The organism is Halomonas profundus (assembly GCF_020865425.1).
Taxonomy (GTDB): domain Bacteria; phylum Pseudomonadota; class Gammaproteobacteria; order Pseudomonadales; family Halomonadaceae; genus Vreelandella; species Vreelandella titanicae.
This window is the reverse complement of sequence record NZ_CP086344.1, coordinates 1,323,086-1,379,578: the sequence shown is the minus strand read 5'-3', so window position 1 is coordinate 1,379,578 and position 56,493 is coordinate 1,323,086. Positions and strand designations below refer to the sequence as shown.

The 56,493-nt window shown below is 55.5% G+C and carries 57 protein-coding genes (2 of these 57 only partly in view); 17 read left to right on the top strand and 40 right to left on the bottom strand.

Annotated elements, in window-relative coordinates:
- From LMS44_RS06285 to LMS44_RS06270, 4 genes are all read right to left on the bottom strand, one after another.
- A protein-coding gene (locus tag LMS44_RS06285; protein WP_027959768.1) for an efflux RND transporter permease subunit crosses the window boundary here: on the bottom strand, window positions 1–3,174 show its 5' portion. The gene continues 15 nt to the left of window position 1, outside the view; 3,174 of the gene's 3,189 nt are visible here — the first part of the coding sequence; it begins with the start codon at window positions 3,172–3,174; its stop codon lies beyond the left edge, outside the window.
- Complete coding sequence (locus LMS44_RS06280) at window positions 3,174–4,445, bottom strand: efflux RND transporter periplasmic adaptor subunit (RefSeq protein WP_159176358.1); 1,272 nt, start codon at window positions 4,443–4,445, stop codon at window positions 3,174–3,176. The genes LMS44_RS06285 and LMS44_RS06280 overlap by 1 nt, the downstream gene beginning before the upstream one ends.
- Window positions 4,446–4,522: 77 nt before the next feature.
- Window positions 4,523–5,986, bottom strand: coding sequence for a TolC family outer membrane protein (locus tag LMS44_RS06275; RefSeq protein ID WP_159176357.1), 1,464 nt, complete (start codon window positions 5,984–5,986; stop codon window positions 4,523–4,525).
- 225 nt (window positions 5,987–6,211) lie between these two features.
- A complete protein-coding gene (locus LMS44_RS06270) occupies window positions 6,212–8,143 on the bottom strand; it encodes a sigma-54 interaction domain-containing protein (RefSeq protein WP_476489417.1) in 1,932 nt (643 codons plus the stop codon).
- Between the two features lie 364 nt (window positions 8,144–8,507).
- On the opposite strand from LMS44_RS06270, the gene LMS44_RS06265 reads away from it, so the two are divergent.
- Entirely contained in the window at window positions 8,508–9,320 is an 813-nt protein-coding gene (locus tag LMS44_RS06265; RefSeq protein WP_009287282.1) for a formate/nitrite transporter family protein, read from the top strand.
- Window positions 9,321–9,364: 44 nt separating this feature from the next.
- On the top strand, window positions 9,365–9,805 hold the full coding sequence (cynS, locus tag LMS44_RS06260) for a cyanase (RefSeq protein WP_159176356.1): 441 nt from the start codon (window positions 9,365–9,367) through the stop codon (window positions 9,803–9,805).
- Between the two features lie 35 nt (window positions 9,806–9,840).
- Here cynS and LMS44_RS06255 read toward each other — a convergent pair whose 3' ends face one another.
- The 12 genes from LMS44_RS06255 to LMS44_RS06200 form a co-directional block, all read right to left on the bottom strand.
- A complete protein-coding gene (locus LMS44_RS06255; RefSeq protein ID WP_159176355.1) occupies window positions 9,841–10,683 on the bottom strand; it encodes a fructosamine kinase family protein in 843 nt (280 codons plus the stop codon).
- Window positions 10,684–10,773: 90 nt separating this feature from the next.
- Window positions 10,774–11,727 carry a transaldolase gene (tal, locus tag LMS44_RS06250; RefSeq protein ID WP_159176354.1) on the bottom strand — a complete coding sequence of 318 codons (954 nt, stop codon included), beginning with the start codon at window positions 11,725–11,727 and terminating at the stop codon, window positions 10,774–10,776.
- Window positions 11,728–11,747: 20 nt separating this feature from the next.
- On the bottom strand, window positions 11,748–13,235 hold the full coding sequence (gene xylB, locus LMS44_RS06245) for a xylulokinase (RefSeq protein ID WP_476489156.1): 1,488 nt from the start codon (window positions 13,233–13,235) through the stop codon (window positions 11,748–11,750).
- The gene (locus LMS44_RS06240) at window positions 13,235–14,740 is read right to left on the bottom strand and encodes a mannitol dehydrogenase family protein (RefSeq protein ID WP_498947127.1); all 1,506 of its coding nucleotides are present in this window, start codon (window positions 14,738–14,740) and stop codon (window positions 13,235–13,237) included. Before LMS44_RS06240 ends, xylB begins: the two co-directional genes overlap by 1 nt.
- 114 nt (window positions 14,741–14,854) lie before the next feature.
- A complete protein-coding gene (locus LMS44_RS06235) occupies window positions 14,855–15,475 on the bottom strand; it encodes a nucleoside/nucleotide kinase family protein (RefSeq protein ID WP_159176351.1) in 621 nt (206 codons plus the stop codon).
- Window positions 15,476–15,482: 7 nt separating this feature from the next.
- Window positions 15,483–16,268, bottom strand: coding sequence for a sugar alcohol dehydrogenase (locus LMS44_RS06230; RefSeq protein WP_498947125.1), 786 nt, complete (start codon window positions 16,266–16,268; stop codon window positions 15,483–15,485).
- Between the two features lie 13 nt (window positions 16,269–16,281).
- The gene (locus tag LMS44_RS06225) at window positions 16,282–16,965 is read right to left on the bottom strand and encodes an HAD family hydrolase (RefSeq protein ID WP_498947124.1); all 684 of its coding nucleotides are present in this window, start codon (window positions 16,963–16,965) and stop codon (window positions 16,282–16,284) included.
- On the bottom strand, window positions 16,962–18,113 hold the full coding sequence (locus LMS44_RS06220; protein ID WP_138799958.1) for an ABC transporter ATP-binding protein: 1,152 nt from the start codon (window positions 18,111–18,113) through the stop codon (window positions 16,962–16,964). The genes LMS44_RS06225 and LMS44_RS06220 overlap by 4 nt, the downstream gene beginning before the upstream one ends.
- Window positions 18,114–18,125: 12 nt before the next feature.
- Entirely contained in the window at window positions 18,126–18,992 is an 867-nt protein-coding gene (locus LMS44_RS06215) for a carbohydrate ABC transporter permease (protein WP_022520498.1), read from the bottom strand.
- Window positions 18,993–19,021: 29 nt separating this feature from the next.
- Window positions 19,022–19,912 (bottom strand): carbohydrate ABC transporter permease, encoded by an 891-nt coding sequence (locus LMS44_RS06210; protein WP_009287276.1) that lies wholly within the window; start codon window positions 19,910–19,912, stop codon window positions 19,022–19,024.
- A 70-nt stretch (window positions 19,913–19,982) separates the two neighbouring features.
- Window positions 19,983–21,302, bottom strand: a complete 1,320-nt coding sequence (locus LMS44_RS06205; RefSeq protein WP_022520499.1) for an ABC transporter substrate-binding protein — start codon at window positions 21,300–21,302, stop codon at window positions 19,983–19,985.
- A 192-nt stretch (window positions 21,303–21,494) separates the two neighbouring features.
- Window positions 21,495–22,445, bottom strand: a complete 951-nt coding sequence (locus LMS44_RS06200; protein WP_022520500.1) for a sugar-binding transcriptional regulator — start codon at window positions 22,443–22,445, stop codon at window positions 21,495–21,497.
- Window positions 22,446–22,586: 141 nt separating this feature from the next.
- Here LMS44_RS06200 and LMS44_RS06195 point away from each other — a divergent pair, with 141 nt between their 5' ends.
- Complete coding sequence (locus tag LMS44_RS06195) at window positions 22,587–22,898, top strand: YqfO family protein (protein ID WP_022520501.1); 312 nt, start codon at window positions 22,587–22,589, stop codon at window positions 22,896–22,898.
- 20 nt (window positions 22,899–22,918) lie between these two features.
- Here the strand turns inward: LMS44_RS06195 and LMS44_RS06190 are convergent, their stop codons facing one another.
- Window positions 22,919–23,476 carry an NUDIX hydrolase gene (locus tag LMS44_RS06190; RefSeq protein WP_022520502.1) on the bottom strand — a complete coding sequence of 186 codons (558 nt, stop codon included), beginning with the start codon at window positions 23,474–23,476 and terminating at the stop codon, window positions 22,919–22,921.
- Window positions 23,477–23,570: 94 nt separating this feature from the next.
- Between LMS44_RS06190 and LMS44_RS06185 the strand changes: the two genes are divergently transcribed.
- Both LMS44_RS06185 and LMS44_RS06180 read left to right on the top strand, forming a co-directional pair.
- A complete protein-coding gene (locus LMS44_RS06185; RefSeq protein WP_022520503.1) occupies window positions 23,571–24,242 on the top strand; it encodes a CoA pyrophosphatase in 672 nt (223 codons plus the stop codon).
- Complete coding sequence (locus tag LMS44_RS06180; protein ID WP_022520504.1) at window positions 24,239–24,907, top strand: 2OG-Fe(II) oxygenase; 669 nt, start codon at window positions 24,239–24,241, stop codon at window positions 24,905–24,907. Before LMS44_RS06185 ends, LMS44_RS06180 begins: the two co-directional genes overlap by 4 nt.
- 14 nt (window positions 24,908–24,921) lie before the next feature.
- On the opposite strand, the gene LMS44_RS06175 is transcribed toward LMS44_RS06180, so the two are convergent.
- Complete coding sequence (locus tag LMS44_RS06175; protein ID WP_022520505.1) at window positions 24,922–25,878, bottom strand: L,D-transpeptidase family protein; 957 nt, start codon at window positions 25,876–25,878, stop codon at window positions 24,922–24,924.
- 420 nt (window positions 25,879–26,298) lie between these two features.
- Between LMS44_RS06175 and LMS44_RS06170 the strand changes: the two genes are divergently transcribed.
- A complete protein-coding gene (locus LMS44_RS06170; RefSeq protein WP_022520507.1) occupies window positions 26,299–26,727 on the top strand; it encodes a PRC-barrel domain-containing protein in 429 nt (142 codons plus the stop codon).
- A gap of 182 nt (window positions 26,728–26,909) precedes the next feature.
- Here LMS44_RS06170 and LMS44_RS06165 read toward each other — a convergent pair whose 3' ends face one another.
- Window positions 26,910–27,332 (bottom strand): OsmC family protein, encoded by a 423-nt coding sequence (locus LMS44_RS06165; protein ID WP_022520508.1) that lies wholly within the window; start codon window positions 27,330–27,332, stop codon window positions 26,910–26,912.
- Between the two features lie 204 nt (window positions 27,333–27,536).
- Here LMS44_RS06165 and LMS44_RS06160 point away from each other — a divergent pair, with 204 nt between their 5' ends.
- Window positions 27,537–28,442: a DMT family transporter gene (locus LMS44_RS06160; protein ID WP_022520509.1), complete on the top strand. Its 906-nt coding sequence runs from the start codon at window positions 27,537–27,539 to the stop codon at window positions 28,440–28,442.
- Here the strand turns inward: LMS44_RS06160 and LMS44_RS06155 are convergent.
- The 6 genes from LMS44_RS06155 to LMS44_RS06130 all read right to left on the bottom strand — a co-directional run bounded on the left by LMS44_RS06155 (window position 28,396) and on the right by LMS44_RS06130 (window position 33,975).
- A complete protein-coding gene (locus LMS44_RS06155) occupies window positions 28,396–29,244 on the bottom strand; it encodes an MOSC domain-containing protein (protein ID WP_041158127.1) in 849 nt (282 codons plus the stop codon). The two genes, LMS44_RS06160 and LMS44_RS06155, sit on opposite strands and share 47 nt — an antisense overlap.
- 71 nt (window positions 29,245–29,315) lie before the next feature.
- Window positions 29,316–30,311: a gluconate operon transcriptional repressor GntR gene (gntR, locus tag LMS44_RS06150; RefSeq protein WP_022520511.1), complete on the bottom strand. Its 996-nt coding sequence runs from the start codon at window positions 30,309–30,311 to the stop codon at window positions 29,316–29,318.
- 86 nt (window positions 30,312–30,397) lie between these two features.
- Complete coding sequence (locus tag LMS44_RS06145; protein WP_022520512.1) at window positions 30,398–30,925, bottom strand: gluconokinase; 528 nt, start codon at window positions 30,923–30,925, stop codon at window positions 30,398–30,400.
- Between the two features lie 29 nt (window positions 30,926–30,954).
- Window positions 30,955–32,235 carry a TRAP transporter large permease gene (locus LMS44_RS06140; RefSeq protein ID WP_009287268.1) on the bottom strand — a complete coding sequence of 427 codons (1,281 nt, stop codon included), beginning with the start codon at window positions 32,233–32,235 and terminating at the stop codon, window positions 30,955–30,957.
- Window positions 32,236–32,237: 2 nt separating this feature from the next.
- A complete protein-coding gene (locus LMS44_RS06135) occupies window positions 32,238–32,831 on the bottom strand; it encodes a TRAP transporter small permease (RefSeq protein WP_009287267.1) in 594 nt (197 codons plus the stop codon).
- Between the two features lie 70 nt (window positions 32,832–32,901).
- On the bottom strand, window positions 32,902–33,975 hold the full coding sequence (locus LMS44_RS06130; protein WP_009287266.1) for a TRAP transporter substrate-binding protein: 1,074 nt from the start codon (window positions 33,973–33,975) through the stop codon (window positions 32,902–32,904).
- A gap of 250 nt (window positions 33,976–34,225) precedes the next feature.
- Here LMS44_RS06130 and LMS44_RS06125 point away from each other — a divergent pair, with 250 nt between their 5' ends.
- Window positions 34,226–34,669, top strand: coding sequence for a MarR family winged helix-turn-helix transcriptional regulator (locus tag LMS44_RS06125; RefSeq protein WP_022520513.1), 444 nt, complete (start codon window positions 34,226–34,228; stop codon window positions 34,667–34,669).
- Window positions 34,670–34,787: 118 nt separating this feature from the next.
- Complete coding sequence (locus tag LMS44_RS06120; RefSeq protein ID WP_022520514.1) at window positions 34,788–35,219, top strand: organic hydroperoxide resistance protein; 432 nt, start codon at window positions 34,788–34,790, stop codon at window positions 35,217–35,219.
- Between the two features lie 15 nt (window positions 35,220–35,234).
- Here the strand turns inward: LMS44_RS06120 and LMS44_RS06115 are convergent, their stop codons facing one another.
- A complete protein-coding gene (locus LMS44_RS06115; RefSeq protein ID WP_022520515.1) occupies window positions 35,235–35,930 on the bottom strand; it encodes an aspartate/glutamate racemase family protein in 696 nt (231 codons plus the stop codon).
- Window positions 35,931–36,036: 106 nt separating this feature from the next.
- On the opposite strand from LMS44_RS06115, the gene yghU reads away from it, so the two are divergent.
- Window positions 36,037–36,909, top strand: a complete 873-nt coding sequence (gene yghU, locus LMS44_RS06110) for a glutathione-dependent disulfide-bond oxidoreductase (RefSeq protein WP_022520516.1) — start codon at window positions 36,037–36,039, stop codon at window positions 36,907–36,909.
- Between the two features lie 94 nt (window positions 36,910–37,003).
- Here the strand turns inward: yghU and LMS44_RS06105 are convergent, their stop codons facing one another.
- The 12 genes from LMS44_RS06105 to LMS44_RS06050 all read right to left on the bottom strand — a co-directional run bounded on the left by LMS44_RS06105 (window position 37,004) and on the right by LMS44_RS06050 (window position 48,762).
- On the bottom strand, window positions 37,004–37,327 hold the full coding sequence (locus tag LMS44_RS06105) for a DUF6693 family protein (protein ID WP_022520517.1): 324 nt from the start codon (window positions 37,325–37,327) through the stop codon (window positions 37,004–37,006).
- Between the two features lie 78 nt (window positions 37,328–37,405).
- Window positions 37,406–37,735: a hypothetical protein gene (locus tag LMS44_RS06100; RefSeq protein WP_022520518.1), complete on the bottom strand. Its 330-nt coding sequence runs from the start codon at window positions 37,733–37,735 to the stop codon at window positions 37,406–37,408.
- A gap of 55 nt (window positions 37,736–37,790) precedes the next feature.
- Window positions 37,791–38,780 carry a lipid A deacylase LpxR family protein gene (locus LMS44_RS06095; protein ID WP_498947117.1) on the bottom strand — a complete coding sequence of 330 codons (990 nt, stop codon included), beginning with the start codon at window positions 38,778–38,780 and terminating at the stop codon, window positions 37,791–37,793.
- A 252-nt stretch (window positions 38,781–39,032) separates the two neighbouring features.
- Entirely contained in the window at window positions 39,033–39,572 is a 540-nt protein-coding gene (locus LMS44_RS06090; protein WP_022520521.1) for a YaeQ family protein, read from the bottom strand.
- Between the two features lie 69 nt (window positions 39,573–39,641).
- Window positions 39,642–40,343: a glutathione S-transferase family protein gene (locus LMS44_RS06085; protein ID WP_022520522.1), complete on the bottom strand. Its 702-nt coding sequence runs from the start codon at window positions 40,341–40,343 to the stop codon at window positions 39,642–39,644.
- A 52-nt stretch (window positions 40,344–40,395) separates the two neighbouring features.
- Window positions 40,396–41,013 (bottom strand): LysE family translocator, encoded by a 618-nt coding sequence (locus tag LMS44_RS06080; RefSeq protein ID WP_022520523.1) that lies wholly within the window; start codon window positions 41,011–41,013, stop codon window positions 40,396–40,398.
- A 100-nt stretch (window positions 41,014–41,113) separates the two neighbouring features.
- Window positions 41,114–41,887, bottom strand: coding sequence for an enoyl-CoA hydratase-related protein (locus LMS44_RS06075; protein ID WP_022520524.1), 774 nt, complete (start codon window positions 41,885–41,887; stop codon window positions 41,114–41,116).
- A 117-nt stretch (window positions 41,888–42,004) separates the two neighbouring features.
- Complete coding sequence (locus LMS44_RS06070) at window positions 42,005–42,853, bottom strand: 3-hydroxybutyryl-CoA dehydrogenase (protein WP_022520525.1); 849 nt, start codon at window positions 42,851–42,853, stop codon at window positions 42,005–42,007.
- A 39-nt stretch (window positions 42,854–42,892) separates the two neighbouring features.
- On the bottom strand, window positions 42,893–44,521 hold the full coding sequence (locus tag LMS44_RS06065) for an acyl-CoA synthetase (protein ID WP_278369080.1): 1,629 nt from the start codon (window positions 44,519–44,521) through the stop codon (window positions 42,893–42,895).
- 131 nt (window positions 44,522–44,652) lie between these two features.
- A complete protein-coding gene (locus tag LMS44_RS06060; protein ID WP_278369081.1) occupies window positions 44,653–46,440 on the bottom strand; it encodes an acyl-CoA dehydrogenase in 1,788 nt (595 codons plus the stop codon).
- Between the two features lie 123 nt (window positions 46,441–46,563).
- Complete coding sequence (locus LMS44_RS06055; RefSeq protein ID WP_009287257.1) at window positions 46,564–47,937, bottom strand: MFS transporter; 1,374 nt, start codon at window positions 47,935–47,937, stop codon at window positions 46,564–46,566.
- Window positions 47,938–48,117: 180 nt separating this feature from the next.
- A complete protein-coding gene (locus LMS44_RS06050) occupies window positions 48,118–48,762 on the bottom strand; it encodes a class I SAM-dependent methyltransferase (protein ID WP_022520528.1) in 645 nt (214 codons plus the stop codon).
- Window positions 48,763–48,802: 40 nt separating this feature from the next.
- Here LMS44_RS06050 and LMS44_RS06045 point away from each other — a divergent pair, with 40 nt between their 5' ends.
- From LMS44_RS06045 to LMS44_RS06030, 4 genes are all read left to right on the top strand, one after another.
- Entirely contained in the window at window positions 48,803–49,186 is a 384-nt protein-coding gene (locus tag LMS44_RS06045) for a VOC family protein (protein WP_022520529.1), read from the top strand.
- A gap of 112 nt (window positions 49,187–49,298) precedes the next feature.
- Entirely contained in the window at window positions 49,299–49,688 is a 390-nt protein-coding gene (locus tag LMS44_RS06040; protein ID WP_022520530.1) for a DUF4870 family protein, read from the top strand.
- Between the two features lie 2 nt (window positions 49,689–49,690).
- A complete protein-coding gene (locus LMS44_RS06035) occupies window positions 49,691–50,626 on the top strand; it encodes a lysophospholipid acyltransferase family protein (protein WP_022520531.1) in 936 nt (311 codons plus the stop codon).
- Between the two features lie 19 nt (window positions 50,627–50,645).
- Window positions 50,646–50,996, top strand: coding sequence for a DUF4870 family protein (locus LMS44_RS06030; protein WP_022520532.1), 351 nt, complete (start codon window positions 50,646–50,648; stop codon window positions 50,994–50,996).
- A 20-nt stretch (window positions 50,997–51,016) separates the two neighbouring features.
- On the opposite strand, the gene LMS44_RS06025 is transcribed toward LMS44_RS06030, so the two are convergent.
- Entirely contained in the window at window positions 51,017–52,621 is a 1,605-nt protein-coding gene (locus LMS44_RS06025; protein ID WP_414122496.1) for an alkaline phosphatase family protein, read from the bottom strand.
- 238 nt (window positions 52,622–52,859) lie between these two features.
- Between LMS44_RS06025 and LMS44_RS06020 the strand changes: the two genes are divergently transcribed.
- The 3 genes from LMS44_RS06020 to LMS44_RS06010 all read left to right on the top strand — a co-directional run bounded on the left by LMS44_RS06020 (window position 52,860) and on the right by LMS44_RS06010 (window position 56,072).
- Window positions 52,860–54,422 carry an OpgD/OpgG family glucan biosynthesis protein gene (locus tag LMS44_RS06020; RefSeq protein ID WP_414122498.1) on the top strand — a complete coding sequence of 521 codons (1,563 nt, stop codon included), beginning with the start codon at window positions 52,860–52,862 and terminating at the stop codon, window positions 54,420–54,422.
- Between the two features lie 72 nt (window positions 54,423–54,494).
- Entirely contained in the window at window positions 54,495–55,277 is a 783-nt protein-coding gene (locus tag LMS44_RS06015; RefSeq protein ID WP_022520535.1) for an FkbM family methyltransferase, read from the top strand.
- A 21-nt stretch (window positions 55,278–55,298) separates the two neighbouring features.
- The gene (locus LMS44_RS06010) at window positions 55,299–56,072 is read left to right on the top strand and encodes a creatininase family protein (protein ID WP_498947111.1); all 774 of its coding nucleotides are present in this window, start codon (window positions 55,299–55,301) and stop codon (window positions 56,070–56,072) included.
- A gap of 53 nt (window positions 56,073–56,125) precedes the next feature.
- On the opposite strand, the gene ribA is transcribed toward LMS44_RS06010, so the two are convergent.
- Window positions 56,126–56,493 carry the end of a GTP cyclohydrolase II RibA gene (gene ribA / locus LMS44_RS06005; RefSeq protein WP_498947109.1) on the bottom strand. It continues 736 nt past the right edge of the window, so the window shows 368 of its 1,104 coding nt (coding positions 737–1,104); its start codon lies off the right edge, out of view; the stop codon is at window positions 56,126–56,128.

Here is a 56,493-nt window from a genome sequence, read left to right as displayed (position 1 = left end):
CTCAAGTGCCGACTGTGAGCTATCATGCCTATTCCCTTTCATCTTGCGACCTAGCCAATCAGAAACGGTTGCAATCATGGCGTAGAAGCTGGGAATAAACAGGCTGCCCAAGGTGGCAACTGAGAACATACCCATAGCGACCGTGGTACCAATGTGATGACTGCTCACGTCGCTGGCACCGGTCGCCAATGCGAGCGGTAAGGTACCAAAGATAAATGCCAGGGAGGTCATCACGATGGGACGAAAGCGCAGCTCTGCTGCTGTAATCGCCGCTTCACGGATTGATTTTCCCTGCTCCTTACGCTGCAGTTCGGCGAATTCGACAATCAGGATGGCATTCTTCGCCGCAAGCCCGACCACCACCAACATGCCGATCTGCACATACACACTGGTGTCCAGCCCGCGCAACGCGATACCCCCAATACCCCCCAGGAAAGCAAAAGGCGTTGCAGTCAATACCGCTAGCGGTAAAGACCAACTCTCATACTGAGCCGCCAGGATCAGGAAGACCATCAATAGGCCGAAGACAATCGCTAGCGTCGCGGCGCTGCCCATATTGGACTCTTGGTATGCGGTACCCGTCCAGCCCATGCCCCAGTTGCTGCCCAGCGCTTCCTCCACGACTTCGTTCATTGCTTCGATCGCCTGAGCTGAGCTATAACCAGCAGCTGGCTCACCCTGGAACATTGCACCGGCATAAACGCCGAAACGGGACACTACCGACGGACCGGTTTGGCGCTCAAGCTCGACAAATTCAGAGAGCGGAATACGTTCGCCATTTCCGCCACGCACGTAAACGCTGCTGACGTCTTCCGGCGTCTTCCGGAATTCATCTTCGTTTTGTAGATAGACCTGAAAATTACGGTTTTGATAGCTGAAGTAGTTCACAAAGCCGTTACCAAAGGTATTACCCAGAGCCGAGTTAATGTTCTCCAGCGCCACGCCGTAACTTAATGCTTTTTGCTGATCAATGTTGGCACGATAAGACGGGACATTAACGTTGAACGTTGTAAATACCCGGTTCAAGGCAGGATGCTGGTTAGCTTTCTGCATGATTTGCAGCGATGCTTCATACAGCTCACGTGCCGATGCACCATCAAAGGACTGCAAGTAGCCGGTAAACCCACCGGTGGTCGAAAGCCCCATGATAGGTGGCAAGTTAAAGGCCATCGCGGAACCACCATCAATACTGGCGCCCAACCCCATAATGCGCCCTACAAGTTCGGTGGCAGTCAAATCACGCTCAGACCAAGGGCTTAGATTGATAAACATTACCCCCCGAGCGGTATTCACGGAACTCGACAAAATGTCATAGCCCGCCACCGCGGAGGAATATTCCACACCGGGAATATCTTCAATCGCTGCACTGAGTTTTGACATATAGCGCTGGGTGCGATCCAGCGACGCGGCGTCAGGAAGCGACACGCTGACCAGCACAACCCCCTGGTCGGTTTCCGGCACCAGTGTTGAAGGCGTATTGGCGTAGAGCCAGTAGGAACCAACCCCTGTCGCTACCGTGAGCGCTAATGCCAATACCCAAAACCGTACCAAGCCTTTTACGACCCACATATAGGCAGCGGTGATCCCCGCAAACAGTCGGTCAAACAGGCGTAGCGGTGTATTTAGTGCGCGCTTGAATTTGGACTGCCCGGCACCGGCGATTTTGTGCTTGATAAAAATCGCTGACAGAGCAGGGGTAAAGGTTAGCGCCATTAACGCCGAAATGGCCACCGAGATCGCCACGGTAATTGCAAACTGCTGGTAAATCTGCCCGGTAAAGCCGCCCAGGAAAGCCACAGGTACAAACACGGCCGCCATGATCAACGAGGTCGCAATCACCGGCCCGCCGACTTCTTTCATCGCCCGAATAGTCGCGTCGCGTACACTGATATCGTCCTCTTCACTCAGCACGCGCTCGACGTTTTCCACTACAAGAATGGCATCGTCGACCACTATCCCTATCGATAGCACCAAGGCGAATAGCGTCAGCAAGTTGATCGAAAAACCAAACATGTAGAAGCCTGCAAAGGTGCCCACGACCGCAACCGGCACCACCGACATGGCAATCACAGTGAAACGCCAGTTCTGCAGGAAAATAAACAGAATGACGATAACGATCAGAAAGGCTTCAATAAAGGTGTGGAGCACCGTTTCCACGGAGGCATCAATAAACAGGGTCGTATCATAAGGGGCAACATATTCAAGCCCGGGCGGGAAGCGACCGGCCAGTTCCTCCATCGTATCCCGCACACCCTGCGCAGTTTCCAGCGCGTTAGCACCGGGCTGCTGGTTAATAATAATCGGCGTCATGGTTGAGCCGTTCAAACGCGCATCAACCCCGTAAAAAGATGCCCCAAGTTCAATACGCGCGACGTCTTCCAAGTGTAGCGAAGAGCCGTCGTTATTGGTGCGTAGGTAAATATTACGGAAGTCGTCGACATTATTAAGGCGGCCGCCAGCGGTAATCGTATAGGTGTACGCACGCGGCTCACTTTGCGGCGTCGATGCCAAATTGCCCGCAGGCACTTCAGTATTTTGTGCCCTAATCGCGCTGGCCACTTCACTGGGCGTCAGGTCGTACTGGGCCAACTTATCCGGATCCATCCAGATACGCATGGCAAACTCGCCGCCGCCCAACACCTCGGCATTACCCACACCCGGCACCTGGCGCAGTTCATCAAGCACGTTAAGGGTGGCGTAGTTCTGCATATAGATGTTGTCGTAGTCGCCATCAGGAGAGGTCAACGCGATAAACATCAAAATCGAGTCAGAGCGCAGCTCTACGGTGACACCTTGTGACTGCACGGCCTCAGGTAACTGGGAAAGCGCTCCCTGAACCCGGTTGTTGACGTTGATGGTGTTAATGTCGCCGTCGGTGCCGATGTCAAACGCCACGCTCAAGCTCATGAGGCCGTTATCGGCGCTGTTGGAGGTCATATAAAGCATGTTCTCAACGCCGTTAATGGCTTCGGCGATGGGAGCCGCCACCGTTTGCGCAACGGTTTCAGCGTCCGCCCCAGGGAACTGCGCTTGCACCGATACCGTCGGCGGCACCACGCTGGGATACTGCTCAATCGGTAGAATACGCATGGACATCACGCCCACCAACGTCACGATAATCGCCAATACCGTGGCAAATATCGGGCGGCTGATGAAGAAGTTAGAGAAGTTCATTATTGCGCACCCTCTTCCCCTTCAGCGGGCTGGCCATCACCTGCCCCCTCTTCCATTGTCTCTGCCGCTTCAGACTGCTGTTGGGCCTCTTCTTGCTCCACATCTTCAACGATGTCCTCAGCGTTACCAGCAAACGGCTGAGGATCAATCACCATACCCGGCTCTAAACCAGCGGGGTCGCCGACCACTACACGATCTCCCGGCTCAAGCCCCTCACGAATCAACTGCCATGGGCCAGCCACTTCGCCCAATGAAACAGTCCTTTCTCGGGCCTTGTTGTCATCATCCAGGACAAACACCTGCGGGCCCATCAACCCTTGGGTAACGGCAATTTCCGGGACTGCCATCACATCAAAACGCTTCAGACCCTCGATGCGTACACGTACAAATTGGCCGGGCAGTACGGTCGCCTCAGGATTTTCGAAGGTTGCGGATGCCTGCACGGTACTGGTGCCGCTATCGACTCGTGAGCCCAGGAAGTCCAAATGCCCTTCTAATTCGGAATCGCTGCCGCCACTCACGCCAGGAATGCTCAATCGTGCGCGAATATCCGACGTATCACCGCCGTCACTCAACTGACGACGTAGCTCAAAGGCATCCCGCTGAGGCAGTTGGAAACGAACTTCCAGCGGATCCAGCGGGGTGATCGTCGCCAGTTCTGTACCCGAGGTCACCAAATTGCCCACGTTAACTTGGCTCAAGCCGATCATGCCTGAGACAGGAGCCGTCACCTGGGAATAGCCTAAATCCAGGTTGGCACTGGTCAAGGCGGCTTCTGCTTGGGCGACGCTCGCCTGGGCTACTCGTTGGTCGGCCAACGCCTGATCATACTGCTGGCGACTCACCGAGTTTTGGCTTAATAACTGCTCGAAACGCTGGGCATCACGCTGGGCGCGGGCAAGCTCGGCACGAGCGCTCTGTAAATCGGCTTCACGCTGATTGACCGTGGCCTGGTAAAGATCGGGCTCGATGGTGTAAAGACGATCTCCTTCCTCCACCAACTGGCCGGGTTCAAAGTGACGCTCCTCCAGAAACCCATTGACACGGGCAACCAATGTGACTTCATCATCACTGCGTAACAGCGAGGGGTACGACTTATCCAGCGGTATATCCTGACGCGCCATTTCGGCCACTTCGACCTTATGGGGAGGTGCCTCTTGCTGGGCACCCTGTTGAGGTGCCTCGGCTTGTTCTTGACCGCAGGCTGAAAGTGCCAGCGCAGCTACCAGCGTCACCAGACTCGCTCGGCGTGAGTGAATCAACTTCTTCATACGTTAAGTTCCCATATATCTTTTTTAAGGTGACCAATAGCACGTGCGCACCTGAATCACTTCCAACCGACAAACAATTACATGCCAGGCTGGGGCGGTGCACCGATGTTGAGCGCAGACTCATAGCGGTCGTTGCCACCGCTCTCTGGCAAGGTGAAATTCACCTCATCGCCGGTTAACCATGCATTGACTTCTTCAATGGCGTCCACGTCCAGGCGCCCGGCCTGCTGACGAAGCGTGAGCAAATTCACTACGTAGTCGTAGCGAGCCTCGGCGTAGTTGGCGATGGCGTTATACAAATTCTGCTCAGCGTTCAAAACATCCACGATGTTACGGGTGCCAACCTCGTAGCCAGCGCGGGTTGCTTCCAGCGCGCTGCGGTTAGAGACGATCGCCTGCTCACGGGCCTCGATGGTTTCCACATCGTTGCTGACTTGGGTATACAGCGAGCGCACCTGCTGGATCGACGAACGACGCTGGGACTCGAAATCATACTGGCTGCTTTCAAGTTGATAAGTCCCCTGGCGGATGCTGGCGCTGGTACTGCCGCCGGTGTAGATGGGTAAATTAGCGCGTATGCCCACCTGGCTAGAGGAGTCATTCCCGGTGGTGTTATCAATATCACTGTCGCCATACTGATAGTTGCCAAAAGCTGAAAGGGTGGGCAATCGTCCCGCGCGGGCAATTTCCACACCGCTGCGTGATACTTCAATCCCCGCCTGTTGCGCCAATACCTGAGGATTGCGCTCAATGGCTTGCTCTACCCAGTAGTCCCGGTTGCTGGGTTCAGGGAGGGCGACTGGCATACTGTCGCCCAACGCTTCAATACTGGCGTAGCGCTGGCCGGTCAGCTGCTCCAGTGCCTCAAATGCCACCTGCAGGTTGCTCTCTGCGGCAATGCGATCAGCACGGGACTGGTCAAAGGTAGCCCGGGCCTCTTCGACTTCGGTAATCGCAATCAAACCGACCTCAAACTGCTCACCGGCCTGTTCAAGCTGACGGCCAATGGCTCGCTCTTGGGCAAAACGCGCTTCGAGTACTTCATAAGCCCGCAAAATATCAAAATAGGCGCTGGCCACGTCAATTAATAGCTGCTGTTCGGTAGCTGCCAGCAGGTATACCTGCTGGTCAATCTGCCGCTCGGCCTGAGTGACTTGGCGGCGCGTGACCTCATCATAAAGCGCTTGGGTGGCTTCAAGGGTGAGCGCTACGGTGTTGTAACGGTCATCACCGGCGCTCACATTACCCGTTCCAGCCCCTGTTCCCGCTCGGGATGAACCCTGGCTTTCATACTGCTCGTTGTGCGCCACGGTGCCCGAGGCGTTAATTTGGGGGAGTAACCCACCGCGGGCAACGTCTCTGCCTGCTTCAACACCCAAATACTCCGAGCGCGCCGAAGCAAGCTCAGCGTTGTTGTCTAACGCATCACGGGTAATCGTGATGAGATCAGCAGCTTGAGCAGGCAATACAAAAGAAGCGGTGAATACCGCTAACAGTAGGGGTCGTAAAGGGGCATTGACTGCCCAGTGTGCCAGTCGCATGGGATTGCCTCTAGGTATCAGCGTCAGATGGTAAACGCGCTTAGTCTCTCAGCCTGCTTGTCCTGCAGAAAATTAAGCCACTCGCACGTTAAGACATTCAGAAAGATGAGCATTATAGTTACATTCATGTATGTATGCTAGCCTTGAACAATCTATAAATATGTGTGCAGCCTGTTGTCAAGTCGCATCCAACTTACCTTAGTCCAAAGCATGGTGGTTTGGCGATTAATGCGGCGCTCTTTTACGAAATCCCCGCGCATCGATACCCCATTTAGTTAGCCGCGAGGTCAGCGTAGTGGGTTTAATACCAAGCAGTTCTGCCGCCCCCCCGGCCCCAGAAATTTTACCTCTCGCCTGTTCCAGAGCGGCAATCGTGCTCGCCCGCCGACGTTGGCTCAGCGCCTGCTCAGTCAGCAGCGTTGCTTTACTTTGCTCTCCGCTGGTGTGGAGCAACGTCGGCATTGGTTGAGCACGGCCCATCGAGCGCGACGGCTCTCCCGACAGCAGGTCATCAAACATTAAGCGTCGATCCTGGGTCACGATGACTTGGCGCTCGATGATGTTTTCCAGTTCACGAATGTTGCCTGGCCATGGGTAGCGCTGCAGAATCTCCAACTGGGCGGGGGGAATGCGCACTCCCGGCTTATTAAATTTCAGGCAGGCACGCTGTAAAAAGTGCCGCGCCAATAGCGGCACATCCTCAATCCGCTTGCGCAGCGGTACCGAGTCAATAGGAAACACATTGAGTCGAAAATAGAGGTCTTCGCGAAAGTGGCCCGCATCGATCATGTCGCGCAGTTCGCGATTGGTGGCGGCAATCACCCGCACATCCACTTCGCGGGTACGGTTATCGCCTACGCGCTCAAACTGCTGATCCTGTAGCACCCGCAACAGCTTACTCTGCAGCTCCAGGGGGATTTCACCGACTTCATCCAAAAATAACGTGCCGCCGTGGGCAAGCTCAAAACGCCCTGGGCGATCCTGCACCGCGCCGGTAAAGGCCCCTTTTACATGGCCAAAAAACTCGCTCTCAAACAGATCGCGGGGAATAGCCGCACAGTTCACGCGGATCAGCGGTCGATCACTGCGTGTACTCCCCGCATGGATGGCGCGGGCAATCAGCTCTTTACCGGTGCCCGACTCGCCGCTAATCAACACGTTGGCGCTGGTGGGCGCAACCAGCTCAATCTGCTGAATCAGCTTGGCCACTGCCGGACTATTGCCGACAATATCGCGATGGTTTAGCTCCGCTTTTATCTCTTCCTGGAGGTACTCATTTTCCAGTTCGAGGCGCTGCTTGAGTGACTCCACCTCAGCAAGGGCATCACGCAACTGCTGCTCAGCGCGCTTGCGCTCACGAATATCACGAAACAGCACCACCGCGCCGACCAAACGCCCCATTTCAAAAATCGGTGTACTCGTGTACTCAACGGGAATCGCCTCACCATTTTTGTGCCAGAACACCTCGTTATCGACGTGATGCACCTGGCCGTCGCTAAACGAGGCGTGAATAGGGCACTGCTGCACCGGGAAGTGGCTGCCATCGACGTGGGTGTGGTGGAACATCAGGTGAGCGTCGTGGCCCACCATATCCTCGGTACTCCAGCCCAGAATTCGCTCGGCGGCAGGATTAACGAAGGTTGTTTTGCCTTCGGCATCCAGCCCGTAAATCCCCTCGCCCGCTGCGCCAAGAATTAGTTGGTTCTGCTTTTCAATCCGCTCGAATACCTGCTCGACCCGCTGCCAACCCACTTCACCCTGGCGGTGCTGGCGGCCTAATTCCGCTTTTGCTCGCCGCTGCTCAGCTTTATTGCGGTCTATCAGCGTCAGTAACAGCTGTGCAGAGTCGTCGATACGCTGAGCATAAACCTCAACTCGATACGGCTGGCGCAGCATATCTAACATCACCAGATCATCCGACCAGGCCGCTTTGTGTGTTAGCGCTTCATCGGTGAAGCTCACCCACAGTGGCAGCGAAGCACCCAACCGATGGCTAAACGGTGCCTCCAAAGGCATTGCTTCATCAATATTGAGCATCGCGCAAGCGGCATGATTCGCAGCGAGCAGTTGGTCGGCAAACGGATCGACCAACATCATCGCCAGAGGCGAAAAGCCACCCATCAAAGCAAAAACATGATGACGTTCAGGCTCATCCATTAGTGTCGGTCTCAAATGAGTTGCTCCATCACCATTCAATTACCGCGCCAGTTACGACATTTCGTCACTAAAACAACGAAATATCGTAATTTACGATATTTCGTAACACCTTAAACGCTCCAAAAACATCCTCTAAAAAATAAATTAATCCATTCAAAACAAAATATTAGAAATCATATGCGCGAGTTGGCACACAAATAGCACTGGATGGGTGGATAGTGCGATAGCGCCACACGCTTAATCTCTTTTGCACCAGGACGGCGCAGCCATCGGTTTTATTGCTCCTATTTATTGCTCCTATCAGGAAACACTAAAACTCTTGGGTTAGGCGTTAATTAACCGAAATGACACAGGAGACATATTTATGTCTTATCTAATGCCCAGTGAATTTGTCACCAAGTTGGTGGATCAGGGTGAGTCAAAAGTCTATATGGGCACCCGGGATACGCTTATCCGCGCCTTTATGGCGGGAGCGACCCTGGCGTTGGCGGTTATTTTTGCCATCACCATCGCGACGCAAACCGGCCACTTTTTGATTGGGGCACTGCTCTTCCCCGTGGGCTTTGTGATGCTCTACCTGATGGGCTATGACCTGCTCACCGGGGTTTTTATGCTGGTGCCAATTGCATGGCTCGACAAAAGACCCGGAGTGACACTGCCGCGCATGCTGAAGTGCTGGGCTCTGGTAGGGCTTGGCAACCTTGGGGGCGCCCTATTTATCGCCACCTTCGGCTACCTGAATTTCACCATGGGCGGCACAGAGGAGATCAACGCTGTCGGCCAAACGATGATGGCCGTTGGTGAAAGCCGCACAGTGGGTTATCAGGAGGCGGGGCTTGCCGGTTGGATTGTGCTCTTTCTGAGAGGTATGTTCTGCAACTGGATGGTCTCTATGGGCGTGGTGGGCGCGGCCATCTCCACAACGGTTTCCGGCAAAATCATGGCCATGTGGATGCCGATTATTGTCTTCTTCTACCTTGGTTTTGAGCACTCAGTGGTCAACATGTTTCTGTTCCCGATTGGCCTCATGCTGGGCGCTGACTTCACGCTGTATCAATACATTATGTGGAACGAAATCCCCACGGTACTGGGTAATCTGGTAGGCGGCCTAACCCTGGTTGGCTTGGTTCTCTATACCACCCACGTGCGTACTCAGCCCAAAAAGGTGCTGTCTTGATCACAGCCTAATAGGCCAAAGCCCCCTTTATAGGAGAAACCCTAATGGATAAACTCGAAATGCGTCACACCCTGCTCGCCGCCAAAGCGCGTAAAAAAATGAGCTGGGAAGATATTGGCAAAGCGGTCGGCATGTCGCCGGTATGGGTGGCTTCCGCCTGCTACGGCATGAACAGCGCCAGTCAAGAGGTTGCCGCTAAGCTGTGTGACACCCTTGGCGTGGAGCGCGATGCGGCAGAGGCTTTAGTGGCCTTTCCCACTAAAGCCTGGGATGAAGCGATCCCCCAGGATCCATTTATCTACCGCCTCTATGAAGTCGTCGGTGTGTACGGTGAGACCCTAAAAGACGTGGTGCAGGAGAAATTTGGCGACGGCATTATGAGCGCCATCGATTTCACCATGGAGGTCGACAAAATCGAAGACCCCAAAGGCGACCGGGTACTATTAACTTTGAATGGTAAGTTTTTGCCCTATAAATCTTGGTAAAACCTAAATCCTGGTAACACATAGGTCCTGGTAAGTCAGGCGAAGGACTCAAGCCTCGCCACGCAGCGTTCAACCGCAGAACGATAGCCGGCACCGAACAGCACCAGATGATTCAACAGTGGGTAAAGCTGAAACAGAGCTTCACGCCTCGGCCAACTGGTCGGGGCGTCGCCGTTCCAGTAGGCGTCAAAAAATGCCTCTCCCGGCGAGCCAAATAGCGTCAGCATCGCCACGTCCACTTCCGGGTAGTGGCGATACACTGCCGGATCGATGATCGCCGGCCCTTTTGTAGTGAAGAGTACATTCCCTGACCACAAATCACCGTGCAGCAAGCTGGGCGGTGCACCGGGCAGCCAGCGCTCCAAATCGTGGGCCAAGCGTTCGATACGGCCACGCAGCTCGCTGTCCAATAGCCCACGCTGGTGGCACGCCTCACACAGAGGGAGCAAGCGGCGCTCGCGCTGGAAAGCTCGACCATCGCTGAGCGGGGCATTCGGCTGGGGTGTGCGCCCACAAGCGTTATCCTGATGCCAGCCGTGGACATCGCCAATCACGCTGTGCAAACCGCGCAGCCCTTCACCAAGCGCTGCTTCGCTCTTCTGCCCAGCGGGCACGGTGTCCAATGACTCAATGATCAGCCAGCCTTCTGCCAAACCTAACACCTCTGGCACTACCAGCGATGAACAGGCGCCACGCAACGCACGCAGCCCTTCGGCTTCGCCACGCAGCCGCGCCGTATCGTCGTGTTTAATCACCACCTGCCCCTGACGGGTCTCCAGGCGGTATACAGCAGCAATGTCACCCCCACTGAGCGACTGCAAATCGCCAGCGGGGGTTAATTCGATAGATTCCAACAGTTGGCTCAGGGTGGCATCCATAAGGCTTTCTCCCTGTACCCGAATGTATAACGGCGTCGGGGTTAGGGGCCCTTAACCCCGACGCGCTTAAGCTATGGGCTAGCTTATATTTCAGCCTAACCGCTTATCGATCAGGCTCTCTAACTCAAGCTGGTCGTCGTGGAAGCGGCGGATGCCATCGGCCAGCTTGTCGTTGGCCATGGCATCTTGATTGTGGCCCCAGCGGAAAGCGGCTTCGTTCAATGGCTCGGTAGGTTTGCCACTGCCCTCACTCGCTTGGATTTGCGCAGCAACGCTGCCTTCGGTGGCATCCAGCTCTTCCAGTAATGCAGGCGAAATGGTCAGCCGTGGGCAGCCTGCCAATGCAAGTACCTGCCCGGTATTACGGAAGCTTGCGCCCATTACCACGGTGTCGTAGCCGCCCTGGTTGGCACGCTGGCAAACGCCTTGAACAAACTTAACGCCCGGGTCGTTTTCCGGCGTGTAGTCGTTGCCGGTCTCTTTTTTGTACCAATCGGTCACGCGGCCTACGAAGGGTGAAATCAGAAACACCCCGGCATCGAAACAGGCCTGGGCCTGGGCATCGCTGAACAGCAGCGTCAGGTTGCACTGAATACCTTCGCGTTCGAGCACCTCGGCGGCGCGAATGCCTTCCCAGGTAGACGCCAGCTTGATCAGCACGCGGTCACGTGACACGCCACGGGCATCGTACAGCTCGATTAACTCGTGGGCCTTGGCAATGCTGGCCTGGGTATCAAACGACAAACGGGCCGCCACTTCGGTGGAAACACGCCCCGGTACAACGGCGGAAATTTCACTGCCCATGGCCACCGCCAAGCGGTCAACGGCATGCTTGACCTGCTCTTCACGGCTGCCAACCGAGGCTTTTACATTGCTCAGCTCTTCGTCGATCAGCGCTTGATAACCGGACAGACTAAACGCCTTGAGCAGCAGTGACGGGTTAGTGGTGGCATCCTGCGGCTGATAGCGGCGAATAGCCTCAAGATCACCGGTGTCGGCGACGACAAGCGAATGTTGCTTTAACTGTTGCAGCTGGCTGGTCATAAAATCTCCTTGGTATGCGTTTAAGCGCCGCCATGGCGTTGTTCAAGTGCTGCGCAGTAGCGCATATAAATCGGTTGGTACGCGGCCACTCGCTCAGGATGGGGGTCAGCAAGTGACTGCGCATCCAAGTGGACTAATCTTTCACACAACGTTTCCAGGGTTACGCCCTCTGAACGCTGGTCGCACCAGGCCGCCTGTATTGCGGCGCCAAGCGCGGCCGCATCGGTAATCTCAGGACAAATCACCTGGGTACCGGTAATGTCCGCAACCATCTGGCGCCAAACGGGGCTGTTAGCGCCGCCACCGATCAAACGAATCTGGCTGGCGCCGGCGGTTAAATCACCCAACAATTCCAGCCCATAGCGTAGCCCGAAAGTGGCCCCCTCCACCACGGCCCGACACAAATTAGCCTGGGTGGTATTCAGACTGGTCAGGCCAAGAAAGTCCGCGGAGGCGTCGGGCAGCATCGGCACTCGCTCACCGTTGAAAAACGGCAATACGGTAACGCCCTCGGCGCCTATCGGCGCGCTGGCTACTTTTTCGCCAAAGGCTGCCAGATCCAAGCCAAACAGTTCGCGCACCCGCGTGGTGGCCGAAGTAACATTCATCGTGCAGATCAGCGGCAGCCAGCCACCGGTGCTGGAACAGAAGTTGGCGACCATGGCGTTATCGCATTCAACAGGGTTAGCCGAGTAAGCGCAAACGGTGCCGGAGGTGCCCAAACTCAGCGTGATCAGCCCTGGAGTAATATTGCCGGTGCCAATGGCGCCCAACATATTGTCACCGCCGCCGGAGGAGACGACAACCTGGTCGCCAAGCCCAAGCTCGCGGGCCACGGCCGGGCGTACAAAGCCTACCGGTTCATGGGCTTCCAGCACCCGGGGCAATACCCGCGCCGGGTCTAATTCTGGGGCCATCTCGGCAAAAACATCCAGCTGCCAGCAACGCTTAAGGGTATCGAAGTAGCCAGTACCGGAGGCGTCGCCCGCCTCAGTGACCCGTTCGCCGGTGAGCCAGAAATTAAGGTAGTCGTGGGGCAGCAGCAGGCTCTCGATGCGCCGATACGCATCTGGATGATGCTCGCGCAGCCAAACGATTTTAGACGCGGTATAGCCGGTTTGTAGTACCAGCCCCAGCTTCTCCAAACAGCCCGGCTCGCCGCCCAGGCGGGTAACTAAATCGGCATTCTGGGCGCTGGTCTCAGTATCGCACCACAGCTTGGCGGGATAGACCGGCACGCCTTCGCCATTGAGCGCGACCATGCCGTGCTGTTGGCCTGAGACACCAATGCCGCGCACTTGGCTAGCCGATACAGCGGCTTTATCCAACGCGGCAAAAAACGCCGCTTTCAAGGCAGCTAACCACTCCGCAGGCGCCTGCTCCCGGCGGCCATTTTCGCCCTCTTCCAAGCGGTGAGGACGGCTTGCTTCAGCGAGAATCTTGCCTCGCTCAACGTCTACCACCACTACTTTGGTACTTTGGGTACCGCAATCTACCCCGATATACATCACACTGTTCCTTTGGACGACGCCAGACCCTCTAGCGTAGCGCGTGCGCCACGTTCGTGCAGCGAACTAAGGGCCGCTAAATAGGCTTCAACAAAGCGAGTGCTGTCGATTAAGTCACCAAACAGCTCGCGGTTTTCGATAAAGGCCGTTGGCCGTTGGCGGTTCTCGGCAGCAATCGCCATTAACGGCGCTTTCAAGCGATCGACGATCTCAATGGACTGGCCCTGCTCGTCGACCCCTTCAGCGTAGCGCGCCCAGCTGGCCACCACGGCGGCGCTGCGCTCTATTTCACCACCCTGGGCCAACTGTTGGCGAATCACCGGCACTAACCATTTAGGAATGCGGTCAGAGCTCTCGGCGCAAAGCCGTGCCAGGGTATCTTTGATTTGCGGGTTGGCGAAGCGCTCAATCAGCGTTAATCGGTAGGTTTCCAAATCAACCCCCGGTACCGGCGCCAAGGTCGGCGTGCCCTCTTTACGCATATAGCCCAGTAAAAAATCAACGAATAGCGGATCTTGGCACACCTCATGGGCGTAGCGGTATCCGGCTAAATAGCCAAAGTAGGTCAATGCCTGGTGACTGGCGTTGAGCAGGCGCAGTTTCATCAGTTCGTAGGGTTCGACATCTTCCACGACTTGGACACCCACTTTATCAAACGCCGGACGCCCAAGGGGGAAGTGATCTTCCAACACCCACTGGGTGAAGGGTTCGCAGACCACCGGCCAGGCGTCCTCTACCCCAAAGCGCTGACTCAGTTCATCAATATCCGTGGGCGACGTCACCGGGGTAATACGATCCACCATGGCGTTGGGGAACGCCACTTCGCTTGCAACCCAGGCGCCTAGCTCGGCGTCCCGCGCCTGGGCATAGGCGCCAAACATATGCTTGGCTACATCGCCATTACCTTGAATATTATCGCAGGACATCACGGTGAACGGCGCAATGCCCCGCGTACGGCGGCGGGCGAGCGCTTCCACCACCAGCCCAAAGCTGGTGGTGGGCTGGGTGGGATTGGCAAGATCGGCGCGTACCTGGGGGTTATCGAGGTCGAATTCGCCGCTCACCGGGTGAAAATTATAGCCACCCTCGGTCACCGTCAGCGACACAATGCGAATCGCTGGATCGGCCATCTGCTCGATCACTGCCTCGGTCTCTTCCGGTGCAAACAGGTAATTCACCATACTGCCAATAACCCGCGGCTCATATTGGCCATCAGGGTGTTTCACCACCAGGGTGTAGAGGTAATCCTGCGCTGCCAGCGCCTGCTGCATGCGTTTGTCGCCGGGCATCACGCCCACACCAACAATGCCCCAATCCAGCGCTTCGCCCTGGTTCATCAAGGCATCCAGATACATCGCTTGGTGCGCGCGGTGAAAGCCGCCGACGCCAATATGTACGATGCCGGGGGTGAGCGTCTTGCGGTCATATTGAGGTTTGGCAACGTAATTAGATTTGGCAACATCGTCGGTTAGCTTGCCCAGGTTGTGATTGTTAAGTCGGGTCATGGGACTCTCCAGCCAAGGCCTTCTTGGCGCGATGGGGTGAATAAAGGCAGGTAACAAGTGACGCTATCAATGGGCTAACAAAATGGTCTAACACCAAGGGGCTAACACAAAGTATTAGCGCCAGCGCTGGTCAGGCGGCAAACAGCAACTCTTCACTAATTGAGCGTTAAGCATGTCTTTGTGGTGGGTGCGCTCCAGCGCACCGGTGCGATCCTGGCCCATCTCAAGCCAGCGATTGATCAGTCGATCAATCAGCAGGACATCATCGACGTCTAAAAATAGCGTCCAATCGAACAGCGGTCGCAGTTCGCGCCAGGGGGAGCGGTCAAGCAGCAGGTAGTTGCCCTCGACAATGACGATGCGCTGCTCAAGGGTGATTAGTCGTCCACCGGCACGGGCTAGATCCAATGGGCGGTCAAAAACCGGTACCGCTACCGGATGACCCCCTTGGCGGATGCGTTCGAGGTCACAGCGCAGCCCCTCTACATCGAAGGTATGGGGCGCGCCTTTTACCGGCACCTGCTGCTCACCCAGCACAGCGTTATCGAAGTGGTAGCCATCCATGGGCACCAGCCCGGCCTGGCCCGGCAAGCGCTGATTAATGGCATCGCAGAGCTGGACGCTGCGATAGGATTTCCCCGCCCCCGGCGGCCCTGCCAGCGCGACCAGATAGCGTGAGGCGCCTTCGGCGGCGCGAATAATCTGATGGGCTAAAGTATCAAGATCAGGGGTCATGGCCACCTCAGCTCATCCAGTTGCCGCCATCGACATTGAGTGTCTGGGCAACAACGTAATCACTGTCTTGGCTAGCCAAAAACAGCGCCGCACCGGTGTGGTCTTCGGGAAGCCCCATACGCCCAAACGGCACCGCCTCGCCCACCAAGCGCTTCTTCTCACCGAGCGGGCGGTTTTCAAAACGGGCAAACAGCGCGTCGACCTCTTCCCACATTGGCGTATCCACCACGCCGGGGGCGATGCCGTTAACGTTGATGCGGTGTTTGATGAGATCCAAACCACTGGATTGGGTAAGGCTGATGACAGCCGCTTTGCTGGCGCAGTAAACGCTTACCAGGGCTTCACCGCGGCGACCTGCCTGGGAGGCCATATTGATAATTTTGCCCCCCTGACCACGGGCCACCATCGAACGGGCAACCGCCTGCAGGGTAAAAAACATGCCTTTGGTATTGACCGCAAACTGCTTATCGAAGCTCTCCTCGGTCACCTCAAGCACTGGCGCCATATCAAAGATGGCAGCGTTATTGACCAAAATATCGATGCCGCCAAAACGCTCTATTACCGCTTTAACCATGGCATCAATCGAGGCCTGATCGCAGACATTCAGCTCGAGCCCCATCACTTTTTCGGCAGGCGCCTGCTGCTGCAGCGTCGCTAAAGCATCATCAATAGCGGCCCGATCAATATCGGCCACTACTACGCTGGCGCCTTCACTTAAATAACGCTGAGCAATAGCCAAGCCGATACCCCGCGCGCCGCCGGTAATCACCGCGATTTTGTTGTTTAGTTTCATCGTCATGCTCTCGTTAAGGCGAACAGCTGGAAGCCTTGGCTTGCCACTCGTTCACCAGGGCTTCCAGGCCGTGCATATGCTCTAAAATACGCCAGGCGCCGACTTGAGTAAGGCGCGCCGCTTGATCAACATCCACATGACTGGCGCCGACAAACCCAATCACGCACATTCCCGCGGCACGGGCGGCCGTCACCCCGGCCACGCTATCTTCTACCACTAGACAGTCCCGCGGCATTTGGCCTAAGTGAGAGGCCGCCAATCGGTAGAGTGCGGGGTCGGGCTTGGGGTGTGCTACCTGATCAGCGGTAAAAATGGGCACCTCGCCAAACGCATCGGCCAACCCTGTGCTTGCCAGTGATGCCAATACGCGACTGCGTCGACTGTTGGAAACCACCGCCTTTTCCAAGGTAATGCCACGAACCGCCTTGTCGGCGCCGTCTATAGCTTTAAGCTCCTGCGCCAAGCGGGCCTCGATAGCGGTATCCACCTGCTCGGTGGCATCCAATGGCAGCCTGTGGGCGCTTAATGCTTCGAGATGAGCAAGAATAGCCGCCGTGGTCATCCCCAGCGCTTGGCCTAATTCCTGGTCAATATTCAGATCGGGCAGCCAGTGGGAGAGGTACTCCACCAGTGTGCCTTCCGCAAGAGCCTCGCTGTCGACCAGCACGCCATCGCAGTCAAAGATGAGTGTCCTCATGCAGGCTCCTCAGAAGGCGAACCGGGCGCGCGGTTATCGTGTCGGGTTAGCCCTGCCAAGGGATGCTGTTGCAAGCTGGGCAAGGCCAGGCCGCCAGCGTCAAACAGGTGGGCGCGCTCAGGGGCAAAGCCGAAATGCACCGTATCGTTGACCCGATAGGCCACGTCGCCATCGGCCATAATCGTGATGAGTTCGTCGTCCATCTGGACATAAAGCGAGGTTTGGCCACCTAGCCGCTCCAGCACTTTGATCTCGCCACTCAGGGGCCCCTGCTCTTCGAGCACTAAGTGTTCCGGGCGAACACCCAGCTCAAGGGGGGCGTTGGCCTCCAGGTGCTGACCGTCCACCGGCACGCTGCGTTCACCGCCGCCGGGCATACGAATCCCTACGCCTTCAGGCGAAACGCTGGTCAGCGTTACCGGCAGAAAGTTCATTTTCGGCGAGCCGATAAAACCTGCTACAAAGCGATTGCGCGGATGATGGTAGAGCGCCATGGGCGAGCCCACCTGCTCGACCACGCCGTCGTGGAGCACAACGATTTTATCCGCCATGGTCATCGCTTCGATCTGGTCGTGGGTGACGTAGATCATGGTGGCGTCCAGCTCATCGTGCAGACGCGCCAGCTCAATACGCATCTGCACTCGCAGCGCGGCATCCAGGTTGGAGAGCGGCTCGTCAAACAGGAAGATGCTGGGGTTACGCACAATCGCACGGCCAATAGCCACCCGCTGGCGCTGACCGCCGGAGAGCGCTTTGGGCTTGCGGTCTAACAGCGGCTCTAGCTGTAGAATCTTGGCCGCCTCCAGCACCTTGGCGCGACGCTCCTCCTTGGGCACTCCGGCCAAGCGCATGCTGAAGCCCATATTGCCCTCTACCGTCATGTGCGGGTAAAGCGCATAGCTTTGAAACACCATGGCGAGGCCACGGTCTGCAGGGCCAACGTCATTGATACGCTGACCGTCGATCAAGATATCGCCATCCGTCGCGCTTTCAAGCCCGGCGATCATGCGCATCAGGGTCGATTTACCGCAGCCGGAGGGGCCAACGAAGACCACAAATTCTCGGTCATTGACCTCAAGGTCGATACCCTTGATGACCTCGGTGTCGCCGAAACGCTTGGTAATATTGTGTAGTTGTAGTGTTGCCATGAGGAAGATCCTTTACTTGACGGCACCAAAGGTCAGGCCACGCACCATCTGTTTTTGTGTCATCCAACCGAGTATCAAAATCGGCGCAATGGCCATGGTGGAAGCGGCAGACAGCTTGGCCCAGAACAGCCCCTCAGGGCTTGAGAATGAGGCGATATAGGCGGTTAACGGCGCAGCACTTGAGGTCGTTAGGTTGAGACTCCAGAACGCTTCGTTCCAACTCAAAATGACCGATAGCAGGCCCGTTGAGGCGATACCCGGCAGCGTGAGTGGCAGCAGCAGAAAGAACACTTCCTGGAGGGTGGAGGCACCGTCCATACGCCCTGCTTCAAGAATGTCTTTGGGCATATCCTTGAAGAAGGTGTAGAGCATCCACACCACAATCGGCAGGTTCATCAGGGTATAGATGATGATTAGCCCGGTGCGGGTGTCGAGCAGACCAACGTCGCGGAAAATGAGATAAATCGGCACCAGCACGCCCACTGAGGGCAGCATTTTGGTGGAGAGCATCCACAGCAGCGTGCCTTTGGTGCGTTTAGTGGGCAAAAAGGCCATGGCGTAGGCTGAAGGAATCGCAATCAGCAGCGCGAAGAACGTTGAGCCAAATGCCACCGCAACGCTGTTGAGCGCAAAGCGTGCATAGCCGGAACGCGCGTGCACATCCTGGTAGCTCTCTAAGGTGGGCGAAAAAATCAGCGAGGGGTCGGCAATCGCCGCTGTTTCTGTTTTAAAGCCAGTCAGGATCATCCAGAAAATCGGAAAGAAGATCACCAGCGCCACCGACCACCCCAAAAGTGTCAGCAAGATGCGCTTGCTTTGCGCCGACCGCCACCCTGACACCGAGCGTGGCGCTGCGGTTTTGGAACTTAATGTTGTCATCGAAGTACTCCCAAGACACAAGTGCCGGTCTAATCTTCCAGGTTCTTGGCTACCATACGAACCAGGAAGATCGCCACGATATTGGCGAGAATGATCGCAATCACCCCACCGGCGGAAGCAGTGCCTACGTCAAAATCCAGCAACGCACGAATGTAAATCAGGTAAGCCAGATTGGTCGTCGCCAAGCCAGGCCCACCGGAGGTGGTGACGAAAATTTCGGCAAAGATGGTCAGCAGGAAGATCATCTCGATCATGATCACCACGCTGATGGCACGCTTTAGATGCGGCAGAGTGATAAAGAAGAAAATCGCCACCGGCCCTGCGCCGTCCATCCGCGCCGCTTCCACCTGATCCTCATCCAGCGATTGCATGGCAGTAAGCAGAATCAGCAGTGCAAATGGCAGCCACTGCCATGCAACGATGATCACAATCGACGTCAGCGGTAGCGAGGAGAACCAATCGACAGCGGGCAGGCCAATGGACTCAGACAGCCACGCCAGCACCCCGTTAGAGGGATGCATCATCATGTTTTTCCACACCAGGGCACTTACGGTGGGCATTACAAAAAAAGGTGAGATCGCCAGCACACGAGCGATCCCGCGCCCCGCAAACTCCTGCTGAAACAGCACCGCCAGCAGGGTACCGCCCACCACGGTAATCGCCAGTACCCATCCCACCAGCAGCAGCGTGTTGCCCATAGCGGCCCACAGGGCAGGGTCGGTGAGAAGGTATTCATAGTTTTCCAACCCGGCAAAGCCAGTCATACCGGGCATTAGCAGGTTATAACGCTGGAAGGAGAACCATAGCGTCATACCCAGTGGCACAATCATCCAAAGCAATAGCAACGTTACAGCAGGCGCTTGAAGCGAAAGCGTCCGTAGCCCGCCGACCGTCCGGCCAGAAGCACGTGTTTTATTCATGGAAATACCTGCAGAAACAGTGTGGGGGCAATGCCTGCCGGGTTAGCCAAGGCAGGCACTGCGGGTCACATCAGTCTAGATAACCGGCACGCTGCATGGTGCGTTCGGTGGCACGCTGAGCACTGTCTAGCGCCTGCTCCACCGTGGTGTCACCGGTCAACGCCGCGGCAATGGTTTGGCCTACCTGAGTGCCGATCGACTGGAACTCTGGAATGCCCACAAACTGCACGCCCACATAGGGATTGGGTTCCAGGGTGGAGTCGGTAGGATCGGCGTCTTGAATAGCCTTCAGCACGAAGTCTGCAAAGGGGGCTGCTTCGGTGTACTGCTCATTGGCGTAGGTCGACTCACGAGTACCGGGGGGGACACTGGTCCAGCCTTCGGTTTCACCGACCAGCTCAATGTACTCTTGCGAGGTCGCCCAGGTAATAAACTCAAGCGCCGCTTCCTGATTCTCTGAAGAGGCTGGGATAGCTAGCGCCCAGGACCACAACCAGTGTGAGCCTTTGGGTGTTTCTGCCACGGGTGCTGGGGCAAAGCCTAAGCTGTCCGCCACATCGGACTCATTGCCGTCATACAGCTTGCCCGCTGCCGAGGTGGCATCTACCCACATCGCGCAATTACCGCGGGAGAACAGCGCCAGGTTTTCGTTAAAGCCGTTGGAACTAGCGCCTGGCGGGCCGTAGTCGTTGAGCAGATCGACATAAAACTGGATAGCGTTGACCCAGGCTTCAGAGTTGAGTTCAGGGTTCCACTCTTCGTCAAACCAGCGACCGCCGTAGGTATTCACCAGTGTGGAAACAAAGGCCATGTTTTCGCCCCAACCTGGTTTACCACGCAGGCAGATCCCTGCTACCCCCTCTTCACTGCCGTGCAGCTCGCCCGCCCACTCACGCACCTCTTCCCAGGTGGGCTGATCGCTCATTTCAATACCCGCTTTCTCAAACAGATCCTGACGGTAGTACATCATTGAGCTTTCGGCGTAGAAAGGCAGCGCATGCAACGTGCCATCCAAGCTCAAACCATCGCGCACTGAGGTCAGTAGATCGTCTTCGTTATAGTCGTCGGGCAGATTATCCAGGGGGGACAGCCAGCCGCGCTCTGCCCAGATAGGCACTTCGTAAGTGCCGATGGTCATCACGTCGAACTGGCCGCCATCGGTGGCAATATCGGTGGTCATCCGCTGACGTAGCACGTTCTCCTCGAGCACCACCCAGTCCAGGGTGATATCGGGGTGAGCTTCTTCGAAAGCCTCGGTGAGGCTCTGCATGATCACCATATCGTTGTTATTGACCGTAGCCACGGTAATTTCGGTTTGCGCCTGGGCATGGCCCGACATGGCAATGGCGGCCGCTAGCGTGGTAACGGGCAAGTGACGTGCGAGTCGCATAAAGCACTCCTATGGGCTGGTATTGGCATTGTTGTCGCCTTGATCTTATTGATCATCTATCGAACAAATGATCGTACGTAAGCCAAAAAAAAGCAAAGCTGATTAGCTTAGACTTTACGCTAATTCATTACCTCTAATGCATGTTGCAGTGCACCCACTTAGGTTTTAAAGACCTAGAGCGGTTTGAAAGCCCTAGAGTGCTTCAACGATCTGCCGAGCAGCCACTTCGTCAGTCACCAAGCCCTTCAGCCAGCCGCCGCGCAACGCGGCGTGAATCGCCGGGGCTTTTTCGCGGCCACCGGCAATCGCCACCATATGATGCTTACCAAAACGTTCCAGGGGAAGGCTGGTAACTCGCCGCGTAATCGAACAGTCGATCACCTCGCCGTCACGGTTCAGCGGCCAGCCTAGCAACTCCCCTACCGCTTTCAGTCCCAGCAGTTCATCCAGCTCGCTTTCGCTAATAAAATGGTCTTGAAACAGCGTGGCCTGGCGGTCGATGCGCCCAACGCCGATAAAGGCAGCTTCTGACTGCCGCGCCACATCGGCAATCGCCGTAAAGAGACGCTGGGCCAGCATTGCCTCTTTTTCAGCCAGCGACTCTGCCACCACCGGCGCGGGCAGTAAAAAGCGCTCACCACCGGTTTTATCCGCCATCACCATTACTGCATCGTAGCGGTTGGCCGAACCATCTCGGGCGACATTACCCACCAGCGACACAAAGCGATGCTGGGGCCGCTCAACACGACTAAGTGCTTCCACCGCTGCCCGCACCGAACGCCCGGTGCCTAGCGACAGAGTCAACGGTTCGCTGCGTTCAACCAGCTGCGCAATGCGCTCGGCAGCGGCGACTGCCAGGTAGGAGGCGGCGCCGTCGGCTGCGTGACTATCGGCAGGTACCACTTCACAGAAGGTCAAGCCAAAGTGATCACGCAGCGTGCTGCCCAGCGCCATACAGTTAGAGATAGGATGATCAATATGTACTTTGACTAACCCCTCCTGGCGAGCCAACGCCAATAAACGCTGCACACCGGGTCTTGAGACACCCAGTTGGCTGGCGATCTCATCCTGAGTCATTCCACCTACATAGGACATCCACGCGGCTCTGGCCGCCTGATCCAGCTTTACCTCAAATTTATCCATAGGATGGCTCATCTAACAGTCGTGGGTAAACGTCATAAAAGCATCATCATACAAAGCCAAGCCCGCGACCAGTAGTCGCCTATCCGCTAACATAGCCAGAGTTCAACGTTTCACACTGGATTGATCGTTTGGAGGTACAGTATGTATAAGCTCGCATTTTTTGTCCCCGTAGAAGATGCCGAAAGCGTTAAGCAGGCGGTATTCGAAGCCGGAGCCGGGCGTATAGGGGCGTACGAACACGCCTGTTTTCAAACCCGAGGCACGGGGCAGTTTCGCCCAACGGAAGGCGCCCACCCGCACATCGGCTCGGTGGGCAGTTTGGAAAAGGTCGAAGAGTTCAAAGTCGAACTGCTCTGCGATGAAGCGCACATTCACGGTGCCATCGCGGCCTTGAAGCTTGCCCACCCCTACGAAGAAGTCGCTTATGATGTGTGGCAACTCGCCGACCTATAACCAGACTTTTAAATAAAGTATTACGCACTGCCAAAGTAACGCTCACGATCTTCTGGCGTTACCATGCTGATATGCAGCGGAAATTCATTGCGGGGGCGGTCGGCGTAAAAATGCTTGAGGGTGCGTTCAATCGTCATGAAGGCCAGCTCATCCCAAGGGATTTCATGCTCTTCGAACAGCGCGACTTCAAGGCTTTCCGGCCCGGCGCTGAAGCCGCCGACTAGCTCGGCACGAAAAATCATATAAACCTGATTGATATGCGGCAGGTCAATCAGGGTGTAGAGGTTGGCCAGTTCGACCTCGGCACAGGCCTCTTCACGGGTCTCTCTGGAAGCTGCCTGCTGGGTTGATTCGGCATTTTCCATATAGCCGGCGGGCAGTGTCCAGTAGCCTTTGCGCGGTGAAATCGCCCGCTTACAGAGCAGTACTTTACTACCGCTGACGGGCAGCGTGCCGGCCACGATGCGAGGGTTCTGGTAGTGAATCGTGCCGCAGGCATCGCACAAGTAGCGAGGCCGGTCATCGCCTTCCGGGACGGCAAAACGTACTTTATCACCACACTGGCTGCAAAAGTTCATCGCGTATTCTCAACGGCTAGTGAATAGAAGCCTCGACGCGCTTGACGCCAATGACCGCTGCTGGGTAAAAGAGAACAAAGTAACGGGATACCCCATGTTAGAGAAACTGCGTAAACAGCTGCAACAGCTGACTCCTCAACGCTTGGATCACATCGTGATGCCCGAGGCCGCCGTGCTGTTGCCGATTGTCGAGCGCCCAGCGCCTACCTTGCTGTTTACCCGGCGGGCCAGCCATTTGAGCACCCATAGCGGCCAAGTGGCGTTCCCAGGCGGCAAGCGCGAGCCCTTTGATAGCGACCTTTACGCCACGGCACTGCGCGAGGCAGAAGAGGAGATTGCCCTCGACCCCGCTCTGGTGCAACCCCTGGGGCGGCTGTCGGACGTTATTTCGCTGCACGGTATTCGCGTTACCCCCTGGGTGGGCATTATTCCGCCGGATTTACCGCTGATTGCCGACCCCGGCGAGCTAGACGCTATTTTTGAAGTGCCGCTAAGTCACTTTCTAGACGATCACCGCACCCATACCGACGTGATTACCGTGGATGGCGTTGCCCACTACGTGCCCAGCTATCATGTGGACGGCCATGTGATCTGGGGATTATCTGCCATGATGCTGGTCGAGTTACTGGCCGAGGGCTTCGGTATGCCAATTGATTTATATCAGCGCCCCCAGGGGCCGCTGCGCCACCACCCTGAGCGCAAAAACCGCCTATCGACACCCTCGACAACCGTTTCCAGTTCGGCGCCATCGAGATCCAACCAATGACACCCAGTGTTGCTACATCTTCACCTGCGCTTCAGCCCACGACGCAGGTCGCTCTTGTGGATGCGCTGGTTGAACAGGGCTGGTATGTGGGCCGCGGGGTTATTGACCTGGAGCTATGCGGCGCGCTGAATAATGAGCTTCTACACCGGGCGGCCTATAACGGACTGGATGAAGCGGGCATTGGCCGCGGTCAACAGCACCTGCTGCGTAAAGATATCCGCGGTGACGCTATTCACTGGCTTGATCGAGAAAGCGCTGCCCAGCGGCGTTACTTAGACGCCATGAGCGAGCTACAGCAGGCGCTTAACCACGCGCTGTTTTTGGGCTTATTTGAGTACGAAGCCCACTTTGCCCACTACCCGCCGGGGGCTTTTTATCAGCGCCACCTGGATAGCTTTCGTGGTCGCGCTAACCGCGTGATATCCACGGTCGGCTATTTGACGCCGGACTGGCCCAGCGACGGTGGCGGTGAGATGGTGATCTACCATCCGGACGACCCCAGCCAAGAGGTCGCCCGGGTGGTACCCGAAGCGGGTACCTTCGCCTGCTTCTTGTCTGAGACCATTCCCCACGAAGTACTGCCTACTCGCTGCCCGCGTACCAGCATCGCGGGCTGGTTTCGGCGCAATGCATCGCTGGGTGGGGTGTTGGATCCAGCACGCTAGCGCTGCACGATCGTTTAGCTAATCGGCACAATCTGGCCATTCGCTCGCTCTAATATTTCACTTACCTGCTCGTAGTTGGCGCTGGAGGCACCAATACCGTCATGCTTTTCAATTAAGCCAACAACGTTTAACAGCGTTTCCATACCAAATACTTGCTCATCCGTCGCAGTGAAGGCTTGTATGTAACGCTTCCCCCCTTCACCCCAGCCGACTTTGATTGGTGAATCGATAATATTGACCTGGGTGCCTACCGGTACCCGCCAGAAGACCGACTCAATATCTTCCGGGTGCATTCGTATACAGCCACGGCTGGCACGCATACCAATGCCATCTGGCTGGTTAGTGCCATGGATCAGGTAACCGGGAATATCCAGCAAAATAGCGTATTCACCCAAGGGATTATCGGCGCCAGGGGGAACCACCGCTGGGGCTGGCTCGCCCCGCTCGGCGGCTTCACGACGAATCGACTCAGGTGGATACCAGGCCGGGTTTTCAAGCCGCATGGTGGTTTCGGTAATTCCCAGCGGGGTGTTATAAGCATCCCGCCCGATACCAATAGGGTATGTTTCGACCCGCGGCGTCTCGCCCTCTGCTACCTCGGGGTAGTAGTAAAGGCGTAGCTCTGCCACGTTAATCACAATGCCGCTACGCGTCTCATCGGGAAGAATATACTGCCCGGGGATCGTCACCTCGGTGCCTTCTCCCGGTACCCATAGGCTGGTATCCGGGTTGGCCATACGAATTTCTTCGTAGCCCACGTTGTGTGCCCGGGCAATATCCAGCAGCGTATCCTCTTCGGTCGCCGTGACGGTATACACCTGGCCCACCATATTGCCCTCTACAGGCAGCAGAAAATGCCCTTTAGGCAGCTCGCTGCTATCGGCCACTGCGCTTGAGGCTAATAGCCAAGCGCCTAGCGCAACGCTACTGACGCAGAGCTGCTTAATAATCTGCAAAGGGTGGGAAGTCATGGTCAGGATTCTCCTTTTTATGTGACCTCACTTTTATCAAACCAAGGATAAAAAGCGAGCCATTTGGAGACGAATATGAACACTGAACGAGGGCGGGTCAACTCGACAGACTGCCGCACGACGGCGCGGTGTAGGCCCATGAGGGCGGAACAGCAGCGGTTATGTTACTTAAAAATTTCACTTGAAAGGTTGTATTTTTGAACACAGCGACTAATCTGATAGTCGTCTTGGCGCAGTGAAGCGCAAGATAGCGTCAATTATCCTAGTGCATTAAATAACCAGGGTAATTAACACACTTAGGAATAATAGTATCGGCGTTGCTATCGCTTATTTTAGACGAAGCCAATACCGCCACTATTGATTTATTCGGGTTGTTACGCGGAGTCGTTAAGCCCAATAAAATCGCAAGGAGCAAGCAAAATGAAAACGATCAAACCCGCTATTCTAGGTACACTCATGGTTCCGGCCTTTATGTTTGCCGCTGGCAGTGTAAATGCTGAAGAGAGTACCACCACCATGGAAGCAACTTACCTGACGGAAACGCCAGAAAACACTTTCCATGCTGACGCTTTAACCGGCAACCAAGTCAAAAGCAGCGTCGAAGATGACGAAGATATCGGCACCATCACTGATCTGGTAATCGGTGAAGACGGCCAGATCAATGCTGTTGTTGTTGGCGTTGGTGGCTTCTTAGGTATGGGCGAGAAAAACGTCGCTATTAAATGGGACTCGCTTGAGCTGACCAAAAACGAAGATGACGATGATTATGTCATCACCGTTAATGCGTCAGAAGATGCGCTAGAAGCAGCTGAAGAGTACAATCGCAACGAAGACGAAGACAACAAATAAGCACCAGTCAGTAAATAAAAGCCTTGGCAATTGCCAAGGCTTTTTTAATGCCTATAACTTAAAAAAACACCTAAGAGGCTAAAATTAGTTTAGTCAACAAAATGGCTCGCGCACACTGTTTATACGCGAGCCATCTCTATTAAAAAACTATCTTCTTATAAGCAAATCACAGTCTAAAAAATTTAGGACTTCAGTTTAGCCGTCATGCTAATATCCGCATTAAGTACTTTGGAAACTGGGCAATTCGCTTTAGCCGTTTCCGCTGCTTCCTGGAATGCGGCGTCGTCAGCGCCACTGATCTCAGCCTCCACGTCCAGGTGAATTTTCGAGATACTGAACCCAGCATCGCTTTGGGAAAGAGTCACTTTGGCGCTGGTTTCGATGGCGTCAGCGGTATAGCCTTTCTCGCCCAAAATCATTGAGAGCGCCATTGAGAAACAGCTGGCGTGCGCTGCGCCAATCAGCTCTTCGGGGTTGGTACCTTTTTCATCTTCAAAGCGCTTGCTGAAGGAGTACTTGGCATCTAAAACGCCACTTTCGGTTGAAACGGTGCCTTTACCATCCTTGAGACCACCTTCCCAACGTGCGCTAGCTTTACGATCCATGAACAACTCCTTGTGTGTGCGATTATGCATAGACATGTTATCAGACAAGGCCTAACGGCAGTTGCCGCTCGACCACCTAACCAGCGTAGCTGATTTTCTCCTGTTCTGCCGAACCCGTGCTTCAATCACTTCCATCCCCTTCTATTCGGCCTTAAGCTAGTTAGCTACCTAACTGGATCACCTCTTGAACGTTAAGGACTTGCCATGTCGTCGGCTGATGCGCTGCGCTTGATACTGCTCTCTTCGCTATGGGGCCTGTCATTTATCTTTATGCGCGTGGCCGCCCCCGAATTCGGTGCAGTGCCTTTAGTGCTGGTGCGCATGGGCATTGGCGCGCTGCTATTGATGCCGCTGCTGATCAGCCTGCACTACCTGAGACTCATCTGGCAGCATAAGGGGCCGCTGCTGTTTTTAGGGGTAGTCAATCACGTACTGCCTTTTTCACTGCTGGCACTTGCCACCACGCGCCTTGAAGCGGGCTTTACCTCGCTGATTAATGCCACCACGCCGATTTTCACTGCACTAATTGGTGCGCTATTCTTCGCTACCGCGATACAGCGCCAGCAGTACCTAGGACTTGCCTTGGCACTCCTGGGTGTTTATGTGCTCTCTGCCGATCGGCTCGATTTTGCCCTGGGCGGCGACGGCTGGTTCATTTTGGCCGTTTTAGGCGCCACGTTTTGCTACGGTATTGCGGGCAACTACTCAAAAACACGCCTTGGCCATCTACCAACCCGTGTGCTGGCCGCAGGCAGCAGCGCCATGTCGGCGCTGGTGCTGATGATTCCCGGCATATTGCTGTGGCCAAGCGAACCCATTAGCCCACTGGCGTGGGGCAATGCCTTGGCCTTGGCTGCGCTTAGCACCACGCTGGCTTTTCTGCTCTACTTTGGCTTACTCGCCAGCGCGGGCGCTACTGCCACCTCAACGGTCACTTTTCTGGTGCCGGTGAGCGCGCTGATATGGGGCTATCTGCTGCTTGGCGAAACGCTCAACCTTCAGATTATCGCCGGTATGGTGATAACCCTTATCGGCACGGCGATTGCCACTAAGCTGCTGCGCATTAAGCGTCGCGAGTCGCCGCCGCCAGTCTATCCCCCACACGAATAACGCTGCCTGCGCCTTCAAGCAGCGTGGCATTTTGGCCAAAATGCGCGCCTTTAAGGTTGGGTTGCGTATTGAGTTCAATCAAGGTTTTTAGCGGTTCAGCAGGGGCAGGCACTGCCGCCGTATGCTGATCGATGGTGGTGATTTTGCAGCGCTTACAGGGCTTACGTAACGCTAGCTGAAAGGTGCCATTTTGCTCAGTCAACGTTGCCCAGCGATCTTCCGCCCACGCCTCGTCACTCTCTACGACGATATTGGGCCGAAAGCGGTTCATGGGCACAGGAGCATGCCCGCCTGCCACTAACGCTTGATTTAGAGCGTCTAACGACCCCGTAGTGGCAACCAAAAAAGGGTAACCGTCGGAAAAGTAGGTATGCGCCGCCCCGCCATCAAGGAAATCCTCTTCAACGGCACGGGTAAACTCGGTAGCAAAGCGCACCATGCTAAACCCCTGAACCTGCTCGCCTAGGGCGGCGACCAACCAGCGCGATACTTCATCGCTCTCCGGCAGAGCTTTGCAGTGGTCATTCCACACGCTGACCAGGCGCAAATTTCCCTCTGGCTCGGCCAGCGGTACGCTCATAGGCTCGACGTTAGGATGCGACAGCACCAAGTGCTCATCGGTCAGCGCGACCTCAACGGTGGCAAGCGCCGGGAGTTGGCGCTGGGTCACAAAACGCTGCTGCGCGTCTACCAGCATCCAGCGGCGATCCCAGGCTAGCCCGTGCTCTTGCAGCTCGCTTTGAGTCACGCTGATGCCTTTTAGCGATTTGACGGGGTAAATATTGAGTTGAGTAATCTGCACGACGGCCTCGCGACAAAAGTAAAAGGCTACTTTAGTCATTTACGCCGCTAACGGCTACTTGATAACGCGCTTTATAAGGTCATCCCCACTTCAATACGATAGCCCAAATCAACCACTTTTTGGGTCTGCTTCTCACCGCGAAGCCGCGCTAATAGCTCCCCCGCAGCCGCTTCACCGATGGCCTGACGGGGGGTGACCACACTGGCTAGGCGTGGTGTCATTACATGGCCTACATCGTGGCCGTGGAAGCCCGCCAGCGCCATCTGCCCTGGTACGTCAATGCCCCGCCGCTGACACTCGAAATAGGCCCCAACCGCGACGTCATCGTTGGTGCAGAACAGACCATCCGCCGTGGAGTAGTCAGTGATCACCTGTTGCAGCAGCGCCGCTCCCACACTGTAAGAGGAGCGCTGGGCGCTCTGCAGGGTAACGGGCGTCAAGCCGTGCTCTTCCATGGCGCGGCGATAGCCCTGTTCGCGCTGGCGAGTACGCTCATCCAAGCGTACCGCCAGATATATCACCTGGCGTCGACCCCGTAAGATCATCTCGCTGACCATGTCGTAGGCAGCTTGAACGTTGTCGTAGCCCACCGCCTGCTGTAGCGGAGGGCGGTGGGTGTCCATGATTTCTACAATCGGAATACCGGCGGTTTCCAGCATTCGCAGGCTGCGCGAAGTGTGGTCACGATCTGACAGAATGATGCCGTCGACATTATAGGAGAGCAGCGATGCCAGGCTGCGCTCTTCAAGCTCTGGGCTATAGCCATAGTGAGAAAGCATCAGGTGATACCCCGCCGGCTCCGTCAGCGTTTCGATACCGAGGATAACATCGGCGAATACCTGGTTGGTAAGCGATGGTACCAGCACCCCGATAGAGTGGCTGGTCGATCTGGAAAGCAGATCCGGCGCACGGTTGGGAATATAACCAATCTGTTCGGCAATCGAGAAGATGCGTTCGCGCAGGCCTTCCGAGACCGTTTCAGGGTCACGCAGGCAGCGGCTTACCGTCATTTTGGTAGCCCCTACGTGGTCGGCAATATCCTGCAGGGTGGGACGTTTTTTCTTCAAAAAGTAACTGCCTTATTCAAGGTGTAAGCATTGAGGTCTTCCCTAAAGCTGACCCCAATGCTTATTTTTCCTTTAACTTACTTCCTTTAAATGGGCGAGCGGCTGGGCGTCGGTAGCGTGGCAGCAAATTGCGTAATGATCGCTTGGGGCGATAAGGCAATCGAGGCATTGAAGGCCTCCTCTTCACTGGGCGGTTCCAGGTCGGCCAGTTGACTGGCCAACATGGTATCGCCTTTGAAGAAGTGTCCAGCCCGGGTTTCAAGCCGTTCAAGCAGTAGCTCCCGGCTGCCCTCTAAATAGAGAATCTGCAGCGCTGGGTCGCCTTGCCGCAGCCGATCACGGTAGCGCTTTTTTAATCCGGAGCAGGCAATCACCAGTGACTCCCCCCTTGCCCGATACTCGGCAAACAGCGCCGCCAAGGTGTCCAACCACTCACTCCGATCATCGTCGTTGAGCGGCTTGCCACTGGCCATTTTGGCCACATTGGCGGGTGAGTGATAGTCATCGCCATCGATAAACGTGGCACCCAGAGTCAACGCCAACTGGTGACCAATGTGCGACTTTCCGGAGCCGGACACGCCCATCACCAAAATACGATGCGAGTGGGTCTTCACTGCGGCTCTCCTATTCATTACCAAGAACCTTAATTGCCGCGCACGGCGGTAAGATCAGGCAGCCAAGTCACGATGCCAGGGAAAGCGATCAGAATTACCAGCACGACTAAGAGCGCCACATAGTAAGGCAGCATGGCTTTGACTAACGACTCCATGGAGACTTTACCCACACCACAACCTACGTAAAGGCAGGTACCTACCGGCGGGGTTAGCAGCCCAATGCCCAATACAAACGCCATCAGTACGCCAAAGTAAGCGGCATCAACACCTACCGAAGTCACGATCGGTGCCAGCATGGGCGCCATGATGACCATGGCCGGCGTTAAGTCCATTACGAAACCTACCAACAGCAGCAAAGTCGCCACAATCAGCAGCAGCATAAACGGATCTTGAGTTATCGCTTGCACTTGGCTGACCAGGGTTTGTGGCACCATATTGATGGTAAGGAACCAAGCAATAACCGTCGCAAACGCTAGCAGCATCATCACCATGCCGGTCAAACGAGCAGTGCGAATCAGCATACCGCCGAGCTCTTTGATCTTGAACTCACGGTAAACCACCAGCGAAATAGCCAGCGCATAAAGCAGTGCCGCCACGGCCGCTTCGGTGGCGGTAAATACGCCGCCAATAATACCGCCAATCACGATGACCGGCAGAACAAGTGCAAGCCAAGCATCTTTGAAGGCTTTCCAGAGACGATCCCAGCGGAACTGCTGCACGCCGCCGCCATCCTTTTTGGCAAGAATATAGGTGGTCACCATCAGCGCAAAGCCAATCAACAGCCCTGGAATGATACCGGCTATAAACAGGCGGCTAATCGAGGTTTCAGTGACGATGCCGTACAGAATCAGCGGGATGGAGGGCGGAATAATAATTCCGATCACCGACGACACGGTATTGATTGCGGTAGCATTAGCTGCGGTGTAGCCCTGCTCTTTCATAGAGGGAATCATCATCGCACCAGTAGCGGCCGTATCGGCCACCGCTGACCCACTGATGCCGCCAAAGAACATCGAACCGGTAATGGCAACCTGCCCTAGCCCGCCGCGCATAAAGCCGACCATAGCGCCAGCCAGTTCCATCAAGCGACGAGCAATACCACCATTACTCATCACCTCACCGACTAAAATAAAGAACGGAATGGCGAGCAGCGGAAAGCTGTTCACCCCACGAATCGACTGCTCGATCATAATCGACAGCGGAATATCTGAGAGTACCGCCATGACCAGCGCCGCCACGCCTAAACCAAAGGCAATGGGCAGCCCAATAACGATAGAGACCAATAAAATGGCCAGGAAAATCCATAGCATGATTAGCGCTCCCGCTCAGAGTGGCGAATAACGTTAAGGCTGACCCACATTCGCCACACCGCTACCACCGCAATAAAGATGACACACAGCACCAGAGAAAGGCTGATAAAACTCAATGGCACATCCATAATCGCTGAGCGCCCGCTTGAACGCGACAGCACTTGGTAGCCACCCCAAATCATTACCACCATTAGGCCGGTAATAATTAGGTGCTGCAGTAAATAGAGCATGTGTGCCAAGCGCAGCGGCAAGCGCCGTACTAAGGCATCAACGGCAATGTGCTCGTAACGGGAAAACGCCGCAGCGGCCCCGATAAACACCAGCCATATAAACAGCATGCGCGCCAGCTCATCGGCCCAGGGCAGTGAGTAATTAAACAGCGCGCGCCCTACCACGTTGCAAGAAACGGACACAATCAACGCCACTAAAATAACGCCGATAAGATACTCCATACCTAAGGTTAGCCAGCGGAACAGTGCAGGGCCTTGGCGGGTATCGGTATCGATTTCCAGCAACTTGCGATTGGGGTCATCCAGATACACCGATGGATCTTCAATCGGCGTGGGGGTATTTGGGGGTGTAGAGGAGAGTGACATAGGAGCTCCAGAAGCACTGACACGTTGGGCAGGCTCGATGGCCTGCCCAACGGTGCGCTAAACGTAAGGTTTAGTTGCTGCTCTCTTCAACGATCTTTTGAATGTCGGCGATCAGGTCTTCGCCAATACGCGGCGCCCACTCTTCATAAACCGGTTGAACGGCATCTTGGAACGCGGCTAACTGCTCGTCGTCCAGGCGAGTAATTTCCATTCCTCGCTCTGCTAGCTGATCCCGAGACCAGTCATCATACTCAGCAGACAGCTGAATTTCATATTCAGCGGACTGGCGAGCGGCTTCCAGCACCAACTCTTGATACTCAGGCGCCATGCGATCCCAAGTACGCTCGGAAAGCATCATGATAAAGGGAGTATAGACGTGGCGTGTTTCAGTGCCATAGTCCTGCACTTCGTTGAAGTTAGAGGTCAGGATGGTGCTCCAGGGGTTTTCCTGACCATCAACCACGCCCTGTTCCATGGCGGAGAACAGCTCACCAAAGGCCATTGGCGTGGGGTTGGCACCTAAGGCTTCCCAAATCGCTAGGTGTACCGGGTTTTCCATGGTACGAACGCTTAAACCGCGCACATCTAGACCTGCAACGTCATCAGGACTAGCCACCGGTCGAGCGCTGTTCGAAAGCTGACGATAGCCATTTTCAGAGAAAGCGAGTGCTTTCAGACCGGTGCCTTCAAAGGCGTCCAGCATGTCCTGGGCAACATCGCTCTGCATGACCGCTACAGCGGCTTCACGACTAGGTAGCAGGAAGGGCAGATCAAAAGCGGCCAGTTCTTCAACGTAACCAGTGGTCGCCGAGCTAGAGGGATAGGTCATATCCAGCGTACCGGTTTGCAGCATTTCCATCATTTGAACGTCGTCGCCTAACTGACTGTTAGGGAAAACGTTAACCGTAATGCGGCCGTCGGTGCGCTGCTCCAGAATCTCACCAAAGTATTGGCTGGATAGGTACTGCGGAGAGCTTTCCGCCAGGCCGATCCCCATGCGCAAAGTATGCGAGCCGTGGTCGCCGACTACCTCGCCTTCAATTTCAGGCGGATCAGAGAGCTCCGGGCTTTGGGCATGGGCCATACCAAATGTCAGGGTGGTCGCGCCGACTAAGGTCAGCGTGTTGCGCCAAATAGAGGTCATAGCGTTGTCTCCAAATACTCATTGTTGTTAATGACTGGGTTGTTAATAGCTGAGTCGTTAATAGCGATGTTGTTAATGGCCGATTCAATGAACGGCAATTTGTTACCGGTAACATTGAGTATGCGAAGGCTAGCTACCCGCCTTGTGCGTGTCAAAACAAAACTGCCAACTTACGACCAACGTCTAGGGATAGCCACTAACTGCTTCCCGCGCTACATTAGGCGATGTATTTCGGATCGGAACCATACTTGTGCAACCATCTTGTAGCGAATTAGAGCTCGATCACCAACTTTGCTTTGCGCTCTATTCAACCTCGTTGATGATGACCAAAGTTTATAAACCCTTGCTCAAAAAGCTGGGACTTACTTACCCGCAATACCTGGCGATGCTAGTGCTGTGGCAAAACGATGGCATCACGGTAGGCACAATGAGTAAGCGCCTACTAACCGATCCTGGCTCACTGACGCCACTGCTCAAGCGCCTTGAAGCCGATCAGTTGTTGAATCGCAAACGCAGCCACGAAGACGAACGCGTGGTCGAGCTTTATCTCACTGAAAAAGGCAAAGCGTTGCGCGAACAGGCGTGCCATATTCCAAGCTGTGTGGTGCATGCCAGCGAGCAATCGATCGAGGCACTGACCACGCTGAAAGAGGACTTAGTGCGGCTGCGTGATAGCCTGCAAAAGAACCAATAGCCTTCGCTTTCTAGCGCAGGGCATAGAGATTTATTTACCATTTATATTGCGCGCAAAATAAAGCTGCGCTAAGTTAATAGCGCAGATTCATAATGAAAACACCGACAGGAGATACAGAATGACGACCACTATTGAAAACGTTGTTTATCGTGCCCACGCCACTGCTACTGGCGGCCGTGAAGGCCAGGCCAAATCGTCCGATGGCGCGCTGGATGTTAAACTCAGCACGCCCAAAGAGCTGGGCGGCGCAGGCGGTGATGGCACCAATCCTGAGCAGCTATTTGCTGCTGGCTACTCGGCCTGCTTTTTAGGTGCGCTTAAGCATGTCGCTGGCCAGGAGAAAGTAAAGCTTCCTCAGGATACGAAAATTGATGGCCACGTAGGTATCGGCGCCATTCCTACCGGCTTTGGCATCGAAGTCGAGCTAAAAATCAGTCTGCCCGGCCTTGAGCAAGACGTTGCCCAGCAGTTGGTCGAGAAAGCCCATGTTGTCTGCCCCTATTCCAATGCCACCCGTGGCAATATTAATGTCACCCTGACACTGGTCTAAGCGTCGTTACCTAGATTAATCATTTAGTGCCCACGCCACCGCTCTCTGGGCATGCAGAGCGGTGGTGTCGTAAAGAGGTACTGTGGTATCACGCTGGTTCACCAGCATAGCGATTTCAGTACAGCCTAAAATCACCGCCTGGGCTCCTTGGGCATGCAGGGAATCAATGATGGCCAGGTAGCGCTGCCGCGATACATCTTCTACTCGACCCTGGCAGAGTTCATCAAAGATCACCCGATGAATAGTGTCGCGCTCAGACTGATCGGGCACCACGACCTCAATACCGAACTGCTTTTCCAAGCGGCCGATATAAAAGTCCTGCTCCATGGTAAAGCGCGTTCCCAATAGGCCGACACGAGTGATTCCGTCAGCGGTAAGCTGTTCAGCGGTGGCATCAGCAATATGCAGTAGCGGAATCGTAATCGCCTGCTCAATAGCGGGCGCCACTTTATGCATGGTATTGGTGGCAATCAGCAGGCAGTCGGCGCCCGCGCGCTCAACACTTTGGGCAGCGTTGCCCAGTTGTTCACCAGCGGCGTGCCAATCGCCCTGCTGTTGCAGCGCTTCAATGTCGGCAAAGTCGACGCTAACCAGCACGATCTTAGCCGAATGAAATCCGCCCAGCGCTGCTTTTACGCCCTCGTTTAGGGCTCGGTAATAGCCTTGGGTCGACTCCCAGCTCATACCGCCCAACACACCAATAACACGCATCCGTCACCTCTGAAGAAAATGAGCTACTTTATTATCAGGCTAATCACCCTCTGCCACGAATAATAGCCGCAGCATTATCGATAAACCATTTATAGCGAGGAAACGAATGAGCGACAATACCTATACACCCCCGCGTGTTTGGAAGTGGGAACCTGGCAACGGCGGTAAATTTGCCAATATCAATCGCCCAATTGCAGGCCCTACCCATGACAAAGCGCTGCCGGTAGGCAAACACCCTCTTCAGCTCTACTCCCTGGCCACGCCTAACGGTGTCAAAGTCACCGTGATGCTTGAAGAGCTGTTGGAGAAAGGCGTAGCTGGTGCCGAATACGACGCTTACCTGATCCAAATTGGCGAAGGCGATCAGTTCAGCAGTGGCTTCGTCGAGGTGAATCCCAACTCCAAAATTCCCGCCCTAATGGATCACTCTACCAATCCCCCCCAGCGGGTGTTTGAGTCTGGCGCAATCCTGCTCTATTTGGCTGAAAAATTTGGCGAGTTCTTACCCAGCGACCCGGCGAAACGCACCGAGTGTCTCTCCTGGCTGTTCTGGCAAATGGGCAGCGCACCGATGTTAGGCGGTGGCTTTGGCCACTTTTACGCTTACGCACCGGAAAAGTATCAGTACCCGATTGACCGCTACACCATGGAAGTAAAACGCCAGCTTGATGTGCTTGACCGCCACTTGGCGGAAAACCGCTTTATGGCGGGTGATGAGTACACCATTGCCGATATGGCGATTCACCCTTGGTATGGCGCACTAGTGAAAAATCGCGTTTACGAAGCGGCTGAATTCTTGGAAGCCCATACCTACAAGAACGTTCTGCGCTGGACTGAAGAGATTGATGAACGTCCCGCCGTTAAACGTGGCCGTATGGTCAACCGCTCTTTTGGCGAGCCGCACGAGCAGTTGCATGAACGTCATGATGCCAGCGACTTTGAGCTTCGCACACAAGATAAGCTGGCTGATAGCGAGTAATTAGTCACCCAAAAAAGGGCCTACGCTTGAACTCTCAGCGTAGGCCCCGGTGCAGCATCAATACTCCAAGCCGAGTTCTGTTTAACGAGAAAAACTAAACTGACTCAATCCGCGAGTTATTCAACGCGTAATTCCAAACTCGATAGAAGTAGAAAATATACCCTAAACCAAAGGTGACCAGCGAAATCAACATCCATAGGATGATATGGCCGATATTGCTGAACAGGTTGATATCGCAAACCATTTTTCGCTCGACGCCAGTGCTGGCATCAACTAGCGATGTGCGATTGATGACAAACCGCGCAAACGAATAGGGAAAGAAAAATAACGCTATGCCAAACGTGATAATACTCAACACCACCCAGACAAGTAGATGGCCAATGATATCTAAAATGGAGAGGTCTGCTTTGATCTTCACAGGTTGCCCTTAGTATGCGTGGAAAGCGGCAGAGCGTAACACCGCAAGCCCCAACCGTGAATTATAAATTAATATAAATTAGGGGAGCTGCCGTTTACTCTCCCACCACTCGGCATAGGAACTGTTATGGGGCGCCAAACCGCCTTCATCGGGGGCGTCATCATCCCACCATACCGGGCCACGCTCGCCGAGGGCTTCTTTAGCGCTTTGCACCGCGTTGCGGGCTTGGCGCAGCGCGTCTTCATCGTCTTGCTGCTGGGCTGTTCTGACCGCCCTGCGGGCTTTCATCAATGCTTTGATATGGGTTCGCTTTTCGTCTTCATCTAAACGCGGGTCAGTGCAGCGCCAAAGCCGATTTTTGGCGACAAAATAGCGTCCATCGGGAGTGTGAGGATACTTGTTAGCCATAAGCAATACTCCTTTCCCGTTGGGCGCTTCTACTCACCTCATTTCACCTAACCGTTTAGAAGCGCTTAGATAGCGTGATAGAGCCGAATTTATCCTGCTCTTCCTGGCCGTCAAATTCACGTGAGCGCTGAACTGCCGCGTAAGTGACTTGCCAATCTTCCCAGGCCAGCGCCAGCCCTGCTGATACGTCGCCTACCCACTCTTTGCGATCAACCGAGTGGCTATTTCTAAACGTATTGCCGTCAAGCGTCAGGTTTTGCGCCATGTAGTAACCGTCTACGCTGGCAAACAGGTACCACTGCCACCCCGCTTTACCGGTCATGTGGTAGCGGCTACCAGGGCTTGGCGTTAGCGTAGGAATGCTAGGCGCCTCATCACCCCAGCGAACGCTATACCCGGCGCTTGCATAGGTGTAAAGGTTGCCCAAAGCGGCGCTAACGCTGGGGCCATGGGCAAACTGCTTACCCATCAAAGGGGAGCTATACCACCACTGGCGACGCATGGCGACGTTGACGATGGCTTCATCGCCAAGCTGGTTATCCCAACCGCTGGGGCGGTCGCTTTCGGTGATGCGGTGCACTTCGCGTTGAATGCTATCGGCAAGCGACGAAGGCCCTACCAAACCAATATCCAGGTGCAGGTCAGTCGCTTGGCGCCAATTGCCCATGGGCACGTCTTCGTAAAGTGAGATACCGCCGTAAACAATCCCGGCGTAGGGGCGATCATCTTCAATCAGTCCACGCTGCTCAATATTGTTTGGCGTATAAATCTGATGCACCAAACGAAAAGCTGCCATATCAGCGCTGCCAATAAGGCTATCGGGTAAAGCGGTGGCCAAGCGTTGCGTCCAGCTTTGTGCTTCAGGCTGAAACGTCCAATTAATCTCAAAGCCACTGGTAAAGTGGCCATCATCGCTGCTGGCCATGCCATCATTTGCGTGCTTAATCGAGAGGACACTATCGTCGGCTTGTGCCAGCGTTGACAGCAGGGTTACTACAGCCACTAGCGGTAGCAGCTGCCATCGTAGAGGGGAGGTACCTTTCATTGCTCGTTCCTTGAGATTGTCCTGGGGAGTGTTTTTTTGAGGCCACTTTTGAAGAACATCAACAAACATTGTTGATTGTATGTAATTGTGCAAAAAGATAGCAAGCATACTTTTACAGTCTTCTACAGAAAAGAGCTAAGTCACTAACATCAAAGGGTGGCTCGTAGGCCACCCCTTCTGCTGTCATTTGTTTAGATTTATTAGCGTAGTCGACTAGACGAAAGTTGGTAGGCCAATGACTTAGTTGAATCACTATCTGTCGCGCAGCAGCCACTGCGGAGTGATTTCATGTTGGCCGTTTTCATCAGTAATAAACAACGATCCTTCGCTGATCATTACTGCCCAGTTAATCGCCCGAGGCAGGTCTTTAGCGATAATCGCTAGGGCCTCTTGTGGCAGCCCCGCCACATGCACATTTTTCAGTGATGCCACGCTGGGCAACACTTTACTCTCCCATTGCTCTACCCGGCCGTAAGCAAGTAGCGACACGCGCTCTGCCCTACGTGAGCACCAGGTAATCCGCTCGGCATCGGGCAAACCCACTTCGATCCAGTGCAGTAGGCGACCGTCTAGGCTTTTCTCCCACAGTGCCGGTTCATCTACATCTGAAAGCCCACGCCCGAAGGCCAGCGTCTCGCTGTACCACAACACATAAGCAAGCAAGCGCGCGGTCATGCGCTCTTCGGTCTCTGACGGATGGCGAGCCACGGTAAAGCGCAGCGTTTCATACACCCCGCGATCCAGATCGGTCAGATTGATATCAACTTTGTAGGGCGTTGCGCTAAGAGCCATGGAAATGTCCAAACGAAATTTGCGTCAGTGTACCCGATGCCGGGTGTCTCTGGTGAATAGTCTGACAGGTTAAGCTTTGCGGTGATCGTCCGTGACTGTGCCATTTTTCAGCGTATCGGCCTCGTGCATGGGCTCATGCCATGGCTCTTCGAGCGCGGCTTGATACCAAGTTTGCATTGCTGGCAGCGCTAGCAAGCGCTCGACATATGCCTGGGATTTCTCATGGATCGGCAGGTTGAATGTCTGCACGCGAAACGCCACAGGCGCATAAAACGCATCTACTGCTGAGAAGTGCTCACCCGCTAAAAACGGCCCGCCAAAGCGCTCAATCCCCTGCTGCCATAGCGCATCCAAGCGTGCCACATCGGCCTTAAGATTGGCCGATAAGCTATTCAATTCCACCCGCATACCGCAGTTCATTGGACACTCGTCGCGCAGGGCGCTAAAGCCGCTGTGCATCTCTGCTGTGGCTGAGCGCGCCCAGGCGCGGGCGGTTTTATCACTCGGCCAAACATTAGCGTGCTGCTCGGCCAGATACTCGATAATCGCCAGGGAGTCCCACACCGCCAGCTCGCCTTCATCCGTCACATCCACCAAGCAGGGCACCAAACCTGAAGGTGAGAAGCGAATGAAGGTGGCATGGCTTGCACCCAAACCACCCTCGAACGGCATCAGGTGTTCGTTAAACGGAATCTCCAGCGCTTTCATCAGCACCCAAGGGCGCAGCGACCAAGAAGAGTAATTCTTGTTGGCAATATAGAGATCAAACATGCAGCGCTCCTTATGTGGGAAATCGAATTAGCCGATCAATTAGGCAGCCACCTTAACGTGCTGCCTGAGCCAGTGTATTACCGCCTAATCCCATTAATACGCCACCGCCAATGCGCTGAATGAGCCGAGAGGAGCCATGGGATTTTTGTAACCACTCACGCAACGGGCTGGCCAGCAGCACCACCACAACATCCGCTGATGAGAACAGCACATTAGTGGCGATACCTAGCCAGAGCAGTTGCCACGCTACCGGCATAGCGCTCTCGGGCTGCACGAATTGAGGCAGAAACGCGACAAAGAAAAGCGCGGTTTTAGGGTTGAGCACCTCCACCAAAAAACTGTCGCGAAGCACGCGTTTAGTGGTTGCCAGCGGCACCTCATCATTATGGGCACGAATGCCCTGCTGCCATAGCCTCAGCCCCATCCAGAGTAAATAAAGCCCACCGATGATTTTCATGGCGATATAAGCAGGCGGAATCGCTGCAAACAGCAGCGCCAAGCCCAATGCGGCCGCCACCACATGAACGTAGCAGCCCATATGCACACCCATGACCGCTAACCATCCTGCTCGTCGGCCACGCCCCAGGGTTTGCGCTGCGGTATACAGCATTGCAGGCCCAGGAAGATAGGCAAAACCTAGTGCGGCGAGGATGAATGCGGCCCATTGCATATTGGCGATTCTCTTGAAGGTAATGGTTAGGTTTCGAGAATAAAACGGGGGTGACGTAAGCGCCACCCCCTAAATAAGTAAAGCTGGAATGAGGCGTGGTTTAGAAGTTAGGTTTACGCTTTTCAACAAAGGCTGACATGCCCTCTTTCTGCTCGTCACCGGCAAAGCAGAAGGCGAACAAGCTGGTTTCCAGTGCCAGTGCACTATCCAGATCCTGATCCATACCATCGTGAACGGCCTGCTTGGCACCACGCACTGATTGCGGGCCGTTGCCTTTCAGTTGCTTGGTGAGCTCTTCAGCGTAGCTTTCCAGCTCCGCTTGCGGCATCACGCGATTGACTAGGCCGATACGTAGCGCCTCTTGGGCATCGATTTTGCGCCCGGTAGTCACCAAGTCAATCGCCATTGCAGGGCCAACACGACGCGGTAACCGTTGGGTGCCGCCAAAGCCGGGGATGACGCCCAGCAGTACTTCCGGCTGGCCGAATACGGCGTTGTCACTGGCTACGGCCCAGTCGCAGGCCAGCGCCAATTCGCAGCCGCCGCCAAGGCAAAACCCGTTCACCAGCGCGACCACCGGCACGGGGAGAGTCTCTAGGCGTTTAATAGTACGCAGCGCTTGGCTGGCGAAAGCTCGCGCTTCTTCGGGCGTTTTTTCACGCATTTCAGTGATATCAGCACCCGCGACGAAAGACTTCTCGCCCGCACCGGTAATCAGCACGGCGCGTAGGTTCGGGTGAGCCTCAAGCTCTACTAAGTGCGCTTCCAGTGCGGAAAGCACTTCGCTGTTTAACGCATTCAGTGCTTTGGGACGATTGATGGTCAGACGCACCATCCCGTCGTTATCAACCTTCTCGATGACTGCTTCGCTCATGGCGGACTCCTTATTTGATTTGTTATGGAACATTAAAGTGAACACCACTCAACCCTAGCGAACGCTTGGTTGAGTGGCAATCACTTCTTTACGCCGCACTCTTCCCTTCAGTACAAGCTAATCGTAAGAGTAGAAGCCGCGCCCACTTTTACGGCCTAGGTAGCCCGCTGCGACCATGCGCTTAAGCAGTGGACAGGGGCGATATTTGGGGTCGCCAAAGCCCTCTTGCAGCACGTCCATAATCGCCAGGCACACATCCAGCCCGATTAAATCCGCCAGTGCCAGCGGCCCCATGGGGTGAGCCGCTCCTAGTTTCATAGCGTTATCAACCGCTTCCGGCGTTGCGGTGCCCTCCTGCACGATAAACGCTGCCTCATTGATCATGGGCACCAGCAGGCGATTTACCGCAAAGCCCGGCGCGTCGCCTACCGGCACAGCAGTTTTACCCAACGCTTTAGCTAGGGTTTCAATCTCGGCCACGGTAGCGTCCGAGGTTTGTTCGGCACGAATCACTTCCACCAGTTTGAGCACTGGCACTGGGTTAAAGAAGTGCATGCCCACTACGCGCTCGGGGTGATCGCACACCGCTGCCAAGCGAGTGAGCGACAGCGACGAGGTGTTGGAGGCCAGAATAGCGGTGCTGCTCAAGCGGCTTAGATCGCGAAACAACTTCTCTTTGAGTTCAGGCTGTTCGGGTGCGGCCTCGATAATAATTGCGCAGTCGCCTAGGGCACTCAGCGTGGTTGTGGTAGATAGACGGGCTAGAGCGGCGCTTTTATCCGATTCGCTGATTTTCTCCTTAGCGACCAACTTACCCAAGCCTTTATCGATGTTCGTTTTGGCACGGCCAAGCTGCTCTTCGGCCACATCGTAAAGGCACACGTTAAAGCCACTAGCAGCCACTACCTGAGCGATCCCCTGCCCCATGGTACCGGCTCCTACAACGCCAACAAGTTGGTCACTCATGCACTCTCTCCTCTATCGATTATCGCTACACTAGGGTTATCAATGGTTTTTAGCTTCTTCACGCAGTACGAACTTTTGGATCTTGCCTGTCGAGGTTTTAGGTAGCTCGCTGAAAATAACCGTTTTGGGGACTTTGTAGCCCGCCAAATGTTCGCGACAGTGGGCGATAATATCGGCCTCGGTCACTTCACCGTAACCGACTTTGAGCTTCACAAACGCACAGGGCGTCTCCCCCCACTTCTCATCAGGTTTGGCCACTACCGCCGCCTCTTCGACCGCAGGATGGCCGTAAATGGCGTCTTCTACTTCAATGGTCGAGATGTTCTCTCCACCGGATATAATGATGTCTTTCGAGCGGTCTTTGATCTCGATATAGCCATCCGGATGCCACACCGCCAAATCGCCGGTGTGGTACCAGCCGCCCTTCAGCGCTTGCTCGGTGGCCTCCGGGTTCTTTAAATAGCCCTTCATGACGTTGTTGCCACGCATCAGTATTTCACCCATGGTTTGGCCATCCTTGGGTACCGGCTCCATGGTGAGCGGATCAGCCACGCACAGTGCTTCGAGCATGTGGTAGCGCACCCCCTGGCGGGCTTTGATTTTGGCCCGCGCTTCCAGCGGCAATTCATCCCACGCTTCCCGCCAGGCGCACACGGTCACCGGGCCGTACACTTCCGTCAGGCCATAAACGTGGGTTACCTCAATGCCCAGCTTCTCCACCCCGGCGATCACCGAGGCAGGCGGCGCGGCACCGGCGGTGGTGACTTTGACCGGATGATCGAACTGATGCTTATCTTCCGCAGGCAGGTTCACGAGGCCATTAAGAATAATCGGCGCCCCGCTGAAGTGGGTGACCTTCTCTTCGGCAATGAGCTGCATGATCTTTTTAGGATCGACGCGGCGCAGACACACGTTTACCCCGGCGTTGGCGGCAATCGTCCATGGGAAGCACCAGCCGTTGCAGTGGAACATCGGCAGCGTCCACAGGTAGATCGGGTGGTGGGGCATCGCCCACTCCATGATATTGCTCACCGCATTGAGGTAAGCGCCGCGGTGGTGGTAGACCACGCCCTTGGGTTTGCCGGTGGTGCCAGAGGTATAGTTGAGCGAGATCGCATCCCACTCATCGGCAGGAAGCTGGTAGGCAAAGTCAGCGTCGCCCTCTTGAAGCAGCGCTTCGTACTCCACTTCCCCAATGCTCGGGGTCTCACCAAGAAACTCCACATCGGTCACATCGATGATAAGCGGCTTGTGGGGTAGCTTGGCAACCGCTTGCTGGATGACCTCAGCAAACTCGGGGTCGACCAGAATGGCTTTAGCCTCGCCGTGCTCCAGCATATAGCTGATCGCCTCGGCATCCAGACGAATATTCAGGGTGTTCAATACGCAACCCGCCAGAGGCACGCCAAAGTGCGCCTCGAACATTGCCGGGATATTGGGCAGCATCGCCGCCACCGTTTGGCCCGGCTGAATGCCTCGCTGTTTGAGCGCAGAGGCAAGCTGGCGGCAACGCGTCCAGGTTTCGCTCCAGGTGCGTCGCGTACTGCCATGTACCACCGCCGGGTAATCGGGATAGATCGACGCCGAGCGCTCGATAAAGGTCAGCGGTGAAAGCGGCACGTGGTTGGCAACAGTTTTGGGCAAGCCTTGCTCAAAGATAGCGGTCATGGTCGGCTCCTGACTTTTGTTGATGTTTTTGAAAGCGTTAGTTTTAAGAGTTTGTTTAAAATGGTTGTTTTGATCGCTTAGAAACAGCGCCGCCGCCTCAAGAGGCGGCGGCGTGAAGCTGAAAATTAGCGTTAGTGAACCTCAAAATCGCTTAAGCACTGCATACCCGCCTCAATCACCGTGCGCTGGGCGCGGCCTACCGGCAGCCATTGAGTGATGGCAAATTCGGCGCTGCGCATCTTGGCAGTATAGAAGGGATCATCACTGCCGTTGTTAAGGGCAGCATGGGCGCTGAGAGCCGCCAGCCCCATCTGCCAAGCACACAGCACGTGGCCCGCCAAGTTCAGGAACGGCGTTGCGTAAGCCTGCACCGCATCTGCGCCGATTTCAGGGTCACTGCCTTGTTCCTGCACAATTGTCTGGGCAGCTTTCAAATCCTCAAGCCCTGCGGCCAAACTACTGCCCAACGCTGACAAAGCGGGGTCGGCATTGAGTTGCTCCACGGTGGCGGAAACGTCGTGAAGCAGCGCAGCGAGCGCTTCGCCATTGTCACGCTGGAGTTTACGTCCCGCCAAGTCGAGTGCCTGAATACCGTTGGTGCCTTCGTAAATAGGCGCAATGCGGGCATCGCGCAGTAGCTGCGCTGCTCCGGTCTCTTCCACATAGCCCATCCCACCGTGCACCTGAATCCCCATGGAGGCGATATCCACTGCCTGATCGGTAGAGAAGCTTTTGATCACGGGAATCAAAATATCCGCGCGGGCCTGGGCGGTTTGGCGGGCATCGTTACTTTCAGCGCGGCGGGCGGTATCCAACTCTGCGGCGCAGTAGAGCGCCAGGGCGCGCAGCGCATCGGTGCGGGAACGCATGGAGAGCAGCATGCGGCGCACGTCTAAATGATCGCTGATACTGCATTCAGCGCCGCCACGGGTTTTGGGAGAGCGCCCTTGGTGACGCTCCAACGCATAGGCAAAGGCGTGCTGGCAGGCACGTTCGGCCACGCCAATACCCTGAATACCGACTTTGTGACGCGCCTCGTTCATCATGGTAAACATATGATTAAGGCCACGCCCTTCTTCGCCAACAAGGTAGCCAATCGCCCCGCCGTTTTCACCAAAGCTCAGGGTGCAGGTGGGCGAGCCATGAATGCCCAGTTTGTGCTCGATAGAGGCACAGGTGACGTCGTTGCGCTCGCCCAAGGAGCCGTCTTCATTGATCAGGAACTTGGGTACCAGAAACAGGGAAATACCTTTGTTGCCTTCCGGCGCATCGGGTTTGCGGGCTAGCACAAGATGGATAATATTTTCGGCGGCATCGTGTTCGCCCCAGGTGATATAGATCTTCTGGCCGCTGATGCGGTAATGGTCGTTTTCAGGTACCGCGCGAGTGCGTACTTGGGAGAGATCCGAGCCCGCTTGGGATTCGGTCAGGTTCATAGTGCCCGTCCAGGTGCCTTCCACCAGTTTGGGCAAGTAGGTCGCTTTGAGCGCATCGCTACCGTGATGGGCCAGCGCTTCGATAGCGCCAGCGGTCAGCATGGGGCAGAGCCCCAGCGCCATATTGGCACCGTGAAGCATCTCCTGCACCGCACTGGCAACCACTTCTGGCAGGTTCTGACCACCTAGTGCTTCTGATACACCAATACCGTTCCAGCCACCCTCGACATAAGCCTGGTAAGCCGTCGCGAAGCCTTCTGGCGTCGTCACACTGCCATCGGAGTGGCGCTTGGCCCCTTGCTGATCACCAATCTTATTAAGCGGGCCCCAAATGTCACCGGCCAGTTTTGCGGCCTCTTCGAGTACCGCCTCGACCAAGTCTGGCGTGGCCTCTTCAAAGCCCGGCAGGCTAAGCGAACGGTGCGCTAGCAGCTCTTCAAGCACAAAGCGCAAATCGCGTACCGGTGCGGCGTAAACATTCATAGCGAACCTCGGGCTGAAAATTAAACAATTGTTTGAAAGTGTACCCTTGATAGTAGTAACACTCTCTTGCCCACACCATTAGCCCAAGGTATCACCCGCTATGATTAGCGTCCTCACCCGTCTTTACTTTCGCTCACTTGCTTGCTCCACATCATCATAATAAGTGATATGGCTCTCATCTTCCGCAGGCGGCCCTACCACCGGTTCAGCGGCGTCGACGTCCCATACGGCATCTGAGAGATCCTCCAAGTGCTCGTGCTCCAGTGCCCCCTGCATCAACTCCTCGGTGACCACCAGCTCAGCACCAGCAGCGGTCATTGGCGTAGTCGGCGTAAAGGGTGCCACAGGCACAGGCGCCGGGCGCACGCTACGCCGCCAGGAGAAGAACATAACAAAGAACAGACTTAGTGAGCCGAAGGCCCAAAACAGACCCGCATCGCCCATCGCGGTCATCACCGGAGAAATCATTAGCGGGCTGATCGTGGCGCCAATGGAGTTGATCAGCAACAGGCCCTGGCTCATACGCACCAGCGCCCCTGCGGGGGCGCGGTCGGCGGCGTGGCTCACCGCCACCGGGTAGAGCGCAAATACCCCACCGCCAAGCAAGAATAGCAGTACCGCCAACAGCGGCGTAGAGAGCGGCAGCCAAAGCATCGCCGCCGAGATCAGCACGCAGAAACCGCTAATGCCAATCAGTACCATTTGTCGGTCATGGCGATCCGACCAACGGCCAATCGGGTACTGCAGCAGCATCGCGCCCATAATCACCACCGCCATCATCTGCCCCACCTGACTGACACTCATGCCAATACGCTGTAAATAGAGCGGGAGCAGTGTGTACGCTGCAGCTACCACCATCCCAGAGCCTAAACTACCCATCACACCGGTAGGCGTCAGGGTGATCAAACGGTGCGGGGGAAGCGGTTCGGCGTGCTCCATAATCGGTGACACGCGAGGAATCATCGCCATAGGTAGCACAGAGAGCGAGGCCAGTAGCCCAATCACCATAAAGGGCGCAGTGACGCCCATGGCGTTGGTAACACCCAGCAGCAGTTGGCCCAATACACCGGCGGCGTAAAGTGAAATCATATAAAGCGCCAGCAGGCGGCCGCGAACCTTCTGGTCGCCTGACGTGAGCAGCCAGCTTTCGATAACCAGATAAACCCCAACCGTGGCCCAGCCGCCGATAAGGCGCAGTACAAACCAGGCCCAGGGGTCGAAGAACAAGCCTTGCAGCAGCACCGTGACGGCCACTAATGAGGCAAAACTGCCGTAAGCGCGAATATGGCCAATGCGCAGCAACAGGCGGTCATTCACCATTGCGCCCAACGCTAAACCGATAAAGTAAGCCGACGAGACAATACCGATGACCGTGGCCGACTCACCGGCAGCATCCAAGCGCACGGTAATTAAGGTGGCAAGAAAACCGTTGCCAATCCCGAGGATGAAGAGCCCTAACAGGGGCGCCAGCGCCATGGCTAGCAGTTGCCGCGACATGAAAACCTCGTCTTGCCTAAAAGTGGTGAAACAAAGGACTGAAAACAGGCGTAAAAACGCTACTAAGCGTGTTCACAGGAACCGTCATCTCACCTGGCACATCGAGTCAGGCCGGGATAGCGGCGCGCAATTATTACCCCAAAGGGGGCAAAGTCAATGCTTTTCTAACGTTATAATTATTCACGTTAGCGTTTTGTGTAGAATAACCGTGTCTGGCCCAGGAAATTCCACTACTAAACTATTCTTTTGTGCCCACCAACGGAAGGTCTCCTCACTAAAAAAGCTGATATGGGTGGGGTCGCTAATATAGTGCCAGCGGGCAAAAGCCTCCGGCGAAGTGACGCGCTTGGTCATTAAGCCCAGATAGCCACCTGGCGAGAGCTGATCCGCCAACTGCGTAAGCACCTTGCCGGGCTGCGCCAAGTGCTCAACAACTTCTGTGGCGGTGATAAAATCATATATTTGTGTCAAAACTGAGGCATCGGGGGCGTAAAAAAGGTCGTAAATAGCCATCGGGTGCCCCTGCTCTGCGAACATAACCGACAGCGTCGGCCCTGGCCCTGAACCAAAATCAAGACCGCGGGCGTTGGGTTCGAGCTTAGCTAACAGCGGGGTAAATAAACGCCCTAAAAAGCGCCGGTATCCCGTATCATGCGGCGAGTTTTGATGTTTATCGTATTCGGCCTTTTCTGCAGCGGCGCTTAAATGCTGCTCGGGGGGGACAAATACCAGCTTGCACGTGGCACACTGGTAGTAGTCACGACGCCGATCCCGGTGGTAGGGCGCAGTAGTGGGCTCCACACAGAGCGGACAGCAGCGCATCATCGTATTCTCTGGCTTATCGTTACGTATTAAGGAAGGTGGCATGCTATCAGGTCTGGATCATCTTGTTGTAACCGTGACCGATATGGGTCGCGCAGTCGATTTTTACTCACGTGTTTTGGGCCTAGACGTGCGCTATCGCGATGCCCAACGGGTCGATTTAATGCTCGGTGATACGGCACTTCGCCTACATCAAACCGACACCGATATTGCCCCCATTTCAGCCACACCCACCCCTGGCAGCCTGGACTTATGCCTGCGCTGCCAGCTGCCGCTGGATGAGTTCAAGCAGCATTTAGATGCGCTGGCGATAGACGTAGAGCTAGGCCCCGTCGCCCGCCAAGGCGCCACAGGCCCGATTGAGTCGATTTATCTGCGTGACCCGGACGGTAACCTGCTAGAGATTTGCCGCCCCTCTTCGCGTTAATGCTAAGTCTAATGAATCAAGGTATTATATATCGCGCTTAAATAGCGCGCACTGATGTGCCAAGCACCATCACCCACTTCAGCATCTATACAATTGAATGAAAGGAAACGTTATGCTTGATAACGAAAGTGAATCCCCACTCGACGGCCAAGTCGTAAGCGAAGAGCAGAGCTCCCAGCCCGACACAACCATGGCAATGGTTATTTATGCGCTCTATCTGGCCAGTTTTATCCTTGGTTTTACGTCGATTATTGGTGTGGTCATTGCCTATGTCTATAAGGGCAAAGGCCCTACGTGGCTGGACGAGCACTACCGCTACCAGATCCGCACCTTCTGGATAGGATTGGTGTACGGCATTATTTTCTCGATATTGCTCTTTGCAGTGATCGGTTTCCCACTTTTGCTGGCGCTAGCCGTGTGGTTCATTATTCGCTGTGTTAAAGGTTTCAAAGGGCTGCAAGAGAAGCGCGCACCTTCCAATGTAGATACTTGGTTGATTTAACGATGACACCACAGGGGGCTAATAACGCTAGGCGTTTTTCCAAAGCCAGTGCGATCAGTTGGCTGTGGCGTCAACTGTCACGCTGGCCGCTTGCGCGCCTGTGGCGTATTTCTTCGGCGCTCGGCCCCCTGGTTTACCGCTTTAATAAGCGTGAGCGTTGGGTAACCGATCGCAACTTAGCGATCGTTTACCCAGACCTCTCCATTGCTGAACGTAAAACCCTTGGTCAGCACAGTTTACGCCACTCAACGGCTACGATGTTGGAGCTGGGCCACGCCTGGATGGCGGAACCAAACAAGGTAGAGACCAGCATTTTAGCGGTGCACGGTCGCGACAAGCTCGATAACGCCCGCACCGAAGGCCGCGGCGTGATTGTGCTTGCCCCGCACTTCGGCAACTGGGAGGTGCTTAACTTTTGGCTCTCGAGCCATTTCCCTTTCACCGCCATGTACGAGCCACCCAAAATCACCGCCCTCGATCCCGTCATTCGTCATGGCCGCGAGCGTATGGGGGCAAGTTTGGTTCCCACCAACCCCCGCGGCGTTGCGGCACTACTTAAAGCGCTTAAACGCAGCGAAGCGATTGGCATACTACCTGACCAGGAGCCCGACTGGGGCAGCGGCGTTTTTGCACCCTTCTTTGGTCGCGAGGCTTACACCGCCACCCTGCTGCCGAAATTGGTCGCCCGCACCCAGGCACGGGTAGTCACCGGCGTCGCGCTACGTATTCCTGGTAAAGGGTTTGAGATCCATTTTCTGGATGCCGACGAGCGGGTCTATAGCGACGATGATGTGCAGTCTGCCACAGGCGTCAATGCCAGCGTCGAGAGTGCGATTGCCTTGGAGCCTGCACAGTATCAATGGGAGTACAAGCGCTACCGTAAAGTAGTGCAGGAGCAGCAAAATCTAGCCAACTTCCGCGACTATCGTCTTTATTAGGCTGAAAAAGAGAGAACTGATGGCACAACCCCCTATACCCCGCGATGAGATACGCGCTCCGCAGATTATCTACGCGCTTTACTTAGCGGGTATTGTCACTGCCAATATCACCCTGCTGATTGGCGTAATCATCGCCTATGTTTATCGTAAAGAAGCGGCGCCCTGGCTGCAGCAGCACTACCGGTATCTGATCCGCACCTTCTGGATCGGCACGCTCTATGCCGGCATCGCCTTTTTACTCAGCATTGTGATAGTCGGCACCCTGCTCTGGCCGCTGCTAGCGGTATGGCTAGGCGTGCGCTGCGTACTCGGCTGGGTCGATGTTCGCAAAGGGCTAACACCGGCACGCCCTAATAGCTGGCTTTGGTAAGCCGCAAGTCATTCCGCCCTTCACTCATCACCATCCTCGGTGTAAACATCATTTAACTCTCCAAAATCGGCTTGTAGCCAGTGGCGTAATTGGCTCATTCTAGGTGCGTCGCGCGACTCTTCGAGCGTAGGCAACGTGCCGGGAACAAAGCCACGCTTTATAAAGGGCGCCAATAGCTCAGGGTTGCCACTAATAATATGCACCGGTACTGCCGCGCTGGCATCGTCACCGGTAATCAACGGCGCGGCTTGATGATCCCCCAGCACTATCATCAAGGTATTATCATCCACTACACGTTCAGCCCAGCGGCCGGTGACTTTCACAGCGTAGTCCACCGACCAGGCGTAGTGGTCACGAATGCGCTCAATGTCCTGCCACAGCACTTCTGGTGGGTCACCGGCATCCTCCCAGGGGGCAAAAATACGCCCATCGCCAATGGATGACCAATTGTCCAGTACCGGCAGAATCGGCGTCCATGGGGCATGGCTGGAGATCAGTGCCAATTGGGCAAACACCGGTGTCTTACCTAGCAAGTAGCGCTGGGTGTAATCGAGAGTGAATTGATCCGGCATGGTTACCCAGTTGAGAGCAGGCCCGGCGTAAGCGATATCTTTTGCTGCGGCAATTTCATCGAAACCGTAGGCCTCCCCTTCCGGCCACGCCAGGGTAATGGCGGGCATCACACTGAGGGTTCGCTGACCAGTGGCACGAAAATCATCGATCAAAGTGGAGTGGCCGCTGTCCAACATCAGCTGATACCACAGCTGGTTGTCGATCCAGCGGCCGCTGAGGGCTGTCGCGTGGGCTAGCCATGACTGCCCACCACGAATGGGTGAGGCCAACATGCCAGAGACCACGTGGAGGTTATGCTCCCCCAGGCGCTGTTGCATCTCGGCTAGAGTAGGCAGTAGAACGTCGGAGTAACGTGGGTTTTCCAGCGCCGAGATACCGTAGGACTCAATAAAGGTGAGCAGTACATTGCGCCCCGCCAATCCCGGTAGTGGTCGCGCCTCCATGGGTGCGGCCTCTAGCTGTGCAGTAAAGGCGAGGCGGGCGGCGTGGGTATCGGTAATTTGCTGCCACTGAAAACGCGTGGTGTCCACAGCTGGCAAGCGCGCGCTTTCTATCAGCCGTACTCCATTGAGTTCAAGCGCCGCGCCGGTAGTGGCAGTGACCAGCAGCGTTAACGCGACCACGCCAGGCAGGCGCTTAACAGAGTAGGCAACGGGTGGCATCATCAGGCGTGCCAAAACCAGAGTGATGGCTATCAGCAGGGCAACCCCCAGCAGCATTGCGCAAACTGCCAACAGTTGACCTACATTACCTACTAGCAGGTGATAAATTGAGCGCAGCAAAGGTATATCAAGATAAAGATTAAGTGGCCGGGCAAAGGCCATTTGGGTGGCGGCTGCACCTAGATTCGCGGCGGTTGCCAACATCACCCAACTAACGAGTCCGATGGACACTATGCGGCGCGCTTGGCCGACGGGAAGTAGCAACATGAGCGGCGCAATGATAAGCGCCTCCCAAGCGAGCAAATATGAGCTGATCTCGCCAAAACGCCACCAGAGCGGCGCGATGAGTAAGAAATTCAGCGTTAGAAGCATTAGTAATAATCGACTCATCGCATCCCCATAGGTGCCTACTTTAGCTTACAGTGTCAAAGGTACAGTCTGTCAGCGCTTGGTCTCGTTGAGTAGCTGTACCCAATCGCAAGATAAGAGAGCAAGGAATAAGGCTGCTGAAAAGCGCAATAATCATGTACTGTAATATTTTATCGTATAGTTGTTGTGTAAAAATTTCACGCTTTGCTTGGCTTTAGGCCATGCGCTTTGCAGGCCCTCACCGGAAAGGATTTCGCCCATGCGTTGTAATCAAGTTGGTAGGAAGCCGGTTGCCAAGTGGCGGCCTGGCAAATGGATAGTGTTAATTGGCTGCGCGCTGACCTTGCCAGCGTTGGCCGCAGACGATGCGCACTTCAGGCAGGTTATTGAACGCGCCAAACAGCTTGCTCAAGAAACCTACCAAGCCCCGGAAGAGACCTTACCAGAGGTATTGCGTGAGCTTGATTACGATACCTACCGGCAAATTCGCTTTGATCCCGAACACGCCTACTGGAAAGACGAGAGCCCTTTTAACCTACAGTTATTTCATAGCGGCTTTCTGTTTCAAACCCCGATTGCCTTGAACGTTATCGAAAACGACACGGTAACGCCCCTGCCCTTTTCAGCAGAGGACTACACCTACGATGGCAATGCCGCCGCACTGAAAGAGCAAGACTTAGTCGGCAGCGGCCATGCGGGGTTTCGCCTCCACTACCCTCTTAACAGCGATGACTACGCCGACGAATTTGGTGTATTTCTCGGTGCCAGCTACTTCCGCATTGTCGGGCGTGACCAGGCTTACGGACTATCTACTCGCGGGCTGGCGATCGATACCGCCTCGTCAGATGGCGAAGAGTTCCCGGCATTTCGCGAGTTTTGGCTCTATAAACCCGAGGCTGATGCCGAACAGCTTGAACTGCTGGCGTTAATGGATAGCCCCTCGGTCAGCGGCGCCTATCGCTTTGTTATCCAACCCGGTGAGAATACTCAGGTCGAGGTCGAAGCGGAGCTGTTTGCCCGGCAAGATATTGCCAAGCTGGGCGTTGCACCGCTCACCAGTATGTTCACTTATGGTGAGGCAAGCCGCGAGCGGCCGGACGATTTTCGTCCACAGGTGCACGACTCCGATGGCCTACTGATACATGCCGGTAGCGGCGAGTGGATCTGGCGCCCGCTGAGTAACCCATCTCACCTGCATACATCCGCCTTTGTAGACGACTCCCCTCAAGGCTTTGGATTAATGCAACGGGAACGGGATTTTAACCGCTATTTGGATACCGAAGCCCAGTATCACCGTCGCCCCAGCCAATGGATTGTGCCGCTGGATGATTGGGGCCCGGGCCACGTGGAACTTGTCGAAATCCCTACCCCCGATGAGACTCACGACAATATAGTCGCCTACTGGGTGGCGGACGACACCCTGGATGCCGGCGAATCGCGCCGCCTGCACTATCTCACTCACACGCTGAACACTCAGCCTGATGCGCACAATCTTGGCCGCGCCATTCGCACTCGTCATGGCAATGCGGCGGTGCCGGGGCAAGCGGACTCTGCCTCACAAGGCCAGCGCCAGTTTATTGTCGACTTTCAGGGAGGTGCCTTAGAGGAACTCACCGCTGACCAGCCCGTCGAGTTAGACATTAGCGCCCAACACGGCGAGGTACTGCTCCCCCAGGTCACCGCGCTGCCCAACAATGGCTGGCGAGCCAGCTTCCGGCTACCCGCCAGCGATCAACCCAGCGATGTTCGACTAAGGCTCACCTTAAACGGCGAACCAGTTAGCGAAACCTGGAATTACGTGTGGTATCCCGATGACGAATAGCACTTATCAAGCAAACCTTATCTCGCCAGCGCCTGTGTGGATCAAGGCACGTCCATTCAGAGAGCCCAACTAATGCGGCGCATGGCGCTACGACGACTGCGCAGCGCGGGTGGGCTAGCCCGCTCGCTGTTTATTTATTGGCGGCCTGGGCGTCAGCGTGGCCTGCAGCGCCTCTATCAGCCTTTCATACAACCCGGCACCGTTGCCTTTGATATTGGCGCGCATCTAGGCGACCGTAGCGCGGCTTTTCATGCGCTCGGCGCCAAGGTGGTGGCGCTGGAGCCCCAGCCCGACCTCGCCAAATGGTTTAAACGCCTGGTAAAGCCGCCGACCATTACCCTGCTGCCGATGGCGGCGGGCCCTACGGTGGGCTTTGCTGAGATAGCGATCAGCCCCAGCAACCCGACCCTGTCTACCCTGGCCACCGAGTGGCGGGAGCAGATCGGCGAACGCAACGCAGGCTTTAGTCAGGTACGGTGGGAGCAGCGTTTACGGGTGCCGGTGACCACGCTGGATGCGTTAATTGACGAGTATGGCGAGCCCAGCTTTATAAAAATCGACGTTGAAGGTTTTGAGGCGGAGGTTTTGGCGGGGCTAAGTTGCCCGGTGGCCGCGCTGTCGGTGGAGTTTGTGGCAGGCGCCCTGGAAATAAACAACGCCTGCGTGAACCACTTAAGCCGCCTTGGCGAGTACCGCTACAACGTGGTGGCCGGTGAACAACGCCACTTTCGCTGGACCGAGTGGCAAACACCGCAAGCGGTTAGCGAGTGGCTAAGCACAGGGGCCGAAGGATTGCCTTCCGGTGACCTGTACGCCTGCCGCTCGGATCATCGATTACTTCTGAATGATGCTTAATACCTAAAGGCTTCTCATTTTATGATTCACCACTGGCAAACCCTCACCGCTCCGCAGTTAGCCGAGTTCGCCCAATGCGACCCTGTAGCGGTACTGGTGCTCGGGGCCATTGAACAGCACGGCACTCACCTCCCTTTAGCCACCGACTTGACCATTGGCGAGGGGCTGCAAACCGCTATGTTGGAGAAGCTGGATACCCACCTGAACGTAATCTGCCTACCGCCGATTGCGGTGGGCGCCAGCGACGAGCACGCCAATTTTCCCGGCACGCTCAGCCTACCCGCGCCGCTGGCCATTGCTACTCTTGAAGCCTACGGCGACAGCTTAGCCCACGCCGGCATTCGCCGCCTGGTGCTGATTAACAGCCATGGTGGTAATAAGGCAGTGATGGATTTGGCAGGGTTAACCCTGCGTCGGCGGCATGGTATGCGCGTGGTCAAAGCGACTTACACACGGCTACCACCGCTAGAGGGCGCGATTGCCTTTGAAGAGTTGCGCTACGGCTTACACGGCGGACTGCTCGAAACCGCTATGATGCTCTATTTAGCGCCAACGCTGGTGCAGTTGGACGGCTATCAGGCCACCCCGCCTGCAGCGCCCCAAGGCGATGCATTAGTGAGCGCAGAAGGTGCTGCGGCTTTTGCCTGGCTGGCGGAAGACTTAAGCACCCAAGGTGTCGCGGGCGATGCCAGCCAAGCCAGCGCTGAACTAGGCGAGCAACTGGTTCAACACTACGCAAGACAGTTAGCAGCAGTGGTAAAAGAAACCGCCCAACTACCATCGCTAACCAACTAATGACAGCCCCGTCACTAGGTTCGTGTTGGTTCATGTTTAGCGCTTAGTACGGTTTAACGCTGGCTACTGAGCACATCTTCCAACAAGTGCCCGCCTCGGGTGGCTTTGGCATTTAGATAGCGCTGGTTGTGGTCGGTAACGCTGCCGTACAGCGCCTGGCGTGATACCACTTCAATACCACCCTGACGCAACGCTTCCATCTTCAAGGGGTTGTTGGTCAGCAGTTGAACTTGGTCGATATTGAGCGCATTGAGCATATCCACTGCCACCGCATACTGGCGCTCATCGTCACCAAAACCGAGTACTTGATCCGCATCCACGGTATCCAGGCCACCATCCTGTAAGGTGTAGGCGCGTAGTTTATTGGCTAAGCCAATGCCCCGGCCCTCTTGAGCCAAATAGAGCAGCACACCGCCACCCA

Coding starts and splice junctions, on each gene's coding strand:
- LMS44_RS06140 (WP_009287268.1), bottom strand. CDS start 32,235: ATGCTATGGATTTTCCTGGCCATTTTATTGGTCTCTATCGTTATTGGG.
- LMS44_RS06210 (WP_009287276.1), bottom strand. CDS start 19,912: ATGAATAAAACACGTGCTTCTGGCCGGACGGTCGGCGGGCTACGGACG.
- LMS44_RS06185 (WP_022520503.1), top strand. CDS start 23,571: ATGTTAGAGAAACTGCGTAAACAGCTGCAACAGCTGACTCCTCAACGC.
- LMS44_RS06115 (WP_022520515.1), bottom strand. CDS start 35,930: ATGCGTGTTATTGGTGTGTTGGGCGGTATGAGCTGGGAGTCGACCCAA.
- LMS44_RS06085 (WP_022520522.1), bottom strand. CDS start 40,343: ATGTTTGATCTCTATATTGCCAACAAGAATTACTCTTCTTGGTCGCTG.
- cynS (WP_159176356.1), top strand. CDS start 9,365: ATGGATAAACTCGAAATGCGTCACACCCTGCTCGCCGCCAAAGCGCGT.
- LMS44_RS06010 (WP_498947111.1), top strand. CDS start 55,299: ATGATTCACCACTGGCAAACCCTCACCGCTCCGCAGTTAGCCGAGTTC.
- LMS44_RS06190 (WP_022520502.1), bottom strand. CDS start 23,476: ATGAACTTTTGCAGCCAGTGTGGTGATAAAGTACGTTTTGCCGTCCCG.
- LMS44_RS06080 (WP_022520523.1), bottom strand. CDS start 41,013: ATGCAATGGGCCGCATTCATCCTCGCCGCACTAGGTTTTGCCTATCTT.
- LMS44_RS06165 (WP_022520508.1), bottom strand. CDS start 27,332: ATGGATCGTAAAGCTAGCGCACGTTGGGAAGGTGGTCTCAAGGATGGT.
- LMS44_RS06075 (WP_022520524.1), bottom strand. CDS start 41,887: ATGAGCGAAGCAGTCATCGAGAAGGTTGATAACGACGGGATGGTGCGT.
- LMS44_RS06040 (WP_022520530.1), top strand. CDS start 49,299: ATGCTTGATAACGAAAGTGAATCCCCACTCGACGGCCAAGTCGTAAGC.
- LMS44_RS06180 (WP_022520504.1), top strand. CDS start 24,239: ATGACACCCAGTGTTGCTACATCTTCACCTGCGCTTCAGCCCACGACG.
- LMS44_RS06095 (WP_498947117.1), bottom strand. CDS start 38,780: ATGAAAGGTACCTCCCCTCTACGATGGCAGCTGCTACCGCTAGTGGCT.
- LMS44_RS06175 (WP_022520505.1), bottom strand. CDS start 25,878: ATGACTTCCCACCCTTTGCAGATTATTAAGCAGCTCTGCGTCAGTAGC.
- LMS44_RS06020 (WP_414122498.1), top strand. CDS start 52,860: ATGCGTTGTAATCAAGTTGGTAGGAAGCCGGTTGCCAAGTGGCGGCCT.
- LMS44_RS06090 (WP_022520521.1), bottom strand. CDS start 39,572: ATGGCTCTTAGCGCAACGCCCTACAAAGTTGATATCAATCTGACCGAT.
- LMS44_RS06230 (WP_498947125.1), bottom strand. CDS start 16,268: ATGAAACTAAACAACAAAATCGCGGTGATTACCGGCGGCGCGCGGGGT.
- LMS44_RS06065 (WP_278369080.1), bottom strand. CDS start 44,521: ATGACCGCTATCTTTGAGCAAGGCTTGCCCAAAACTGTTGCCAACCAC.
- LMS44_RS06015 (WP_022520535.1), top strand. CDS start 54,495: ATGCGGCGCATGGCGCTACGACGACTGCGCAGCGCGGGTGGGCTAGCC.
- LMS44_RS06265 (WP_009287282.1), top strand. CDS start 8,508: ATGTCTTATCTAATGCCCAGTGAATTTGTCACCAAGTTGGTGGATCAG.
- LMS44_RS06070 (WP_022520525.1), bottom strand. CDS start 42,853: ATGAGTGACCAACTTGTTGGCGTTGTAGGAGCCGGTACCATGGGGCAG.
- LMS44_RS06135 (WP_009287267.1), bottom strand. CDS start 32,831: ATGTCACTCTCCTCTACACCCCCAAATACCCCCACGCCGATTGAAGAT.
- LMS44_RS06200 (WP_022520500.1), bottom strand. CDS start 22,445: ATGGATAAATTTGAGGTAAAGCTGGATCAGGCGGCCAGAGCCGCGTGG.
- LMS44_RS06235 (WP_159176351.1), bottom strand. CDS start 15,475: ATGACCCCTGATCTTGATACTTTAGCCCATCAGATTATTCGCGCCGCC.
- LMS44_RS06240 (WP_498947127.1), bottom strand. CDS start 14,740: ATGACCCGACTTAACAATCACAACCTGGGCAAGCTAACCGACGATGTT.
- LMS44_RS06060 (WP_278369081.1), bottom strand. CDS start 46,440: ATGAATGTTTACGCCGCACCGGTACGCGATTTGCGCTTTGTGCTTGAA.
- LMS44_RS06215 (WP_022520498.1), bottom strand. CDS start 18,992: ATGACAACATTAAGTTCCAAAACCGCAGCGCCACGCTCGGTGTCAGGG.
- LMS44_RS06160 (WP_022520509.1), top strand. CDS start 27,537: ATGTCGTCGGCTGATGCGCTGCGCTTGATACTGCTCTCTTCGCTATGG.
- LMS44_RS06225 (WP_498947124.1), bottom strand. CDS start 16,965: ATGAGGACACTCATCTTTGACTGCGATGGCGTGCTGGTCGACAGCGAG.
- LMS44_RS06220 (WP_138799958.1), bottom strand. CDS start 18,113: ATGGCAACACTACAACTACACAATATTACCAAGCGTTTCGGCGACACC.
- LMS44_RS06270 (WP_476489417.1), bottom strand. CDS start 8,143: ATGGATGAGCCTGAACGTCATCATGTTTTTGCTTTGATGGGTGGCTTT.
- yghU (WP_022520516.1), top strand. CDS start 36,037: ATGAGCGACAATACCTATACACCCCCGCGTGTTTGGAAGTGGGAACCT.
- LMS44_RS06100 (WP_022520518.1), bottom strand. CDS start 37,735: ATGGCTAACAAGTATCCTCACACTCCCGATGGACGCTATTTTGTCGCC.
- LMS44_RS06275 (WP_159176357.1), bottom strand. CDS start 5,986: ATGCGACTGGCACACTGGGCAGTCAATGCCCCTTTACGACCCCTACTG.
- LMS44_RS06255 (WP_159176355.1), bottom strand. CDS start 10,683: ATGGATGCCACCCTGAGCCAACTGTTGGAATCTATCGAATTAACCCCC.
- xylB (WP_476489156.1), bottom strand. CDS start 13,235: ATGTATATCGGGGTAGATTGCGGTACCCAAAGTACCAAAGTAGTGGTG.
- LMS44_RS06025 (WP_414122496.1), bottom strand. CDS start 52,621: ATGAGTCGATTATTACTAATGCTTCTAACGCTGAATTTCTTACTCATC.
- LMS44_RS06195 (WP_022520501.1), top strand. CDS start 22,587: ATGTATAAGCTCGCATTTTTTGTCCCCGTAGAAGATGCCGAAAGCGTT.
- LMS44_RS06055 (WP_009287257.1), bottom strand. CDS start 47,937: ATGTCGCGGCAACTGCTAGCCATGGCGCTGGCGCCCCTGTTAGGGCTC.
- tal (WP_159176354.1), bottom strand. CDS start 11,727: ATGACCAGCCAGCTGCAACAGTTAAAGCAACATTCGCTTGTCGTCGCC.
- LMS44_RS06045 (WP_022520529.1), top strand. CDS start 48,803: ATGCTATCAGGTCTGGATCATCTTGTTGTAACCGTGACCGATATGGGT.
- LMS44_RS06050 (WP_022520528.1), bottom strand. CDS start 48,762: ATGATGCGCTGCTGTCCGCTCTGTGTGGAGCCCACTACTGCGCCCTAC.
- LMS44_RS06170 (WP_022520507.1), top strand. CDS start 26,299: ATGAAAACGATCAAACCCGCTATTCTAGGTACACTCATGGTTCCGGCC.
- LMS44_RS06120 (WP_022520514.1), top strand. CDS start 34,788: ATGACGACCACTATTGAAAACGTTGTTTATCGTGCCCACGCCACTGCT.
- LMS44_RS06030 (WP_022520532.1), top strand. CDS start 50,646: ATGGCACAACCCCCTATACCCCGCGATGAGATACGCGCTCCGCAGATT.
- LMS44_RS06035 (WP_022520531.1), top strand. CDS start 49,691: ATGACACCACAGGGGGCTAATAACGCTAGGCGTTTTTCCAAAGCCAGT.
- LMS44_RS06205 (WP_022520499.1), bottom strand. CDS start 21,302: ATGCGACTCGCACGTCACTTGCCCGTTACCACGCTAGCGGCCGCCATT.
- LMS44_RS06280 (WP_159176358.1), bottom strand. CDS start 4,445: ATGAAGAAGTTGATTCACTCACGCCGAGCGAGTCTGGTGACGCTGGTA.
- LMS44_RS06130 (WP_009287266.1), bottom strand. CDS start 33,975: ATGACCTCTATTTGGCGCAACACGCTGACCTTAGTCGGCGCGACCACC.